This is a genomic window from Roseateles sp. SL47 (assembly GCF_026625885.1).
Taxonomy (GTDB): Bacteria; Pseudomonadota; Gammaproteobacteria; order Burkholderiales; family Burkholderiaceae_C; genus Roseateles.
Genome location: NZ_CP113068.1, coordinates 912,537 through 970,207 on the forward strand (window position 1 = coordinate 912,537; position 57,671 = coordinate 970,207).

The following is a 57,671-nucleotide window of genomic DNA, read 5'->3' on the forward strand; positions in this document are numbered from 1 at the left end:
TGGCATGGTGCTGCCGCACTGCCGTCTCCAGGGCCTGCAACTGCGCCTTGAGTGCTGCAATGCTGCGCAACTTCAGGCCGGACGGCTGTTGCTCGGTCTGCAGGACCACCGACCAATGCAGCAATGTGCGCTCATCGCCCATCAGTTCGAGGCGGCACTGGGCTTGCCCCTGCACCACGCCGGATGCCGGGCTGCGCCCCAGGAAGCTGATGCGCAGCCGGGCAGGCCGCTCCACATCCTCGATCTGCACTGTCCCTTCAAAGCTGGGGAGCACCAGGCGGTAGCTCAGCGCGAGAGGGCCACGGGTCAGCGCGGCGCTGTCGCCGTGGGCGGACTTCACAGCGAGGTCCAGCAGCGGCAGGTCATGCAGCGACGCCCAGGCCACGGCGCGGGATACCGGCACGGTCAGTTCGTCGTGAAGCGTCAGGGTGGGCATGAGGCGATTGTCGCCGGGTGGCGGCTTCCGTGGTGGTGCTGCCCAACAAGGCACCGTCTTGGCGGCCGAAGGGGCACAGGAGAGCCCCGACTGCCGTCGGTCCGTGAAGGCCGTTTCAAGCGGGAAGCCGCGTTATTGGATATGTTCCGCATATGGACAACATGGACTTGCAGGTGCTGCGCCAGGTACAGCAATGGCTGGAGACGGATCAGCGTGTGGTGCTGGGCACCATCACCCGGACCTGGGGCTCGGCGCCCCGGCCGGTGGGCGCGGTGGTGGCGGTGCGCCAGGATGGGGTGATTGCCGGATCGGTGTCCGGCGGCTGCATTGAGGATGACCTGATCGACCGCATCCGCGAGGGTGCCTTGCGTCTGGAGCGGCCGGAGCTGGTGCGGTATGGCGTCGGCGCGGAAGCCGCCCAGCGTTTCGGGTTGCCCTGTGGCGGCACGCTGGAGCTGATGCTGGAGCCCCTGGGGCCGCAGTCGGCCATCCCTGTGCTGCTGGAACGGCTGGGCCGGGGCGAGCGGGTGGTGCGTCGCCTGGACCTGTCCACCGGCGAGGTGCGGCTGTTGTCACCCACCGAGCATGGGGGCGACGGTGCGGACCGGCTGGTGCTCAACGAGCAGGAGCTCATCACGCATCACGGGCCGCAATGGCGCTTGCTGATCATTGGCGCCGGCCAGTTGAGTGACTATCTGGCGCGCATGGCGCTGGCGCTGGACTATCAAGTGAAGGTCTGCGACCCGCGCGACGACTATCCGTGGGAACTGGCCGGCGTGCCCCTGACCCGGGACATGCCGGACGATGTGGTGCAGGCCTTGAAGCCGGACGGACACACCGCCGTGGTGGCGCTCACCCATGACCCCAAGCTGGACGATCTGGCCTTGATGGAGGCGCTGCGCAGCCCGGCGTTTTATGTGGGCGCCATCGGCTCACGCGTCAATCAGGCGAAGCGGCGCGCCCGGTTGAAGGAGCATTTCGACCTGGATGATGCGGCGCTGGCCCGGCTGCACGGCCCGGTGGGCCTGCACATCGGCGCGCGGACCCCCCCGGAGATCGCGTTGTCCATCCTGGCCCACATGACGGCGGAGCGTTATGGGGTGCAGGTGAGCGCGGTCTCCACGACCGCCGCTGGCGAGCAGCTCGGCTGCACGATCTGACTGCGCGTTGTGAGTGCACAGGAAGCGCTCGCGGGCCTCACGACCCGCGCCGCGCCCCTGGGCGACTTCACTTCATGCTGTAGCCGCGTCCATCCATGCAGGCTTCCACCGCCCGGTTGAACACGTTGGCATCATTCATCGCTGCGGGTTGTGTCGTGGCCCAGCGGTTGCATTCCTGCCGGTCCGCCTCGGTCTGCGCGGTGCTCTGCCCGTGGCGCGGATAGATGATCGGGTCCGGACGCGGCGGCGGCGTCACCGCCACCTGCGCCTGCGGCACCACATCCGCCCCGGGCGGAGGCGCCACCACCACATAGCCCTCGGGAGCGGCGCTGTAGTAGATGCCGTTGGCGTAGTAGTAGGGCAGACCACCGATGCGCAGCGTCACGTAAGCCGATGGCAGCACCGACACCACCAGCCCCACCGGCGGCACGACCACGCGATAACGCGGGCCCCAGGGCTCATACCAGACGCCGCCCCCATACCAAAAGCGCCCGCCCACAAAGGCGGCACCGGGGGGCAGCCCCGGCGCGACAAAACCCGGCGCCGGGTAGTAGTGGTCATGGTGATAGCGGGAGTCGAAGTTCAGCCCGATGTTGACGCTCGTGCGCGGGCCTCCACCATGGCCGCCAGGACCGCCAGGGCCGTGCCACCGATCCTGCGCCCCGGCCAGACCAGAAGCCAGAACAAGCGTGACGGGAATCAACCAGCGAAATGTGCTCATGATTGCAGTGCCGTGAGCGGCCCAACAGTTTCAGGTGAGTATTCAACGCCAGCCCGGGCCCCCGCGTCTACGGGGGGCGGTTACCGGCCGGTAAAGATCCATTGCTCGGCGAGCCGCCCCCCCCTGCGGGCCAATGCGATGATGCGCGGGTCGCTGTTCACCTGCCCACTCCCGCCACCATGATCGAACTGCATTACTTCCCCAGCAATGCCAGCATGGCGCCCCACATCCTGCTGCAGGAGATGGGCATCGACTTCCAGCTCCGCCTGGTGGACCGCAACCGCAACGAGCACAAGTCGCCGGAGTTCCTGAAGCTCAATCCGAATGGCCTGCTGCCGGTGCTGTGTGATGGCGACCTGGTGATGCATGAAACCGCCGCCATCCTGCTGCATCTGGCGGATACACATCCGCAAGCCGGCCTGGTGCCGGCCGTGGGTGGTGCGGAACGGGCCATGACCTACAAATGGCTGATGTGGATGACCAACACGCTGCAGCCGGCGTTGATCGCCTATTACTACCCGGAGCGCTGGGTGGCGGAGGGCAACACCGCCGGCACCGCCGAGGTGAAGGCCCAGGCGGAAGCTCGCATCGGCGCCCTGCTGGATCTGCTGGCGGCCGAATTTGAGCGCCATGGCGGCCCCTGGCTGCTGGGCGACCGCTACACCCTGCTGGACCCGCTCGCGTTCATGCTGTGCCGCTGGACGCGCGGCTTTGACCACCCGGCCCGTGCCCGCCCGGCCCTGGGCGCCTTCCTGGACCGGATGGCCCACCGCCCGGCCGTCGTCCGTGCCCTGGAGACCGAGGCGCTGCCGCAGCCCTGGTACTGAGTTTCACGTCTGCCCGCGCCGGGGCCGCATCCCAAGGGCCCACTTCCTGCCACGGTCCGCGTCGCATCCGGTCGACAGCCCGCTTTTGTGTCAGCCCAGCAAATAAGAATGACTCTCATCTAGGCTAAAGTTCGAGACCTAGCCAGCTTATCGCCAGCCATGCCACATCCTTCCCAGGAGGATGCCGCGCCCGATCAGCCCGCCTCTGTTGCGGGACCCCCTGAAGGGATTCGTTCCACCGGCTCGCGACCGCCTTCTTCGCCCCTCCAGGGCCCTTGATGTTTCCTGCCCTTGGGGTTTTGGGAAGGTCGGGCCAGGGGCTCTCAGGCGTCCATGCCGGACTGACCTGTCGGTCAGACACCTATGCTCCGCATGACGCACATCGCTTCTTCCCTCTCCGAACGCCGGGCCCGTGCTGCCGTGGCCCGCGCCCTGCTTCTCACGCCGCTGGCCTGCGCCGCTGCGGCCTGGGCACAAACCGCCGACAACGGCCTGTCGACGGCGCCCGCGCCCGCATCCGCACCCGCTTCATCCTCGGCGGACACCACCGCCCTGCCCTCGGTGGTCATCAAGGGGGAATCCGACAAGCGCCAACGCACCGGCTCCGCCGCCCGGCTGGACCTGTCGGTCAAGGACACACCGCAATCCCTCACCGTCATCAGCCAGGAGCAGATACGCGATTTCGGGCTGACCGACATCAATCGCCTGCTGGATCTGGTGCCGGGTGTGAACGTGGAGCGCGTGGAAACCGACCGCACCTACTACTCCGCCCGTGGCTTCGACATCACCAACTTCATGATGGACGGCCTGGGGCAGCCCTTTGCCAATGGCGCTTTGTGGGGCACGCTGGACACCGCCGCTTATGAGCGGGTGGACATCCTGCGCGGCGCCACCGGCCTGATGGCACCGACCGGCAATCCCTCCGCCACGGTGAACTTCGTCCGCAAGCGGGCCGAGAGCCGCAGCTTCGAAGCCAGCGCGGACCTCACCGTCGGCGCCTGGAACCGTCGCCGGGTGGATGCCGACGTCTCCACCCCGCTGAATGCCGACGGCAGCCTGCGCGGCCGTCTGGTGGTGGCCGACGACAACAGCGACAGCTATCTGGACCGCTACAGCAAGCACACCACCCTGGTTCACAGCGCGCTGAGCTGGGACCTCAGCCGTGATACGCAGCTGAGCCTGGGCTACACCCAGCAGCGCACCCGCAGCAACGGCGTCATGTGGGGCGCCCTGCCGATGGTGGACAGCAACGGCCAGGCCATCCACTACGACCGCTCGGCCAGCAGCGCGGCGGACTGGTCCTGGTGGAACAACACCGACGAGCAGGCCTTTGCCGAGCTGAACCACGACCTGGGCAACGGCTGGCAGGTGAAAGCGACGGTGTCCGACCGACGGGTCAAGTCCGACAGCGAGCTGTTTTATGTCTACGGCACGCCCAATGCCGACACCACGGCCAGCCCGAGTGGTTATTACGGCTATCCGTCCGCCTTCCAGGGCACCTACCGGGACCAGATGGCCGATGTGGCGGCCACCGGCCGGTTCTCGCTGTGGGGACGGGAGCAGCAGGTGGTGGTGGGCGCCAGCACTGCACGTCAGACGATGGAGGAGTACTCCGGTTATCCGTCGGACACCGCCGTGGTGCTGCCCGACCTGCATGGTTGGAATGGCGACACACCCAAGCCCAGCTTTGATGCCAGCAGCGACGGCTCCGACGTGGTGCGGCGCCGGCACACTGCTTACGCCGCCGTGCATCTGTCCCCGACGGCGCAGCTGCAACTGGTGGGCGGGCTCACCGTCTCCAAGGTCACCAGCAAGGGCATCAGCTACGCGGTCGAGCAGCAATACTCGCGCTCGGCGGTGAAGCCTTATGCCGGCGTGCTCTATGACCTCACGCCCAACACCAATGTGTATGTCAGTTATGCGGAGATGTTCAATCCGCAGATCGAGACCACCCAGGCCTACCAGGTGCTCAAGCCGGCCGAAGGCAGCAACCTGGAAGCAGGCGTGAAGTCTCAGTGGCTCAACAAGCGGCTCACCACCAGTGCAGCCCTGTTCCGCACACGCCAGACGGGTATCGCTGAATCCGCCGGCTACAGAGCCGACTTCAGCACCTATTACCTGCCCATCGAAGCGACCAGCACCGGTTATGAGCTGGAGATCAGCGGCGAACTCGCGCCCGGGTGGACGGTGATGGGGGGCTGGACGCAGTTCCGCCTGAAGGGCAACCGGATCGAGACCGATGCCGACGGTGTCAGCTCGGTGAGTGAAGGGACGGGCTACAACGTGCGCACCTGGGTGCCCCGCAAGACCCTGCGGCTGGGCACGGCCTACACGCTGACGCCGCAGATCAAGCTCAACGGAGCGGTGCGCTGGCAGGCCAAGACCTCGGACGACGACCAGAACACGGTGGTGCAGAAGCAGTACACGCTGCTGGATGTGGGCGCGGCGTATGAGTTCAACCGCCACTGGAGCACCCACCTGGGCGTGACCAACCTGCTGGACAAGACCTACCTCAACAGCCTCAAGTGGGGGCAGGCCTACTACGGGGAGCCGCGGGCATGGTCGCTGCGGCTGAGCTACCGCTACTGAGCGCTGGTTAGCGCGGGGGAGCACGAGGGAGCGCGGGGCGGGGCCATCATGCGCCGCGCTGGTGCCGTGGTGCCGTGGTGCCGTGGTGCCGTGGTGCGTCGGTGCGGCGGTGGTGAGGCGGTAGCGCGGTGGCCTGCGGTTAATCACCGCCGGACGCTGCCCGTCACCGCCCCAGGCCGGTCAGGGCTTGAACACCAGCCGCCCCTCGGCATGGGCCTGCACATCGGCCGGCGACATCCATTCGCGGCGGTACTGGCCCAGGGCGAGCAGCTCGGCCTGGTCGGCATAGTGCGCATCGGGCCACACACCGCTCTGGCCGACCGGGTTCACGCCCAGCGCCTCCAGGGGCCGCGCGAAGTCGATCAGGCGCCGGGTGGACGGTCCGTAGACCACCGACCAGGGCGCATCCCCGCCGCGCTGCGCGAAGTTGTTGGGCACCTCATGCCCTCCCGGCACCTGCAGCGGACCCACGTTGAACAGCCGGTCCAGCGGTTTCTGCTTGCCCAGCGGATGTTCATGCGTCAGCGTATGCACCTGGCCCCAGCGCCAGGACTCGCTTTCCGGGCCGAGCGTCTGGCGCAGATGCGCCAGTGCTGCTTTCCACGCCTGACGGACGATGTCGGCCTGGGTTTCGCGCTGCGGCGTGGCCCGGTTGTCCCACCAGGGCGAGGACGCGTCCTCCACCAGGCGGGGCAGTGCATGGTCCAGGGCGCGGGTGCGGCGCAGGTTCTCGAACTGGACCTCGCCCAATTCGTCCTTCAGCGTTGCCTTCAGCAGCTCATTGACCAACTGCACAAACAGCACCGGCGCCAGCCCGTCCGACCTGTACGAACCATTCCATCTCACCAGCGCTTCCACCAGCGGCTGCTCTTCGCCGGAGGCTGCCGCCCGCAGCAGCGGCACAAGCGGACGCAGCACCTTGGGGCCGTAATCGGTCTGCACATCCTGCTGCAGGGCCTGGCTGTTGACCAGGTCCCAGCGCTTGCCCTGGTTCAGCAGCCCATCCAGCCGCCGGCCGCGTTCTTCCAGGTTGTAGTAGCCCGGCACCGGCCGCACGCCGTCCGGCTGGAAGTTGGCTGAAACGATGTAGCCGCGCGACGGGTTTTCCTCGTGCGGGTTGTCTTCGAAGGGATAAAAACCGAGCTTGTCGGCCTCGCCCGTCCCGCCATCCAGGATGAAGCTCGGGTTCACGCCGTCGGGCCGGATCGGCAGCCTGGCTGCCGCCCACCAGCCGATGTCACCGGCCGTGTTGGCCCAGACGATGTTCAGCCCCGGCGCATGGATCAGCGAAGCCGCCGCACGGGCTTTCTCCAGCGTGTCCGCACGGTCCATCAGGTAGAACGCATCCAGCACCGGATTGTCGGTTTCCAGGAACGCCCACCACATGGCGATGGGGCGGGTGCCTTTGTCGCCGGGAATCGCATCGTTGACGATCGGACCATGCGGCGAGCGTCGCAGCGTGATCACCTGGTCCGGCTGGCCTTTGACCTTGATGACCTCCTGGCGCGAGCTCATGGCCACCCATCGGCCACCGGCCCAGACCTCATTGGCATTGGCCGGATTGACCTTCTCCGCCACGAAGTCGACGTCGTCGTTCTGGAACATGGTCAGGCTCCAGCCGAAATGCTGGTTGTGCCCGAGCAGCGCCATCGGCGTCAGCGCCAGATGGTGCCCATACAACTCGAACTGCGGTGTCTTGAGATGCGCCTCCCACCAGACGGCGGGCGCGGAGTAGGCAATGTGCGGGTCGCCCGCCAGCAGGGGCTTGCCGCTGGCGGTCCGGCTGCCGGCCACCACCCAGGCATTGCTGCCCTCAAACTGGGGAAGGCCGGCCAACGTGGCGGCGCGGTCGCTCACCGCCGCGAGTTGCGTCATGGTGGACATCCAGGACGGGTCCTGCCCGGCATGCGCCACCGGATGCTCGGCCCGCAACGCGCCGCCGGTTTTCCAGTCGAGGTCGAAGATGCGGAGGTAGTCCGGGCCCAGCTGGTCGCGGATGGCCGTCAGCGCCGGTTCGGTGCGAAAGGCCGCCGCAAAGCTGTAGGCCAGGTAACCGGCCACGCTCATGGTGTCCGCCACGGTAAAGGGCCGCTTGGGAATGCCCAGCACCTCGAACTCCAGCGGCGCGGGACGGGTGGCCTGGTAGTGATTGACCCCCTCCAGATACGCCTTGAGCGCGCGCATCGCACCCGGCTGGGCCAGCGCCCCGGCGGTGACCTGGGCGGCGGCGCGGTCGGCCCGCTCGCGGATGCCAAGGGTGCGAAACAGCCGATCCGTCTCCACCAGCTTCGGCCCGAGCACCTCGGCCAGCTCACCGCGGGACAGGCGACGCAGCATTTCCATCTGGAAGAGCCGGTCCTGGGCATGCAGATACCCCAGGGCGCGGTAGAGATCGTCTTCGTTGCGCGCCTCGATGTGAGGCACACCCCAGTTGTCGTATTGAACCTGGACCGGCGCCGTCAGCCCTTGCAGCTGAATCTCGCCACTGCGGACCGGCAGCTTGCCATGCACATGCCAGGCGGCGCCTCCTGCCCCCAGCACCAGCACCACAGCCAGCGAGACCGCGCCACGGCGCAGCCAGGTCCGAAGGGTCATGCCAGGGCCCGCCTCATCGAGGCCAGGGCTTCGACACGCTTGAGCAGCTCGCGGTCATTCCAGGGCTTGTGGAACATCCCGTACAGGCCCTGGATCTGATGCAGGCGTGCATGCAGTTCCTCATGGCCGGTGATGGCAATGATGGGCAGATCTTCGGTTTCCATCGAGCCCTGCACCGACTTGATCAGCTCGAAGCCGTCCATGTTGGGCATTTCCAGATCGGTCAGCAGCACACCAAAACGGGTCTTGGCCATCAACTCCAGGGCTTCGGTCCCGTCCTTGGCGGTCTGGGCTTCATAACCGGCTTCCTTGAACAGCTTCAGCAGCTTGGCCCGCACCACGGCGGAATCGTCCACCAGCAGCAGGGGCAGGCGCGCCGACGACGCCACCGCCACCGGCCCCACGCGGGTGGGCACGGCGGGGCTGGGCTCAGCCACCGGCGGCCGGTGGGCGTCCGGGTGCGGACGGGCCGGCGGCGGGGGCACCCCCAGGTCACGATGGTCGCCCCGGCGCACGGTGATGATCCAGATCAGCACCGCCAGAGGCACGGCAATCAGCAAGGGCAGCAGGAACGGCTGCAGATATTCGGGCAATTCAAACGGCATGCGGCTCTCCACTCCGAACCCGGCAGGCTAGCACCGGCCAGGGGCGCCACTGTAGGGGAAAAGCCCCGTGGGACGATGACCGGCGCCTGACAGCCGATGAGTTGACCAGGAGCCCCGCATTCGAGGGGCGCCACTGTGGCTCGCCCGCATCGGACTGCATCCAACTGCAACGGGCAGTTCGCAGTGTGAAAGCGGCGGTCGGCATGGTGGTCACCAACTCAGCCGGGACAGGTCGTTGGCAAACAGCGGCGAACGCTTCCAGACGCCTTTGAGCTGGGTCCTGGCCACGGTGATCCACTGCGGCTGGTAGAGGAAAGCGGCCACCGCGTCCTGCGCCACCAGGCGCTGGGCCTCGCCAAACAGCTTCAGGCGCTCGGCCGGGTCCGGGCTGGACTGCATCCTTTGGTAGAGGGCATTGAACTGTGGGCTCTGATAGCCCCAGTAATAACCGGCTCGGGCCAGGTTGCCGAAATCGTAGGGTTCGACATGGGAGATCACCGTCAGGTCATAGGCCTTGTTGGTGTACACCCCGGACAGCCATTGCGCCCACTCCACCTGCTCGATGCGGACCTTCAGCCCCACCTGGGCCAACTGGGCCACGATCAGCTCACCCGCCTGACGCGCGTACGGCACGGGCGGCAGCTTCAGCGTGAGCGACAGGCCCACGGCCCGTGCCTCTTCCAGCAGTTGGCGGGCGCCGGCCGGGTTGTAGGCATTGATGCCGGTGCAATCCACATAACCCGGGGTGTCCGGCGTCACGAAGCTGCCGATGGGCACCCCGTAGCCATCCGCACTGGCCTGGATGAGGGCCTTGCGGTCCAGGGCCATGGCAATGGCGCGACGCACCCGGACGTCGCCCAGGGGCGCGCGCTGATGGTTGATCGCCAGGATCGTCTTGGCCCGGGACGAGGAGGTGAGCACCTGAAAGCGCTGCGGCTGGGCCTTGAATTGGGACATCGCGCGGGCTGCGGCCACACGGGGGAAGCAGTCCACATCCCCGGCCAGCAGCGAGGCCACCTGGGCGGCCGGCTCGCCGATGAAACGGAACACCGCCCGAGGCACGCGGATGGCGGCGGCGTCGCGATAGTCGGGCCAGGCGGTCAGCGTGAGGCTGCTGCCCCGCTGCCAGCGCTCCAGCCGATAGGGGCCGGTGCCGACCGGCGTCTGGGCGTTGCCGGCGGCGCTGCGGGGTTCGACGATGACGGCCGTGGACTGGGCCAGCAGCGCGGGCAGGTCCGGTTCGGGCTGGCGCAGCGACAGCACCACCGTCAGCGGATCGGGCGTCTGGATGCTGGCGATGTTGGCAAAGACACGGCGGTCCTTGTTGAGGCTGTTGTCGGCTGCGGCGCGCTCGAAGCTGAAGCGCACCGTGCCGGCATCGAAGGCTTCGCCATTGTGGAAGCGGACCTTGGGGCGTAGCTGGAAGGTCCAGGTCTTCTGGTCCGGTGATGCTTTCCAGGCCGTGGCCAGCAGCGGCAGCGCACTGCCGTCGTCGGCCACCTTGGTCAGCGGTTCCAGCACGTTGTAGAGCACCACCTCGGCAATCGCCGAGGCCGCGCCGGTGGTGGGGTCCAGGCTGGTCGGCTCCAGGGTCATGCCCAGCACCACCGCCCGGCCTGCGGGCGGGGTCTGTGCCCAGGCGGGCGGGGTGAGCAGCGCAGGGCTCAGGGCGGCACTGGCCACACCGGCGGCCCCCAGGGTGAATCGACGTCGGTCCATGAGCCGCATCATGCCAAAGCGGCCAGCAGGGAGCGGGTGTAGGGGTGCTGGGGATCGCCCAGCAATGCGCCGGTGGCGCCCTGCTCCACCACCTGGCCGTGGCGCAGCACCAGGGCCTGGTCGCACAGCACCTCGACGGCGGGCAGGTCGTGGCTGACCAGCACGAGGCTGATACCGTCACGGCGCTGCAGGTCCCGCAGCAGCGACAGGATCTGCGCCTGCACCGACACGTCCAGCGCCGAGAGCGGCTCATCCGCCACGATCAGCGACGGACGGGTGGCCAGTGCGCGGGCAATGGCCAGCCGCTGGCGCTGCCCGCCGGAGAACTGATGCGGAAAGCGTTGAGCCGCGTCCGGGTCCAGTTGTACCGCCGCCAGCACCTCGATCAGGCGCTGCTCACGTTGATCGGCGGTCAGGGGCAGCAGATGCAGGGGCTCCATGATGCTGCGGCCGACCCGCCAGCGGGGATCCAGCGAGCTGTAGGGGTCCTGGAACACCATCTGCACCCGCACCCGGCGTGCGCGGCGCTGGTCGGGCGGCAGGGCGTGGATCTCCTCGCCGGACCAGCACACCTGGCCTGTGGCCGGCCGCTCCAGCGCCGTCAGCAGACGGGCCAGGGTGCTCTTGCCGGCGCCGGATTCGCCGATGACGCCCAGCGATTCACCGGGCGCCAGACGAAAATTCACGTCGCGCAGCACGTCCTTGCCGCCGTAGCGCTGGCCCAGTTGCCGGGCTTCCAGCAGTGGAGCGGCTGGGGGCGGCGGCGTTTTCAGCGCCGTGCGGGGTGGCGTTGGTGCGGGTGTCGGCAGGGGGACTGGCGCGGAGCTTGGCAGCGGCATGGGCGTGGCGGGCAGCACGAGAGTCGGCATAAGGGTCGGCACGAGCGCTGTGCCAGCCGGGGGCCGTGTCATGGCGACACCTCCCAGCAGGCCAGGCGCCCGTCCCAGGCCGGCGCTTCCCGGGCGCAGCGCGGCTGCGCCAGCGGGCATCGTGGATGGAAAGGGCACCCCGGCCCGAGCTGGGCCAGGCCCGGCACCGCGCCGGGCAGCGGATGCAGCGGCTGGTCGCGCCCGGCTCCCAGCCGAGGGCGCGCGGCCCAGAGGGCTTGGGTGTAGGGGTGCAGGGGGCGGGCCAGCAATTCAGCAGCGTCCCCCTGCTCCATCAGCCGTCCCCCATACAGCACTGCCAGCCGCTGCACGCGGCGTGCGGTCAGGGCCAGGTCGTGGGAAATCAGCAGCAGGCCCATGCCGCGTTCGGCTACCAGCGATTCAAGCAGTTCCAGCACCTGCACCCGCAGCACCGCATCCAGGGCGGTGGTGGGCTCGTCGGCGATCAGCAGGTCCGGCTCACCGGCCAGTGCCATGGCAATGAGCGCCCGTTGCCGCTGGCCGCCGGAGAGCTGGTGGGGATAGGCGTGGGCCTGGTGATCGTCCAGGCCCACCCTCACCAGCGATTCAAGCGCGCGGTGGCGGGCGCTTGTCCGGTCCGGCCTCAGGCGGTGCAGCCGCAGGGGCTCCATCACCTGGGCCAGCACGGTCTGCAGGGGATTCAGGGCTGTTAATGGCTCCTGGAAGACCATCGCCAGACGTCGCCCACGCAGGGCACACCAGGCGGGTTCGTCCAAGGGCAGCAGCGGCTGGCCGTCCAGCTCGATCTCCCCCGCCACCTGGGCGCCTTCCGGCAGCAATCCCATCAGGGCCAGCGCCGTCAGGGTCTTGCCGCTGCCGGATTCACCGATCAGGGCCAGGCTTTCCCCCCGATCCAGCGTGAGGTCCAGGCCCCGCAAGGCCTGGAGCCGCGAACCTCGCGGGCCGGGCAGCGACACGCTCAGGTCGCGCACCTGCAGCAGCGGAACGGAGGACCCCGTGGGGTGCAGCGGGCGGTGGGTCATCGCGGCAGCCCCTTCGGATCAAGCCGATCCCGCAGCCCGTCGCCCAGCAGGTTCAAGCCCAGCACCGCCAGGGTGATGGCCACCCCAGGTGCCAGCGCGAGTTGAGGCGCCTCGAACATCAGCGTCTGGGCCTCGGCCAGCAGACGGCCCCAACTCGCCTGCGGTGGCTGGGCCCCCAGGCCCAGATACGAGAGGCCCGCCTCGGCCAGGATCGCCAACGCGAACTGCGTGGTGCCCTGCACGATCAACAGGGGCAGCAGTTGCGGCAGTACATGGGTCCAGGTGATGGCCCAGGGCCCCAGGCCGGCCACCCGGGCCGCCTGGACGAAGTCCCGGGACCACCAGCTCTTGGCGCTGCCATTCACCAGCCGCGCAAAGCTCGGCACCGCATGCAGCCCGATCGCCACCATGGCGATCACCAGTCCCGGCCCCAGCGCCGCCGCCAGCACAATGGCCAGCAGCAGCGCCGGGAAGGCAAATCCCAGGTCGCAGGCACGCAGGATGACGTTTTCCACCCAGCCCCGGCGAGCGGCGGCCAGCAGGCCAAAGGCCGTGCCCCCGATCAAGCCCAGGCCCACCGCCACCACCCCCACCAGCCAGGCGCTGCGGGCGCCCACCATCAGGCGGCTGAGCACGTCTCGACCCAGTTGGTCGCAGCCCAGCCAATGGGTGGCACTGGGGCTGGCCAGACGCTGGTTCATGTCGATCGCATCCGGCGGGAAGGGTGTCCAGACCAGCGACAGCAGCGCCACCACCAGCATCACGGCGGTGATCAGAAGGCCGGCACTCAGGCGGACCCGGCTCATGCGTCAGGCCTCGTGCGCAGACGCGGATCGATCCAGCCATGGAGCACGTCCACCGCCAGGTTGAGCAGCAGCACCAGGGTGGTGAGCAGCATGACGCCATTGCGCACGACCACCAGGTCGCGGTTGGCAATCGCCTTGGCCAGCAACTGACCCAGGCCGGGCAAGGTGAAGACGTTTTCGATGACGATGGCGCCGGCCAGCAGATTGGCAAACTGCAAGCCGCCCAGGGTGAGCAGCGGAATGGCGGCATGTCGCAGACCGTGGCGCCACAGTGCGGCCCGGCGGCTCAGGCCTTTGGCACGGGCGCTGCGCATGAAGTCTTCGCGGGCGACATCCAGCAGCGCCGATCGGGCAATGCGCGCCAGGATCGCTGCCTGCACAAGGGCGAGTGACACCGCTGGCAGCAGCAGCGCCTGCAAACCTGGCCACAGCCCCCCACCCAGGCCCCCCCCCAGCTCGGCGCTCCATCCGGGGAAGCCACCGGCGGAGACCCATTGCCACTTCACCGCAAACAGCAGCACCAGCAGCATGCCCAACCAGAAACTCGGCACCGCCAGGCCCAACTGGGTGAGGCCCATCACGAGCTGGTCGCCCCAGCGGCCGTGCTGGCTGGCGGCCCACCAGCCGGCGGCCAGCGCCAGCACCACGGTCAGGGCCATGGCCAGCACCGACAAGGGCAGCGTGACGGCCAGCCGTTCCATCAGCAGTTGGTTGACCGGCGCGCCGTCATAGGCGGACGACACCCCCATGTCACCCCGGGCAAGGCCGTGGAGCCAACCGGCATAACGCACCCAGCCCGGCTGATCCAGGCCCAGTTGGCGTTCCCGTTCGGCCACCGCTTCAGGGGTGGCGTCGGGTCCAAGCGCCAGTTGGGCGGCATTGCCGGGCAGCCAGTCCAGGGCCACAAAAATCAGCGCCGAGGCGGCCAGCAGCGTGATCAGCAGCAAGCCCAGGCGCTTGGTCAGGTACACCATAGCGGGGCGGATCATAAAGGGCTGGCGCATGCCGCCCCGGCACGGGGGGCAGCGGCTGGCCACCAGTGGCCGGCGGCCGCCGCTGATCACGCATGTGCCCGGTGCAGCCGACGGTGTACCGCCCTCGCCTTGGGCACCCAGCCCAGGCGCGCCCAGCGCCGCCACATCAGCAGCCCGCGAATCCATTCATCGGCCGCGTAGGCGATCCACAGCCCCACCAGCCCCAGGCCCAGCACTTCCCCCAGCAGCCAGCTGCCGCCAGCCAGCACCACCAGCATGGAACCAGCACCGACCATCACCGGATACCGCGCATCGCCCGCAGCACGCAGCGCATTGATCACCACCAGATTGAAGGTGCGACCGGGCTCCAGGAGGATGGTCAAGCCCATCAGGATGACGGCCGTGTGGACGATGTCTTCATCCTGCGTGAACAGGTGCAGCAGCCAGGGGGACGCCAGCGCCATGGCGGAGGCCACCACCACACTGATGGCCAGCCCGCGGGCCAGGGCGCGGCGCACCAGCCGGTGGGCTTCATGCAGTTGACCGGCGCCGATCAGGTGCCCCACCACAATCTCGGCCGCAAACCCTGTGGCCAGGCCGGGCAGCAGCACGAAGTACATCAACTGCGAGGCATAACTGTGCGCGGCCAGCGCCGACGCGCCCAGGTGGCCGGCGACCGCAATGCTCACCATGTAGGCCAGGCGATAGGCAATGTTTTCGGCGGCGCCGGGCAGGCCGATATGCAGCACGGCGGCCAGTTCCGGACGAGGCAGCCGCCACCAGTCCGACCAGGAGGGGCGCAGGGAGAGACGTTCGCGCCAGAGCCAGACATGCAGCCCCAGGCCGAGGCCGCGGCTGAGGCAGAGCGACAAGGCAAAGCCGGGCAGGCCAAAGATGGGCATCAGCGTCACCGACAGCAGCAGTTGCGCCACCTGCATGGCGATCAGCACCATCAGCGTGTCCCGGCTGCGCAGGTGGGCGCGCATGACGCTGGCCATCGACGCATTCCAGGCGTCCAGCATCATGGCCGGGGCCAGGGCCATCAAGAAGGGGTGGGCCAGCGGCAGCACCGAAGGCGGTGCATTCATCAATTGCAGCAGCGGGCCGGCAAACAGCAGCGCCAGCACCCCGGTGGAGCCGCCCAGCCAGCTGCTGGCGCCAAGGGCGGCGCGGGCCGTGGCATCGGCCACCGGACGCCGACCGCTGCCCAGGGCCTGGGTGATCACCACGCTGATGCCGGCGCCGATGATCCGGAACAGGATGAACAGGGTGGCGGCCACCTGGTTGGCCAGGGCGAAAGCGGCCCCGGCGGCATCGGACACCCGCGCGGCCAGCATGGTGCCGATCAGCCCGACGGCAATGTTCAGGCACAACTCCAGGAACAGGGGCCAGGCCAGGGCAAACAGGCGCGGGGACGAAGACGACATGGGCAACAGCGGCAGGGCGGGGACACGACGGCACCGGCGGTCCGCCGTTCGTCAACGCAGCGGCATTGTGGCGCTCAGGGGCGCTGCACGGTGCATCGGTCGGGTGACCAACGTGAGGCAGTTGCGCCGGGGCGTCAGCGCGGGAGGTTTTCGTTGTGAGGATGCCTCATCCGGGACCTCATCCCGGTCCACATCCAGGACCTCATCCGGGGCTGAACATCGCACACCGGGGTGGCAAGCCTGAGTCAGGACGAGCCATTGGACGGGGCCGACGGGGCCGCCGGGGCCCGAACGGGCGGAGGTTCGCCACGGATGAAGGCGATCCGTTCCTCGTCGGTGGCCTGCCTCAATTCAAGGAGTTCGGCGCGTGGCCCATACAGCTCGTCCAGTTCTTCCTGAATGAAGGCATGCGGCGGCGACACGACCCGAAGGGCGCGTATCCAGCGGCAGGGCCGTCCGTCCAGGCGGTAGTCCACCACCCAGAGCACGCAGCCATCCAAGACGTGAGCCATCGAGCCAGCCTATCCCGGCCAGGGCTTGAGCGCCATTGGTGAGAGCCAGCGGAAGCCGTCCGATTCATGCAATCCCGCACACGCAACTGCAGGTCACTCAAGCGGACGGCAGCCAGGGACGATGCGTTGTGGCCGGTGCGCCATGAGCGATGGGCATTGCGGACTGCGGACTGCGGACTGCGGATTGCCCCCCTCACTTCCACTCCACCACCGAAATCCCGAGGCCCAGCCGTGTTTCCCGGAAGTTGTAGTCGATCAGGCTTTCTCCATACCCGCTGAACAGCTGGGCATAGCCGTGCAAGCCGCCGCCGATCGGGAAGGCCCATTCGAACTGCGCCGAGCCGCGCGACCGGTCACCGGATCGCAATGAATGCCGCAACTGCAGGGCCAATACATGGCGCCCCCACTTTTGGGTGATCAGCGCTTCACCGCGGCCCACATAGTCCTCAATGCCAGGGTTGTCGTCGGAGCTGGCCGATTCCTTGAATCGCAACCACGGCCGCAGGGCCACAACCGTGTCATTGCGTTCCAGGCTCAGTTCACCAATCAACCGATTCCAGCTTCTGGAATAGGGTTGGCTGCGCCCGTTGGACTGGTGGTTCAGGCTCAGGCTGGCCATGCGAGCCGTCCAGCCAAACGGCAGGCCGACACCCATGCCGTGGGTGAGGAGGATCTCCGGCTCGTAATTGGTTTCACGAAAGGGCCGGGAGATCCGTCCGTTGTAGACCTGCCAGCGCGACGACTGGGTGTAGCCGCCCCAGACCGCCAGGGTGCCGTGGTCGTTCAGGCTCCAGAGCTTGGACTTGAGACTGACCTGGAACTTGGCTTCGTTTTTGTCCAGGTTGAGCGCCTGCACCACACCGTTGTCCGGCGACTCTGAATTGCGCGGCGCCTGATTGGCGCGGGAAGTCCATGACACCGGCAGCAGATAGACCGGCTTGTAGGGGCGCGGCAGGAAGGCCGGCAACTGGTCACTGCAGGAGAGCTCCCAACGCTCCGAGAGCGTGGAGCCCAGATATTCACGCGCGCTGCCCGTGGCCTTCGGGCGGGCGCAGGGGTCGGTGGGGTCATTGGCGGCGGGCAGATTGGGCGTCGCCACAGGGACCAGCGCAATGCCGTTGGTGGCCACACCGCCCAGGGTCGGCGGCGCGGTGACCGGCTCCGGCAACAGCCGTCCATGCGCACGGTCATAACAGGTCAGCCGGTCTTTGGCGTCCGGAATGCGGGTGCAGGCTTCGGCGGACAGCGGTGGGCCGGAGGCGGCCAGCGTCGGCGCGGGGGCCTGTGGCGCTGGTGCGGGTGCGGGTGCGGGCGGTGGTGCGGGCGCTGGTGCGGTCCCCAGCGCAGAGAACGCTGCCGACGCTGGCGGCGTCACGCCCTGGGCATGGCTGGGCAGCAGACCTGCCGCACCCATCAGGCTGACCATCGCGATCACGGCACCAAGGCCGGGCTGACACAAGATTTTCACTGAAGACTCCCATCAAGGCCGCGCCTCATGGCAAATGGAATGCCCGGGGGAGGGGGGAGGTCCCAGCCGACCCGGCCCGTTGGCGGTCCGTGAAGGCTCCCTAGAATGCCGCCCATGGCCCCTTGCCACACCCCGCCCCCTGTTGATGTGCCGACCGCACGATGGTCCCAGCGCGTGTGCCACACCCGAGCGTTACGGCAGTTCCGGGGGTGGCTGCAACGGCAGCATGGGGTGGTGGCCGGCGTCTTTGTGTCGGTGGCCCTGCTGGCCGGTTGTGCATCACCTTCAGCGCCCCCAGCGGTTTCGCCGCCGTCGCCCCTCGCCTGGATTCCCGTGGAGGGTGCCGCCGGTCTGCTGTACGCCCGGGACACCGGCAGCCCGGGCCAGGTCTTGCATTGGCTGCGGCTGGATCTGCAGGATCCGACCCTGTCGCTCTCCCTCACCGGCCCGGAACAGAAGGGCAGGACGCTGGACCGGTTCAACGGCGCCACCCAGGCCCTGGCGGCGCTCAACGCCTCGTTCTTCACCAAGCGCTTCGAGCCGCGTGGGTGGACGGTGTCGTCGGGCCAGGCGTGGGCGCCCGTGATTGCCGCAGCCGACAGCCCGATGCTCAGTTGCGACCGCAGCGATCAATGCCAACTCGCCCTCACCCGCCCGGTGTCTGCCCCGCAGGACAGCTGGCTGGCCGTGTCCGGCACGCCCTGGCTGGTGCGGGATGGCATTGCGAGGCAGCCCACTGACGATGCGGGTTGCGGGTTCTGCGCGGCCCGACATCCCCGGACAGCGCTGGGGCTGGACAGCAGCGGGCACCTGCTGACCCTGGTTCTGGTGGAGGGCCGGCGGGTGGAAGCCGAAGGGCTGACCCTGAGCGACCTGGCTCAGCGCATGCGCGCACAGGGTGTGCTGCAAGCGCTGAATCTGGATGGAGGCGGCAGCACCGCCTTGCTGCTGACGGGGCGGCTGGTCACCAGCCGGCCCTTCAATGAACCGATGCTTCGTCCCTTGGCGAATGCTCTGCTGATCCATCGCGTGGAAACAGTGCGGATGCCGACGGAGGCACCGACGGGTTCAGGTTCGGGAACGCCATCCGCACCAACACTCTCTGCCGCGCTGGCTCATGAAATCATGCCGACTTCGCCTGCAACGTCAGAGCGCCAGATGGCAACCCTTCCCAAGCCGACTCCTGCTGGAGCCCCTGCCCTCCAGCGCCCCTCTCCATCCACGCCGCGCCCATGACCACCGCCCAGCCTCTCGGCCCCCCCCAAGGCCCCTCCCCGTACAGCCTCCCGTCGCGCTGGACGCTGCTTGTAGCTGCCGCATTGCTGGCCGCTTGTGCCACCCAAACGCCCGCACCGGTGCCCCCCACCGGCCGCCCTGGCGCAGCCGCCAACGACTTCAGCCCCGCCGCGTTGCAAGCGCTGCGCCCCGCCCAGTTCCGTTCCACCGTGGGCTCGGCCGCGCAGGCACGGGACCGCATGGAGCTGGACCGGGCCCGCCTGCGCGGCGCGGTGGCCGTGGCCCGTGCCAATCCGCAGGACACGGCCGCCTTGCGCGAACTGGCCGAAGGCCTGCGTCTGGCCGCCCACTACAACTTCGAGCTGGACACCGCCCGCCCGGCCCTGCTGGCCGCCCTGCCCACCCTGGACCGCCAGCCACCGGACGTCCAACGCCCACTGCTGACGGCGGCCTACACGCTCTATCCGCAGGACGCGGCGCCGCTGCTGCGAGACCTGCTCCCCAAACTCTCAACGCCGCGCGAATTCGCCATCGCCGCCTACACGCTGCTGCGCAGCCGGCAGCCCGCCGATCAGGCGCTGGTGCGCTCCCAGCTGGTGCAGCGGGACACGGCCGAACCCCGGCTGCAGGCGTTGGCGCAGGCCCTGTCCGTGGCTGAAGGCCATGCACAGCCGGCCCGTCCGCCGCTGGCCGATCTGCTGGCGCTGCGGCCCGGCTTCCCGGTGGTGTTCAGCTTCCAGCGTCCGGGCCGCCAGCAGATGGGCCTGGCCTTGGTCCGGCAAGCGGATGGGCGGTTCGTGCGGCGCAGTGATGGTGGTGTTTTCCATATCGCTCAACTGGCGCTCTCCAGCAGCGGTTTGCCTGGCACCATCACCCTGGGCAACACCCCCCAAGGCCTGTTTGCCATTCAGGGCGCGGGCCGGGCGGCCACCAATGTGTGGATCGGCCCCACGCCCTATCTCCATTCCAAGGTGCCGGTCGAGGCGAGCGTGGCGGACTTTGAACAACGCCAGGCCGGTGCGGCGGAACCGGGCTGGTCCCTGGACCGTTACCGCGCCCTGCTCCCCGCCAGCTGGCAGGCCTACCCGCCGCTGCAGGAAGCCTGGCTGGCCGGGCTGGCTGGCCGTGACGAGATGCTGATGCATGGCAGCACCATCGACCCGCGTTATTACCAGGGCAGCAGCTACTTCCCGGGCACGCCCTCGGACGGCTGCATGGTCGCCATGGAATATTGGGATGCGGCCGGCACCATGGTGCATAGCGACCAGCTGGCGCTGCTGCAGGCGTTTACCAACCAGGGGCGTGACCGGGGTTACCTGGTGCTGGTGGAGCTGGACGCCGCCCCTCGGCCGGTGAGCCTGGCGGAGGTGATCGACGCGGTGGTGCAGGCGGAAAGCAGGCTGTGAGTCGGTGAGTGCCCGCCCCTCATGCCCGGATTACCACCGGTTATGGCGACAGCGGCCCCTTGTATTGGCCGACACCCGCCGCGCAGACTAGAGTGGCGGCGCCATGCTCAACATCCTCAATACCGAGACCCCCAGCCAGCGGCATCCGGACCTGGACCTCTACGACAGTGTCCGGTTGGTGGAGGCCTTGGTGGACGACCAGCAAACCGCGCTGGACGCCGTGCGTGCCGCAGGCCCCGCGCTGGCCGCTGCCGTCGAAGCTGCGGTGCCGCGCATGGCGGCGGGGGGCCGGTTGCTGTATGCCGGCGCCGGCACCTCCGGGCGGCTGGGTGTGCTGGACAGCGTGGAACTCACCCCCACCTTTTCCTGGCCGGCCGAGCGCGCGGTGGCGCTGATCGCTGGCGGTGAATCTGCGATGTTCATGGCGGTGGAAGGGGCGGAGGACAACACGCTGCAAGGCCAGAAGGACCTCGAGGCCGTCCAACCCGGCCCGAATGATGTGCTGCTGGCCATTGCCGCTTCCGGCCAGACCCCCTACGTGCTGGGCGCCTTGGCCGCTGCCCGCCAGGCGGGGTGCCTGACGGTGGGCCTGGCCAACAACGCCGGCGCTGCCGTGCTGGCGGCGAGCGACCATCCCATCCTGCTGGACACCGGCGCCGAGATCATCTCCGGCAGCACCCGGCTCAAAGCGGGCACGGCGCAGAAGATCGCCCTCAACAGCTTCTCCAGCGCCCTGATGGTCCGGCTGCACAAGGTCTACGGCAACCTGATGGTGGACATGAAGGCCACCAATGCCAAGCTGGTGCGCCGCGCGGTGGCCCTGACGATGCGGGCCGCCGGTGTGGATGAGCCCAGCGCCCGCCAGGCCCTGGAACACTGCAACTTCAGTGTGAAAACGGCGGTCGTGATGCTGCTCAAGCAGTTGCCCGCCGAGCAGGCGGCTGCGCTGCTGGACCACCACGCCGGCAACGTGCGCCGGGCCTTGGCCCGGCAGTGATCGTCCTTCAGCGCCCACGGCATGGGCGGTGAGACACTTCGTCCATGCAGGCCGAATCCACACCTTCCCAGCCCCCATCTTCCCAGCCCCCATCTTCCCCGCCCCCATCCTCCCCGCCCGCTTCTTCCCCCCTCCCCACTCCCCAGCCGCCCTCCACCGTGTCCAGCACCGCCCCCGCCCGCGCCCCCTGGGGATGGGTGCCCTCGCTCTATTTTGTGCAGGGCATTCCCTATGTGGTGGTGATGTCGCTCTCTACCGTCATCTACAAGAACATGTCGGTGTCCAACACCGACCTGGCCCTCTACACCAGCGGGCTTTACCTGCCGTGGGTGATCAAGCCGCTGTGGTCGCCCCTGGTGGAAATGTTTGGCACCAAGCGCTTGTGGACCACGCTGCTGCAGCTGGGCATGGGCGCCGCATTGGCGGCCGTGGCGCTGACGCTGCCGATGAACCACTTCTTCCAACTCTCGCTGGCGATGTTCTGGTTGATGGCCTTTGCATCGGCCTCCCATGACATTGCCGCCGATGGCTTTTACATGCTGGCGCTTCCACAGCATCAGCAGGCAGCCTTTGTGGGGGTGCGGTCCACCTTCTACCGGCTGGCCAATATCGCCTGCAACGGTGGCATGGTGTGGCTGGCGGGCGAGCTGCATGAAGAAGGGCAGGATTGGGCTCACGCCTGGCAAACCGTGCTGGCGCTGGTGGCAGCGGTGTTGATCGGCCTGGCGGTCTTCCACGCCTGGCGCCTGCCCCGGCCGGCCCCGGACACCCCCGCGCCCCGCGCCGACCGCCAGTGGCGGCATTTCTTTGCCATCTTTGCCGAGTTCTTCCGCAAGCCCGGGCTGGCGGTGATCATCGGCTTTCTGCTGCTCTACCGATTTCCGGAAGCGCAGCTGCTGAAACTCGCCACCCCCTTTTTGTTGGATCCGGTCAGCGTCGGCGGGCTCGGGCTGGACAACAAGGCCGTGGGCCTGGCCTACGGCACCGTGGGCCTTGTGGCACTGACCCTGGGTGGGCTGCTGGGCGGCTGGATCATTTCCAAGGTCGGCCTGAAGCGGGCGTTGTGGCCCCTGGTGCTGGCCATGCATCTGCCCAATGTCGTGTTCCTGGCGATGGCCTGGAGCCATCCGGGCTCGTTGTGGATCATCTGCGCCGCGCTGGCGGTGGAACAGTTCGGTTATGGCCTCGGCTTCACCGCCTACCTGATGTTCATGATCCTGGTGGCCGAGGGCCCGCACAAGACGGCGCACTATGCGCTGTGTACCGGGTTCATGGCCCTGGGCATGATGGTGCCCGGCATGTGGAGCGGCTGGCTGCAGGATCAGCTGGGGTACCTGCACTTCTTTGGGTGGGTGCTGGTGGCGGCCGTGCCGGCTCTGATCATGACGGCCCAGATCCGGGTACCGGAAGGGTTTGGCAAGAAGCAAGCTGAGGCCTGATACGGCTGGACCTGCCGCCACCCGGGGTATCGTCCGGCACCCGTCAGTCTCTGACAGTACTCCCCACTTGAGGAACCCTGACCCCATGCAACGGCGACGTCTGATCCACGCAGCTCTGGGATGGCCCGCGCTGGGCATGGGCGCCCATGTCCTCACCGGTTGCGCCTCGGCCGCCCGGCCGGTTCCACCCACCACCGAGCCGGCCAGCGGGCCGCCGGCCGTCCCCCGGGAGTTTCGGGGCGTGTGGGTGGCCACGGTGGCCAACATCGACTGGCCGAGCCGCCGCGGGCTGCCCGCCGAGCAGCAGATCACCGAAATCCGGCAGTTGCTCGACACCGCCCGGGACCTGCGCCTGAATGCCATCGTGCTGCAAGTGCGCACCAGTGCGGACGCGCTGTATGCCTCTTCGCTGGAACCCTGGAGTGAATATCTCACCGGCGTGCAAGGCCAGTCACCGGGCTACGACCCCTTGGCCGTGTGGTTGGCGGAGGCCCACGCCCGGGGGTTGGAGCTGCATGCCTGGATCAACCCGTATCGCGCCCGGCAGAGCGGTGGCCGCTCCGCGCCCGCCGCCCAGCATGTCAGCCGCAGGCGTCCGGATTGGGTGAAGACCTATGGCGATCAACTCTGGATCGACCCGGGCGAGCCGGAAGCGGCCGAACACACCCTGGCCGTCTGCCGGGACCTGCTCACCCGGTACGCGTTGGATGGCCTGCACATCGACGACTATTTCTACCCCTACCCGGTGCAGGACGCCGCCAAGCAGGAGGTCGACTTTCCGGATGAGCCCAGTTGGCAGCGATATCTGTCGCAAGGCGGCAGCCTGAGCCGCGCCGACTGGCGCCGCGACAACGTCGATCGGCTGGTGGAGCGTCTGCATGCGCTGGTCCGCGAGCTGCGGCCGGCCGCACGCCTGGGCATCAGCCCCTTCGGATTGCCGCGTCCGGCCCTCCGGCCAGCGGGCATTGAAGGCTTCTCCCAATATGACAAGCTCTATGCGGACGTAGAACGCTGGTTGTCCGAGGGCTGGCTGGATTACCTGGCGCCTCAGCTGTACTGGCCACGGGCGCAGAAACCGCAGGCGTTTGAGCCGCTGCTGCGCGCCTGGCAGGGTTTGAATGGGAAGCAGCGGCATGTCTGGCCCGGCCTGTTCACCAGCAAGGCGGTGACCGATGCGGCCGGTTGGGCCCCGGACGAAATCCCGGCGCAGATCGAGATATGCCGGGCCAGCCCTGCCGCCGGCGGTCATCTGCACTTCAGCATGGTGCCACTGGCCCAGAACCGCCGCGGACTGACCACCTTGCTGCATCAGGGTGTCTATGCCGAGCCTGCCCTGCCGCCGACCACGCAGTGGCTGTCCGCTCCGCCCTGCGGCCCCGTCCAATTGCTGCGCCAGCGCACCGGTGATCTGCAACTCGTGACCCAGGATGGCGCACCCGCACGCTTGTTCGCCCTGTGGCGACGCGCCGCGCACCGCGGCGAGGCGGCGTGGCGCCTGGCGCTGATCGCCCCGGACGGACGGGTGCCTGCGCCCGAGGCCGGCGAAACCCTGGTGGTCCGCGCCATCAACGCGCTGAATTCAGAAGGCCCTGCCGCCACGTTCATCGTCTGACCCGCCTGGGCTCAGACACAAACTGTCGATTCCGCGCAACGTCTGACGGACTCTAGGGGCGATTCTCAACCCCCGAGGAAACCCTCTTGAATGGCGGTTTGCGCGGCCACCGGCGCCAATGACGGGTGGCACGCTGACGCAGTGTTGCTGCGTGTCGTCAGTCTGCTGGCGCCTGTTATTTCTTGTCACAAACCTTCAACATCCGGCCGGGAGACTCGCGTCCGTGAATCGCCGAGGCGGGTTCCGGCACGCCGGAAAACTGCTGCTGGCACAAAGTGAGCAGGACAGGAGCAAACCCTAGTGCGATGGTGTTGGTCGCATTGCTGGGCTGTGACTCGACTGGTAGGCTTTTTGCTTGAGATCAAGCAGAGGTCGGCATTTCGACTTCTCACAAAGGTAGAGGGTGGCTGGTTGATAGAGGCCGGCGGTCGCGATTTTCGGGCCGCAACAAGAGATGCAAAACGTTTGCGAGGTGTGGTGCCTCCCTTCGATTTGCCGAAAAAGGTCCGGAAGGGGCGAGGGATGCCTTCCATGCAGCCGCGGATTCGGTGGTTTCTCTTTTCTAAAAAATCGGTTCGTCGCACAGGAGCGCAAGAATGAGTCAGAAGAATTGGTTGGGTTTCAGCAAAACGGCGTTGGCCGCCGCCGCTGCCATGGCGGTGATGATGCCGGCCATGGCTGCCGACGAAGGCAAGAAGAAGGCTGAGCAGTCGGAAGACGACGGCGCGCCTCGCGCCAAGGAAGATGCCGTCCGTCTGGGCACCATCGTCATCACCGGCGAGGGTGGCAAGCTGGGCACCGGCCAGATGCTGAACGAAGACGCCGCCAAGTCGCGCAGCACCGTCACCCGTGCCGCGACTGAAAAGGACCGCTCCACCGGCAACCCCTACCAGGCGCTGGCCCTGCTGCCGGGTGTGAACACCTTCAGCTATGACGCCACCGGCCTGTACGGCGGCGGCCTGACCGTCCGTGGCTTCAACTCGGACCAGCTGGGCTTCACCATCAACGGCGTGCCGGTCAACGACTCCGGTAACTTCGCTGTGTATCCGCAGGAATATGCGGACCAGGAAAACCTTTGCACCCAGTCGCTGAACCAGGGCAGCCCGGATTCCGACTCTCCCGCCGCTGGCGCCACCGGTGGCAACGTGACCATCACCAGCTGCGACCCGGAAGACAAGCGCCGCGTGCGCGTCAGCCAGACTCTGGGCCAGCTCAGCCTCACCCGCACCTTCCTGCGCTACGACACCGGCCGCTTCTTCAACAACAGCGCCAAGGTGTTCGTGAGCTACTCGCACACCGAAGCTGACAAATGGAAGGGCGAAGGCTCCGCCAAGAAGGACCACTTGGATGCCGCCTTCCGCTGGGACATCAACGAAGACAACAAGGTGCTGGGTTCGGTGCTCTACAACCGCGCCATCAACAGCAACATCAACAGCCTGAGCCTGGCCCAGCTGAAGACCTACGGCTACTACGGCGATTTCTCGACGACGTTCCCGGGCCACACCACCCCGACCAATGGCAAGGCTGACGTGGATTCATCCCCGTCGCCGGCCTATTACAAGCTGGCCAACAACCCCTTCGAAAACGCCATCGTTTCGCTGTCTGGCTCGTTCAAGCTGGCCACGGACACCTACCTGAAGATCCAGCCCTACCTCTGGTACGGCTACGGCAACGGCGGCACCCAGCAGACGACGCTGAAGGAAAACGCCTTCTATGACGCCACGACCGGCAAGGTCAACGGCGTGAAGGACCTGAACGGCGACGGCGACACCCTGGACACCGTCCTGGTCGGCCGCGCCAGCGTCACCAAGACCTTCCGTCCTGGTGTGACCACCGAAGTGAACACCCAGCTGGGCAACCACAACCTGCGCCTGGGCCTCTGGTATGAGCGTGCTCGCCACGGTCAGACCCAGCCCGCCGTGACGGTGGACAACAACGGCAACCTGGCCAGCGTGTGGCTGGATTCGGGCAACATCACCCGCGCCGACGGCAGCCTCTACCAAGGCCGCGACTGGTACACCGTCAGCACCGCCTATCAGGCCTACGTGATGGACAACTGGTCCTTCATGGAAGACCGCGGCATGCTGACCCTGGGCTTGCGGACGCCTCACGTCACCCGCGACTTCACCGGCAACGCCAACGAAAGCTTCGCCTACAACTACAAGCTGAAGCGCGACTACGACGACGTGCTGCCGCAAGCCGGCCTGCGCTTCAACCTGGACAAGAACCAGCAAGTCTTCGTGAACGTGTCGAAGAACTTCCGCGCACCGCCGAACTACGCTTTCGCCAACTCCACGTCGTCGATCAACGTGCAGGCCGATGCGTCCGGCAATGTCAGCCTGATCACCGAGCTGAAGCCTGAAACGTCCATCATGACGGACATCGGCTACCGCTATCAGAGCAAGGCCCTCTCGCTGTCGGCCACCTACTTCAACTCCGACTTCAAGAACCGTCAGGCCACCGCCTTCGACCCGAACACGAACTTCTCGGCCAACATCAACGCTGGCCGCGTGAACGTGCACGGCATGGAGTTTGAAGCCGGCACCGGCGTGTTCAAGGGCTTCTCGGCCTACGGATCGCTGACCGTGCAACACAGTGAGATGAAGGACGATCTGACGGTGGGCAAGGCGGCCACGTCGTCCACCACCGGTGTGGTGCTGCCGACCTCTGGCAAGACCTACGTGCTGACCCCGCACACCATGGTGGGCCTGTCGGTGCAGTATGAATACGGTCCGTTCTACGGCCGTCTGAAGGTCAAGCGCACCGGCCACCAGTACGCCACCATGACCAACGACGAAGAAGTGCCGGCCTACACCGTGGGCGACTTCGACGCTGGTTACAAGATCGGCGACGTGGGCAACTGGGCCAGCAACGTGATGGTTCGCCTGAACGTGAGCAACATCGGCAACACGCGTTATCGCAACCCGAGCGGTTCGCAGACCAATGCGCTGTCCTACAACGGTTCGCGCACCAGCACGGTCTACTACTACCTGGGCGCCCCGCGCTTCACCTCGATCAGCGTCAGCGCCGATTTCTAAGCATCCGCCGGATCCTCTGCAGGATCCTCGGCGAGCGCGCAGCCGCTTTGGTGGCTGCGCCTCCCTACCCACCGCGCCGGTTCCACCGACGCGGTTTTTTTTCGTCCCTGCGCAGCGGTCACCCATGACTCAAGCTCATAGCTTCGATCTGCATTGACAGTGGCGGGCGGGCGCCGGGCCGCCTAATCTGGCGTCCGATCGGAAAGCCATGCGTCCCACCCCGCCCCTCACTGCTTCCCTTGGCCTGGGCCTCGATGCCGGGGGCACCCAGACCCGTTGGTGCCTGGCCACCGCCGACGGCACCTGCATCGCCCGTGGCGCGGTGGACGGCCTCACCGCCTTGCTGCTGGACAGCAATGCGGGCCGGGTCACGCTGGCGCAGACGCTTCAGTCGTTGGCGGCCGACGTCTGGGCCGCTGCCGGCCCCGGCCGGGTGCGCGCGCTGGAGGCTGGCATCACCGGGCTGGGCGAACCGGATGGCCCCGCAGGCCGGCAGTTGACCGCCTTGCTGGCCCAGCACCTCGGCCTTGCCCCGGACGGCATCCGCTGCAACAGCGACATCGCTGCCGCCTGGCATGCCGTCTTCCAGCCCGGCGAGGGCTATCTGGTCTACGCCGGCACCGGCGCCATCGCGGCGCACATCGATGCCGGCGGCATGCTGCACCGGGCCGGAGGTCGCGGACCGCTGATCGGGGACGAAGGGGGGGGTCAATGGATCGCCCGCGAAGCGCTGGCCCTGGTGTGGCGACGGGAAGATGAACGCCCGGGGGCCTGGCAGGGCTCCCGGTTGGCGCGGATGCTTTTGAGCATCTGGGCGGCGCGGACTGGGCCATCAGCCGCCAGTTTCTCTACGCGGGGGATGCCGCCTCCCGCCGGGGCAGCATCGGGCAACTGGCCGTGGCCGTGGGCCAGGCGGCACACGCCCAGGACCCCGATGCGCTGGCGCTGCTGCACCGCGCGGGCGCTGAACTGGCGCGCCTGGCGCTGGCCCTGTGCCACCGGTTGGGCCCGCGCCCCATCACGGCGGCCGGCCGTGTGCTGCAATTGCACCCTGCCATTGCCGCAGGCCTGCGCGCAAGCTTGCCCACCGACCTGCCCCTCACCCTGGCCCAACCGGACACCGCCCTGGCTGCCGCCCAGCGTGCCGCACACTCCGCTACATTGCGCAGCACACGGTCTGCCTCACCGAACGCCCCATGAACATTCGCACCCGCCTGCTGACCCTCACTGCCGCCGTTTTCCTGGCGGCCTGTGCCACCCCCACCCACCAGATCGACCGCACCCATGTCTCGGAGAACCAGGACAGCCGGGTGCAGTTCCTCATCCTGCACTACACCGCCATCGACTTCGACAAGTCGCTCAAGGTGCTGACGACCGGCGGCAAGGTGTCGGCCCACTATCTGGTGAACGACAACCCGGTGAAGACCTACCAGCTGGTGGATGAAAACCGGCGCTCCTGGCATGCCGGTGTGAGCTATTGGGCCGGCGCCACCAATCTGAATTCCGCGTCGATCGGCATCGAGATCGTGAACCCGGGCTTCACCGACACGCCGGCCGGCCGTGTGTATGCCGGTTATCCGCAGCAGCAGGTGGATGAGGTCATCCATCTGGTGCGCCAGATTGTCGAGCGGCATCGCATCCGCCCGGACCGCATCCTGGGCCACAACGACATTGCCCCCGGTCGCAAGCAGGACCCGGGCCCCGCCTTCCCCTGGAAACAGCTGGCCGATGCCGGCCTGATCCCCTGGCCCGACGCAGCGTTGCTGGACGTGCGCCGTGCGGTGTTCCAGGTGGTGCCGCTGCCGGATGTGGCCTGGTTCCAGCAGAAGCTGGCGCTGGTGGGCTACCAGACGCCGCAGACCGGCGTGATGGACACCGCCACCCGCGAAGTGCTGGCCACCTTCCAGATGAAATACCGGCCCTCCAACTGTGCGGGTGACATGGATGCCGACACCGCCGCCCTGCTGGATGTGGTGACGACACCGGGAGGCATGGTGACGCTGCGGGCCTCCCCGGCCAGCACGGACAATCGGTCGCCGTATTGACCCGACTGACCCGACTGAACGCCCAACGGGACCCCGACGCCCTTGTTCCACTTCCTTCTCAAGCGCCTGGCCACCCTGGTGCCCACCCTGATCGGGGTGACGCTGGTGGCATTCGGACTGATCCGCCTGGTGCCGGGGGATCCGGTCGCCATCATGATGGGCGAGCGCGCGCTGGATGGCGACACGCATGCCCGCATGATGCATGAGCTGGGTCTGGATCAACCCCTGTGGCGGCAGTATCTCGACTATGTCGGCGGCCTGCTGCAGGGGGACCTCGGGCAGTCGCTGGTCTCCCATGAGCCGGTGTCACGGGAGTTCCTGGCACTATTTCCCGCCACCGCCGAACTGGCGCTGGTGGCCCTGGTGATTGCCATCTTCACCGGCCTGGCCCTGGGCATGGCGGCCGCACTGCGTCGGGGCACCTGGCTGGACCAGGGGGTGATGGGCCTGGCCACGGTCGGTTATTCGATGCCGGTGTTCTGGTGGGGCCTGATCCTCATCATGACCTTCTCGGTGGGCCTGGGCTGGACCCCGGTGTCCGGCCGGGTGGCGGTGGAATATGACATCCAGCGGATCACCGGCTTCATGCTGATCGATGCCGCCCTGCATCCCGAGCCGGGCGCCTGGTGGTCCGCCCTGCGGCATCTGCTGCTGCCCGCCGCCGTGCTGGCCACCTCCAATGCGGCCGTCATCGCCCGCATGACCCGGTCCAGCCTGCTGGAAGTGCTGCGGGAGGACTACATGCGCAGCGCCCGCGCCCGCGGTCTGACACCGGCCCGTGTGGTGCTGGTGCATGGGCTGCGCAATGCGCTGATCCCAGTCATCACCGTGATCGGCCTGAAGGTGGGCAGCCTGCTGGCCGGCGCGGTGCTCACCGAAACCATCTTCTCCTGGCCGGGCATCGGCAAGTGGCTGATCGATGCCATCGCGCGGCGCGACTATCCGGTGGTGCAGGCCGGCATCCTGATTTCCGCCTGCTGCTTCATCTTCATCAACCTGGTGGTGGATGTGCTGTATGGCGTGGTGAATCCACGCATCCGGGGGGCACGATGAGCCTGCAGACGAGTCCCCCGGCCTCCCCCGCTGGCGGCGCCATGGCCGCTCCGATGCCGGGTCCGTGGCGCGAAGCCGCCGAGGGCTTCATGGCCAACCGGGGCGCGCTGGTGGCCTTCATCGTTTTTGTGCTGCTGGCCCTGGCCTGCCTGCTGGCCCCGTGGATCTCGCCGCATGACCCGGTGCATCAATACCGGATGCAGATGCTGCTGCCCCCCGCCTGGATGGACGGCGGACAGCGGCCGTTTTTGCTGGGCACCGACGAGCTGGGCCGCGACCTGCTGAGCCGGCTGCTGCATGGCGGCCGCGTGTCGCTGGGCATCGGGCTGGCGTCGGTGGTGCTGTCGCTGCTGCCGGGGGTGTTGCTCGGCCTGCTGGCGGCCTTTCACCAGCGCTGGCTGTCGCCGGCCGTGATGCGCGTGATGGACGTGATGCTGGCGCTGCCCGGGCTGCTGCTGGCCATCTGCGTCATCACCGTGCTGGGGCCGGGCCTGTTCAACACGGTGATTGCGATTGCCATCGGCAGCCTGCCCGAATACGTGCGTCTCACACGCGCCGCCGCCCTCACCGAACTGGGCCGCGACTACGTCACCGCCACACGGCTGGCGGGCGCGTCCACCACGCGGCTGATGTGGTCGGCGGTATTGCCCAACTGCCTGGCGCCGTTGATCGTGCAGGCGTCGCTGGGCTTCTCCAGTGCCATTCTGGAAGCGGCCGGCCTGGGCTTCCTGGGCCTGGGCGTACAGGCCCCCACGCCGGAGTGGGGCACGATGCTGTCCTCCGCGCGGGACTACATCGTGCGGGCGCCCTGGGTGGTGACCTTGCCAGGCCTGGCCATCCTGGCCTCGGTGCTGAGCGTCAACCTGATCGGCGACGGCCTGCGGGATGCGCTGGACCCACGGCTCAAGCGGGTGGCCTGATGCTGGAGATCTCGCAACTCCAGGTGAACTTCGGCCGCTTCACGGCCGTCGATGGTGTGGACCTGCAGGTGGCTGCCGGCGAGGTGCTGGGCATCGTGGGGGAGTCGGGGTCCGGCAAGTCGGTGGCGATGATGGCGCTGATGGGGCTGGTGGATCCGCCAGGCCAGGTCAGCGCGGTCACCTTGCGCTTCGAAGGGCAGGACCTTCTGCACCTGCCGCCCGCACGACGTCGGCAGCTCGTGGGCCGGGATATCGCCATGGTGTTCCAGGACGCCCTGGCCAGCCTGAACCCCAGCTATACCGTCGGTTTCCAGATTGAAGAAGTGCTGCGTCACCACCTGGGGCTGCGCGGCCGCGCCGCGCGCCAGCGCGCGCTGGAACTGCTGCAGCAGGTGGAGATTCCCGATGCGGCGCGTCGGCTGGAGGCCTATCCGCATGAGCTGTCGGGCGGCATGAACCAGCGGGTGATGATTGCCCTGGCCATTGCCTGTTCACCGCGCCTGCTCATTGCCGACGAGCCGACCACGGCGCTGGACGTGACCATCCAGGCCCAGGTGATGGACCTGCTGCTGCGGCTGCAGCGCGAGCGCGGCATGGCCCTGGTGATGATCACCCATGACCTCGCCGTGGTGGCGGAGATGGCCCAGCGGGTGGCGGTGATGTATGCCGGCCAGGTGGTGGAGACCGGACCGCTGCCAGACGTCTTTGAGCAGGCCCGGCATCCCTACACTGCGGCGCTGCTGGCGGCCATTCCGGAACATAGCCGGGGCGCGCGCCGCTTGCAGGCGCTGCCCGGCATGGTGCCCGGCGCGTCGGATCGGCCAACGGGCTGCCTGTTTGCGCCGCGCTGCCCGCAGGTGCAGGCGCGCTGCAGCGCGGAGCGTCCGGCGCTGACCCAGGGGGTGCGGTGCTTCTTCCCGATCACGCCACCGCAGCCCCAACGCGAGGACCCACCCCAACCGGACCACGGGCAGGAAGGCGCGCCATGACCGACACACGTCCTCCTGAAGCGCCCCCGGCTGTGCCGCTGCTGCGCGCCGAAGGTCTGACCCGGCACTACACGGTCAGCCGAGGCTGGTTCTCCCCCAAGGCGACCGTGCGGGCGCTGGAGGGGGTGAGCTTCCAGCTGGAGGCGGGCTGCACACTGGCCGTGGTGGGCGAATCCGGTTGCGGCAAATCCACCCTGGCGCGCGCGCTCACCCTCATCGAAACACCCACGGCCGGACGACTGTTCATCCGCGACCAGGATGTGGCCGGCCCGCATACCCACGCACAGCAGAAAGCACTGCGCCGCGAGGTGCAGATGGTGTTCCAGAATCCCTACGCCGCCCTCAACCCCCGCAAGACCATCGCCGCCACACTGGCCGAGCCGCTGGTGATCAACACCCGGCTGACGGCCGCCGAGCGCCGCGAGCGGGTGGAGGCGTTGGCGGCGCAGGTCGGCCTGCGGCCGGAACATCTGCGCCGGTATCCCCACATGTTCAGCGGCGGTCAGCGGCAGCGCATTGCCATTGCGCGGGCCATGGTGCTGCAGCCCGGCATCGTGGTGGCCGACGAACCCACTTCCGCGTTGGATCTCTCCATCCAGGCCCAGATCCTCAACCTGTTCATGGACCTGCAGCAGGCGCATGGCACGGCTTATGTCTTCATCTCCCACAACCTGTCGGTGGTGGAGCATGTGGCGGATGAGGTGATGGTGATGTACCTGGGGCGGGTGGTGGAGCAAGGCAGCCGGCAGCGGCTCTTTGCACAGCCCCTGCACCCCTACACCCAGGCGCTGATCAGCGCGACGCCGTCGCTGCGGGCCTCGGACCGCCGCGTGCGGATCGCCATCCGGGGTGAACTGCCGTCGCCGCTGCGGCCGCCCAGTGGCTGCGCCTTCCATCAGCGCTGCCCGATGGCGGTGGCGCGCTGCGCTGAAGTGCGGCCGGAGCTGCGGGAGATCGATGGGCGCCGGGTCGCCTGCGACCTGCTCTGAAGGGCCAGTGAAACAGCGCGCCTTCACGGACGTGTCCAGCACCGACATCAAGGCCGTGCGCTCTCCGCCATGCCTCCCCCCGCCGCGCATAACCCGGTGTTATGGTCTGGGCGTGCCATTTCAGTTGTGACCCGCTTCCGCCCGTTTCGACAATGGGCCGCCGCCCGCCCTCTCCAATGCGCCTGCCCTTCCCTTCCCCCCCAAGCCCTGATGGCCGCAACCCTGCTCTGGGGCGCGTGGGCCGGTCCGTGGCGGGAGGCGGAGGCAGCCGCCCCCACCGACAAGCCGCTGGTCTACTGCACCGACGCCAGCCCGGAAGGCTTTGATCCGGGGTTATGGGATTCGGCCAGCACCAACAATGTCAACAACCAGATCTTCCAGGGTCTGGTCCGCTTTGAACGGGGGGGCACGGCCCTGCAACCCGCGCTGGCCACCCGCTGGGAGATCAGCCCGGACGCCCGTGTCTTCACTTTCCATCTGCGGCCCGGGGTGCATTTCCACCAGCGGCCCTGGTTCACCCCAACGCGCGACTTCAATGCGGATGACGTGCTGTTCACCTTCGGCCGCTTCCTGGAGGCCTCGCACCCCTTCAACAAGGCCTTCCCCGCCACCTTCATCTATCCGCAGAACCTCGGTCTGGCCAAGGCGGTGGCCTCGATGGAGAAGCTCGACCCCCTGACGGTGCGCTTCACCCTGCACCAGCCCAACGTCACCTTCCTCAGCTATTTCGCGATGGCCTTCGCCGGCATCCAGTCGGCGGAATACGGGGCCCGGTTGCTGCAGCAGGGTCAGGCCAGCCAGATCAACCGCCTGCCGGTGGGCACCGGCCCCTACCGCTTTCGCAGTTATGCCAAGGACGATGTGGTCCGCATGGAGGCCAACCCGGACTATTGGGGCGAGCTGCAAAAGACCCGCCGGCTGATTTTCAGCATCAGCCGCGAAGCACCGGTGCGGGTGCAGAAACTGCTGGCGGGGGAATGCCAGATCACCTCGCCCCTGCGTGACATCGACGTGGCCGCGCTGGACCGCCATGCCAACCGCATCCAGTTGCTGAAGATCCAGGCGCTGAATGTCTCGTACCTGTCCTTCAACCTGCGCAAGCCGCCCACCAACAACCGGCTGGTGCGTGAGGCCCTGGACATCGCGGTGGACCGCGATGCGATCTTCCGTGCGCTGTTCCCGCGGGGGGATGCCATGCAGGCGGTGAATCCCTTCCCGCCCGCCATTCCCGGCTACAACACCCGGCTGCGTAATGAATACAACCCGGCCCGGGCGCGCGAGCTGTTGAAGCAGGCCGGCTACCCGGACGGTCTGGACATCGACCTGTGGGCGCTGCCCGTCACCCGGCCGACCAATCCCAACGGCCAGTTGATGGCCCAACTGATTCAGCAGGACTGGGCGCGCATCGGCGTGCGGACGCAGATCCGCACCTATGAATGGGGCGAATATCTCAAGCGCGCCAATGCCGGTGAGCATTCGGTCTACATGAGCGGATGGGCCGGCGAAAGCGGCGATGCCGACGACTTCCTCAGCCCCAACCTCAGCTGCGCCACCAACAAGACCGGCGTGAAGTTCTGCAATGCGGAGTTTGAGCGCCTGATCGATACCGCCCGGGCCACACCGGACCCGGCTCGCCGAGTCGCACTGTATGAGCAGGCGCAGGAGATCTTCAAGCGGGAACGGCCCTGGATCACCATGGCCCATTCCACGGTGTACATCCCCACCAGCCTGGACCTGCGGGGCTTCCGCATGCAGCCCAATGGCGGGGTGATGTTCGAGAACGTCTACCGAGAGTAAGCCACCATGCGGCTGCGCCATATCGAGGTCTTCCACGCCATCATGCAGGCCGGCACCATCAGCGGTGCGGCGCAGTTGCTGCACATCTCCCAACCGGCGGTGACCAAGGTGCTGCAGCATTGCGAGCTGCAGCTGGGCATGCCGCTGTTCGACCGGGTGCGCGGCAAGCTCTATCCCACGCCGGAAGCGCAGCGGCTGTTTGTGGAGATCGACAAGCTCAATCGCGACCTGGTCTCCATCCGCCGCCTGGCGGCCAATCTGCGCGCCGGGGAATCCGAATCCCTGCGGCTGATGGCCACACCCACGCTGGGCGTGACCGTCATCCCTGCCGCCATGACGCACTGGGCCCGGGCCTTCCCGCGGAGCCGCTGTCAGCTCAGCACCCATCACACCCGCGAGATCGTCTCCGCCCTGCTGCTGGGAGAAGCCGACCTGGCCCTGAGCCTGCATGACCCGCGCCATCCCGGCATCAAGGCCGAGGTGTTGGCCGCTGGCGAGCTGATGGCCCTGTGCCCGCTCAACAGCCCGGAGGCCCAGGGTGACGGCCCACTGCCGCTGGCTGAAATCCAGTCGGAGCTGATTGCCATGGCGGAAGACGATCCGCTCGGCCAGATGCTCCATCACGCAGGCGAATCCCTGGGGCAGCATCTGGACAGCCGCATCACGGTGCAGACCTATCAACTGGCGCGCTCATTGGTGGAAGCGGGCGTGGGCATGACGGTGGTGGACCCGTTCACTGCAGCGTCCGCCGACCGCAGCCGGGTGCGGGTGCGAGCGCTGATGCCGACCATGTCGGTGCAGCTGTATCTGCTCACCTCGGCCAGTGCGCCGCTGGCCCAGGCCGCCCGGCGGCTGGTGGGTTATTTGCGCGATGCCGCCCGGAGCAATCTCGACAGCCTGGGCTGAAGCCCCTTCGCCAAGAACACATTTCCTGCAAACTGACCGCCCCAGACCGACCTCCCCACACACCCGCCCCCACACAGCCTCACCGCCATGAGCCAGACCGAACGCACCATCGCCTGCGAAGAGATCGCCGCCCATCCGGAGTTCCAGCCGCTGCTGGCCATTCCCGGCATCGTGGTGGACCTGCGTTACGCCACGCCGGACAACTTCGTGGGCCGCAATGTCTACGGCGGCCTGGACTGCGCCTACCTGCGACGCGAAGCGGCGGATGCCTTGCAGCAAGCGGCCGCCTGGTTGTCCCGCCATCAACCGGATGTGCAGCTGGTGGTGCTGGATGCCCTGCGGCCGCAGCGGGTGCAGGAGGCGCTATGGGCGGAGCTGGCAGGGACGCCGCTGACGCAATACCTGGCCCACCCCGCACGCCGGTCCATCCATTCCTTCGGCATGGCGGTGGATGCCACGCTGATGGACGCCCAGGGCCATGAGCTGGACATGGGCACCGGTTTTGACGAAATGACGGCCGCCTCCCATCCCGAATTCGAAGCCGAGCAACTGGCGCAGGGCGGTCTGACGGCATCCCAACTGACCCACCGCGGCTGGCTGCGCGCCGCCATGCGTTTTGCCGGTTTCCAGACCATCAACACGGAGTGGTGGCACTTCGATTTTGGCGATCGGGACCTGGTACGCCGCACGCTGCCGCTGGTGATCTGACCCCATCAGGAGACTTCATGACTTCCTCCCGCCGTCAGTGGCTGCGCACCGCCATGGCCACCGCTGGTGCCACATGGGGCGCTCAGGCCGCATCCGCCGCCGCCATGGCGCCCCAGGGTGCCATGGCCCCCGGGCGCCTGCCCCTGGCTCCCGAGCCACTCCCAGCCCTGCGGCCACGCCGGCTGCAACCGGGGGACACCATCGGTCTGGTCAGCCCGGCCAATGCCACCTACGAACGTGAGCCGCTGACCTTGGCGGTCGAGGCCCTGCAGGCCATTGGATTCAAGGTGAAGCTGGGCCGCCATGTGCAGGCCCGTTACGGCCAGTTTGCAGGCACCGATGCGCAGCGAGCCGGCGACATCAACGACTTCTTCGCCGAAGACGAGGTGGCCGGCATCCTGGCGCTGACAGGCGGGTCGGGCTGCAACCGCATCGTCGACAAGCTCAACTACGCCCTGATCCGCCGCAAACCGAAGTTCTTCGGCGGCTTCTCCGATCTCACCAGCCTGCTGAATGCCATCCACCGGCAGACCGGCCTGATCACCTTCCACAGTCCGGTGGCCAGCTCGGAATGGAACGAGTTCTCGCTGCAGCATTTCAAGGCGGTGGTGATGGATGCGGTGCCGGACCTGCTGGTCAATCCGAATGACAAGGGTGACTCGCTGGTGCAGGCCACGGACCGCATCACCACCGTGCGGCCCGGCGTCGCGCGGGGTCGGCTGGTGGGGGGCAATCTCACGGTGCTGGCCTCCCTGGCCGGCTCGCCCTACTTTCCGGACTGCCGAGGCGCGCTGCTATTCCTGGAGGACGTGAACGAATACATCTACCGGCTGGACCGCTGCCTGTCCACACTGCGCCTGGCGGGCGCACTGGACGCTCTCGCGGGGGTGGTGCTGGGCCAGTTCACCCGCTGCGGCCCCGGCGATGGCGCCTACGGCACGCTGACGCTGGACGAAGTGTTCGACGACTACTTCCTGCCTCTGAACGTGCCGGTCTTCCGGGGCGCGATGATCGGTCACATCCGCCGCAAGTTCACCGTGCCGGTGGGGCAGATGGCGGACATGGACGCGCAAGCGGGGACGGTGCGGCTGTTGTCGTCGGCAGTGAGTTGATCCGCACCCGCTAGTAAGCGCTCCGCCCTCGGAAGCGCTCCGCCATTCGGGGGATGGCCCACAAGGTGCGCTGCCGACCGGCGGGTCCGGGCGGATGATTCTGCGGCTTTTTGCCGCTGCATCCGGCCCCTGCCGCTTCGGTCGCGGCGCCACTCCCATCGGCATCCACTAGCATCTCTCCTCCGGGAGAGAGTGAATGACCAATCACAAGAACAGGACGGGCCGAACCAACCCGCCCGGCAGCGGGACGCTGCACACCAGCATTCAGGCCACGAGCGATGGCCCGGCTGTCGCTGCGGCGACGTCGCAGATGGCTGAGACCCTCATCCCACCAGTGATGGCGCCGATGAAGTCGACGGTGAAGGCGAGGGTGATCGCGCCGGTCATGGCAAAGGTGATGACACGGGTACTGACACGGGTGATCGCGCCCGTGATGGCTTTGATGATGGCGCCGCTGGCCCACACGGCCCCCGCCGCCCCCGCATCCAGGCCAGCCATCGAGGCCCCTGCGGCGGCGCTTCCGCTCAAGGGCGATGCCAATGCCCGCAGCGTACCGATGCCGGCCATGACCGCCATCCCTGCCTGGGTGACGCGGATCACACCGGAGCTGGACCGGAAGCTGCCCGCCGACGCCCAGGGTGTGGACTACCTGCTGGTGGACAACCAGACGCGGGTCACCGCCACCGATCGCTTCAATTTCCGGCACCGCGCGGACCGCATCCGCACCGAACGCGGCCTGGACGGCACCGGCCAGCTGGAGGTGAGTTTCAACCCGGCCTACCAGTCCCTCCAGTTCCATCAGCTGCGCATTCATCGGGACGGCCAGGTGCTGCCCTGGCAGCAGCGCGCCCGCGCCCGCTGGCTGGACCGGGAGACACAGCTGGAACAGGGCATCTACGACGGCAACCGCACCCTGCTGCTGACGCTGGATGACCTGCGGGTGGGCGATGTGCTGGAGTACGCCTACACCGTCCGTGGCAGCAACCCGGTGTTTGGCGGCCGCCACTTCGGCGGCTACGACCTGCAATATTCGGTGGCCGTCGCTCGCCAACATTCGCGGCTGCTCATGCCGGCCGGCCGCGAGCCGACCGTACGGAACTCGCCGGGTGTGACGATGGCGCGGCGCACCCTGCCCAGCGGCGAACAGGAATGGCTCTGGGATCTCTCGGACACCCAGCCGCTGCGCATGGACAGCGGCACGCCCTCCTGGTTCTACCCCTACGCGCGCACGGCCTGGTCCGAATTTCCCGATTGGGGCGCCGTGGCCCGGTGGGCGAGCCCGATGTATCAGCCCTCCCCCACATCCCCGGCGGCCGTGCAGAAGGAGCTGGACGCCTTGGAGCAGCGTTATGCCACGCAGGAAGAGCGCATCGCGGGTGCGTTGCGGCTGGTGCAGGAGCGGGTGCGATATCTGTCGGTGTCGATCGGCGCCGGCTCGCATGCGCCGCGCCGGCCCGAGCAGGTGCTGGCGCAGCGCTTCGGCGACTGCAAGGACAAGTCGCTGCTGACCGTCGCCCTGCTGCGTGGCCTCGGTGTGGAGGCCTGGGTGGCGTTGGTCAATACCGACGTGCGGAACCATCTGGGAGACGAACAGGCGTCCCCCGGCGCGTTTGACCATGCCATCGTGCTGGCCCGCTGGGAGGGCAAGGACTACTGGCTGGACCCGACACGCGCCCCGCAGAGCGGAACGCTGGACCATCTGGTGCAGGCCAATTTTGGCCAGGCGCTGGTGATCGATACCTCCACGACGGAACTGATGACCATCGCCACCGCGCCTTCCGCGATCGAGCGCCGCGAAATCACGATGGACTTCGATCTCAGGGCAGGGCCGACATCACCGGCGGAGTTCAAGGTCACGACCCGCTATTTCGGCGCGGCAGCCGAAACGATGCGCAATGAATACGGCACCGGCGACAACCGGCTGGAACGTCTGCAAAAGTACCGCCTGGGCTACTACGCCCGGTCGTTCAACGACATCCAGACCGCCGCGCCCTTGCAATGGCAGGACGACGACCAGGCCAATGTGGTCACCGTGACCGAGTCCTACCGGATCGGGAAGCTGTGGAACACCGACGCCCAGGGACGGCCCATTGATGCCGTGCTGGCCACGCCCCAGATGGATCAGTTGCTGCAGCGGCCTGACATGTCACAACGCCAGCATCCGTTGGGCCGGTCGCACCCGCAGCAGCTGGACATGACGGTGCGTGCCCAATTCCCGATGTCCTGGCGCACCCTGCTTCCGGAGAATGGCGAATTCAAGGTCAAGGACGACCACTTCAGCTTCCGCCGCACCTACCATTTGCAGGAGCGCACGTTGACGCTGGTACAGCAGTACGCCAGCCTGGACGACCATGTGGACCCGGCCCAGATGACGGACTATCTGAAACATCTGCAGGAAGCCGATGAGTGGTCGGGCTATCGCCTGAAGTGGTCGCTGGGAGGGCTGGCCAAGGCCGACCTGTCACGCAGCAACACCAGTGCCGATGGCGCCACCCACGGCACAGCCGGTGCGTTGGCCCTCGTGGCCATCGGCATGATCTTCGGCGTGCTGCGACTGTTGCGTCCGGTGGTGCTGCGTCTGAAGGCGCGCATGGACCGTCACCCGTTGCCCGCAGGCCTGGCGCAACGCCGGATGGGTCGCGGCGCCACCGGCGTGATCCTCATCCAGGAACCCATGGCGGACTTGCACCCCGGCGCGGAGGACCGTACGAAGGACGCGGTGCCGGAACAGGTGGAAGGCCCCGGACGCGAGGGCTGGCGCGGCTGGCTGCAACGCTGGGTGTGGGCTGCCGTTGCGCTGCTGGGGCTGAATCTGTGGTTGTTCTGGTTCCTTTGCTCAACGCAGGATCAGAAAGTGCTGCAGAGCCTGGCCAACTGGATCTACGGCCTGGGCGCCATCACGCTGGGAAGCTGGCTGGTGCGCTGGCTGGAGCCCAAGGTCTTGCACGGGATCGGGGAGTGGCAACTGCGCCGCATGGACGAGCCGGCCTACCGTGCGTTGCTGTGGCGGTGCGGGGCCAGCGACAGCTTCCCGGCGGGTTTCCCAGGGCGTTCGCTGGAGGATTCAGGCGTGTAGGCATCATCCGCAGCCTGAGGGTGGGAGCCGGCGGATCCCTTGCGACAGCCTGCCCCCGGGGCCGCTTATTGGGTCGCCACCCAGTTCACCAACGCGTCCAGGGTGCCACGTGCCGATGATGCCCGGGCATCGTTGATCACCGCCACCACCACCCACAGGTGGCCGGACGCGTCCGGCACATAACCGGCCAGCGCCACCACATCGCGCAGCGTGCCGGTCTTCATGCGGGCCCGGCCTTCGGCGGCGCCGCCCTTGAAGCGGCGGGCCAAGGTACCGTCCACGCCCGCCACCGGCAAGGTGGCCAGCAGCTCCGGCCCATGCGCGCCGCGCTGCACCACCTGCAGCAAGGCGGCCATCTTGGCGGCGCTGATGCGCTCGACGCGCGACAGGCCGGCACCGTTTTCCAGCACCACATCCGATGGGTCGATGCCTTGCGTCGAAAGCCAGGACTTCACCGAGCGCTGCGCGGCCATCAGCGTGTCCTCGCCGGGTTGCGCGGCGGCGGCGCCCAGGCGTTGGAAGATCAGCCGGGTGGTGGCGTTGTCGGAAGCCTTGAGCACCGGACGCAGCAGCTCGGCCAGCGGACGGTCCTGGTGGCGCACCAGCACGCGGGCCTGGGCGGGTGTCTGACCTTCGCGAATCTCGCCGTTCAGCGTGCCACCGAGCGACGTCCAGAGCTGCCGAAGCGCCTGAGCGGTGAGCCACTGGCGATCCACCAGATTGAGCGATTGACGGACCTGGCAGTCCACCGGGAACGCACCCCGGAGCTGCACATGGGCAGTCGGCGGCGTGGCCATCGCTGGAGGTGCCACCGGGGGGCGGGGCGGACCGATGTGGGACGGCAGCACTGGTTGTGGCTGTGGTTGGGCCTGGGCTTGCGGTTGCGGTTGCGGTTGCGGTTGCATCTGCACCTGCGGCAAACGCCAATGATCATCCCAGTCCTTGCAGGGCTGCTCCACCAGGCGCATGCCCTGGGCGTCCATCTGCAGACCGCCGAACATCGGAAACGGCCGCATCTCCAAGCCTTGCCGGTCGGCGCGCAGGTCGAAGCTGAGCAGGCTGCCGTTCAGGTTCAGCGCGTCCGGAATGACGTTGTAGGGGAACTCCGGCTGTTCGTCGAAGTCGGGGGCGCCCAGTTCGGGCCGGTCCGGCCGGAACATCGTCCGGTCCACCACCACACCACCGTCCAGGTCCTTGACGCCCTGGCGTTCACGCAGCTCGCGCAGCATGAACCAGAGGGCGGGCCAGTCCAGGTCCGCATCGGCGCCGCCCTTGAGGTAGAGCGGGGTGCTCAGACGCCCCTCCGGGGCCGGCGTGGTCGCCGGGGCCGTCGGGTCCCCCTCCACCAGCAGCTCGGTGCGCCCGCGGCTGTTGGGGCCAAGCTGATCCAGCGCCGCAGCGGCGGTGATCAGCTTCATCGTTGAAGCGCCCTGCATCGGCTGGTCGGCATTCAGCCGCAGCCCGCGCGAGGGGTGGTCCAGCGGAAACGCCACCACAGCCAGCGATGACAGCGGCACCCCGGAGCGGGCATGAACCTCGGCCACCGGTGCGGGCAACTCATGGGGCAGGCTGGCGCAGCCGGCCAGGGCCACAGTGAGCGTCAGGGCCTGGCTGCCCAGCAGCAGGGCGCGCCAGGAGGTGGGGGACGGTCGAACGGCTTGCATGGACCGGACTGTATCGGCACGCGGCCTTCACATTCCGTCCGGTTATACACAGACGACAAGCATTCATCGTGGGGAACACAACAAACTCGTGACGCTCCTATGACAGCCCAACCGCCCTGTGCTTGATCATCGGTTCCAGCTCGCAAGCCAGACGGCGGGCGGCCAGGGCCGGCCGTCCCGTCATGTCGTTGGGGAGCGCCCAGGGGTCCGGGGGACCACCGGCGCCGGATTCGTTGACCAGGAGAATGTCGTGAAACTCAAACCACTCGCTCGTTGCCTTGTTGTCATGGGTCTGGGGGCGCATGCCGCCGCCTGGTCGCAGGAGGCTCAAAAAATCGAGCGCGTGGAGATCACCGGCTCCAGCATCAAGCGCCTCAAGGACGAAGGCGCCCTGCCGGTGCAGGTCATCACCGACAAGGACCTGGCCCGCAAGGGCATCACCAGCGCGGAGCAGATGCTGCGCCAACTGGGCGTGAACGGTACCGGTGCGGACAGCGCCGTTTCCAACAACAATGTGTTCGGCGCCGACACCGACCGCCTGACCGGCGGCACGGCCAATGCCAACCTGCGCGGCCTCGGGCCCGGGAGCACCCTGGTGCTGCTGAACGGGCGGCGCGTCTCCACCTCCGGCATGAGCGGCGGAGCGGTGGACCTGAACGCCATCCCGATGGCGGCCATCCAGCGCGTGGAAATTCTCAAGGACGGCGCCTCGGCCATCTACGGCACGGACGCCATCGGCGGCGTCATCAACTTCATCCTCAAGCGGGACTACCAGGGTGCCAGCGTCAGCATGGACGTGGCCTCGCCCTTCGAATCGGGCGGTGGCCAGCAGCGCAAGGCGTCCATCACCGGCGGCTGGGGCTCACTGGAGCGGGACGGCTACAACATGATGGTCAGCCTGAGCCTGACCAACAACAGCATCCTGCGCGGTGCGGACCGCGACTGGGCCACCGGTTTCAATCCGGCGCTGGGGCTGTCGCCCAACTCCTCCAGCAGCCCGTTTGCCAACATCATCTCCGGCACCGGCACGGCCCTGGGCAGTGGCTCGGCTGTGGCCGGCAGCGGCGATGCGGTGAAGTACACCCGCATCAACCTGCTGAGCCTGCAAGGCGCCTGCGACCAGGTGACCAATGGCGTTCAGTTCCAACCCAGCCTCTGGACCCCCGCTTCGGCCACCGCCGCCACCAAGGCTGCCAACTACGCCAGCGGCCGCTACCTCTGCAACACCGACTACGGCAGCCAGTTCATGCTGGCCGCGCCCAAAAAGGCCGAGAACCTGGTCGCCCGCAGCACGTTCAAGATCAGCGACTCCACCGAAGCCTTCGTGGAACTCACGGCATCCCGCAACCGGGTCAAGGCCGAGCTGACCCCGGCGCAGTTCAGCACCTCGATTGCGACGGGTACCGCCTACCCGGTCAATGGCCCGTACTACCTCAATCTGAAAGACTACGGCGTCACCGACTTCGATCCGACCAAGCCGATTGCCTACCGCTGGCGCGCGCAGGACTTTGGCAACCGCGTCATCGAGAACGTGGATGAGAACTCCCGGCTGCTGGCCGGCATGGAAGGAGACATTGGCGCCTACAGCTACAAGCTGGGGGCCTCGATCGCCGGGGCCAAGGGGTATTCCAACCTGATCGACGGCTATGTCTACACCGCGCCGCTGGTGGACGCGTTGCGCCAGGGCCTGATCAATCCGTGGGTGGCACCGGGCCAGAGCCAGAGCAAGGAGGCCCAGGCGCTGATCGAATCCATGAAGGCCCGCGGCCGCCTGCAAGGCGGAGAGACGACGCTGCAGCAGCTGGATGGCTCCATCAGTGGCGACCTGTTCAAATTGCCCGCCGGTATGGTGCAGTTCGCCACCGGCGTGGACCTGCGCCGCGAGACCTACGAGTTCGCGCCCGATGCCAACGGCTTCAACTGCGTCTCCAGCCTGTCCACCGGTGCGCGGGACGTGCTGCTGTGCCCGGGCAACACGGCCGTGCCCAAGGAGTCGCGCAACATCGGGGCGGTGTATGGGGAACTGGCGGTGCCAGTCATCAAGGGGCTGGATCTGCAACTGGCCCTGCGCCACGATCAATACAGCAAGATCGGCGGTACCACCAATCCGAAGGTGGGCTTCCGCTGGCAGCCGGCGCAGATGGTGATGTTCCGTGGCTCCTACAACACCGGCTTCAAGGCGCCCAGCTTCCAGCAGCTCAGTCCCAACGTCGCCCCGCGCGACTACACCGGCACCTGGAGCGACCCGGTGCGCTGCCCCTCGGACCCCACCCAGTGCGCCATCATCGGTCTGGACTACACCGACAGCGGCAATCCCAACCTCAAGCCGGAGAAGTCCAAGCAGGGCACGCTGGGGCTGGTGGTGTCGCCATTCGCCGACTTCAATGCTTATGCGGACTACTGGCGTGTGGACCTGGACCAGCGCATCCGCAAGCTGACGGTGGCCGACGTGCTGAACAACTATGACCTGTTCTCCAGCCGCATCGTGCGGGATGCCAACGGCAATGCCACGCTGGTGCAGGCGGGCTGGATCAATGCGGCCGACAGCACCACACGAGGCATCGACTGGGGCATGAGTTATCAGTTCAAGCATCCCACGGGGACGTGGCTGGCCAACATCAATGGCACCCACATGCTGCAGGCCAAGGAACGCACCTTCTACGGTCAACCGCTGGTGGACCAGGTCGGCAAATTCAACACCCGCACGCTGTACCTGCGGGACAAGTTCAATGCCGACATCACCTGGTCCCGGGATGCCTGGAGCGCCACCTTCAGCACGGTCTACAAGTCGGGCTATGCGGACCAGGACATGAGCGCCAAGGGCGTGCTGCCGGCCACGGCCAACACCCGAGTGTCCAGCTACACCACGTTTGACCTGTTCGGCACCTACAGCGGCTTCAAGAACACCACGCTGACGGTCGGCATCCGCAACCTGTTCGATCGCGACCCGCCATTCACCCACCACGACGTGGATGATGTGGCCGGTGCTGGCTGGGATCCCCGAGTGGCCGACCCGTTTGGCCGGACTCTCGCGGTATCGGTGAAGTACGACTTCAAGTGAATGGAGGGATATGGGGATGAAGCGGCTGTCGCTCATCCGCATGGGCGACGTGTTGTTCATCGCGGCGCTCACCAGTGGCCAGTGACCTCCAACAGTGGCATGGATCGCTCAAAGTGTCTCGGCTGGTGCCACCCAACCTGCAGCTATCGCTTCGCAAGCCCATCGCAATATTGGGCCAAACGTACTCGGGCATCCTGCTGTGCTGCTCCGATGCAACTGCTCTACAAAGCCTCATCCCTGCGGCTCTTCATCCTTCTTCGCCGGATGCACCCAGAGCGAGACACTGAACATCCGTCATGCCGCACGGTCCAGGTGATGGTTCAGTCCCTGTCCATCACACGAAGCGTGCGGGCTGCTGCATCCAGCGCCACCCAGGCCCCCAGCGGCAAGGGTAGATTCGGCGTGGCGTGCCCGGCCGGCCAGCCGGCAAGCACTGGGCAGCCGAGGGGGTGAAAGTAGTCGGCCAGCACCTCATCAGGCGCCTCGGCCTCACTGAAACTGCCCAGCACCACACCCGCCAGATCGGACAGATGCCCACCCAGGCGCAACTGGCACAGCAGGCGGTCGATCTTGTAGGGGTCTTCGCCCACGTCTTCCAGGAAGAGCACCGCGCCATGAAGGTCCGGCATGAAGGGGGTGCCCATCAACGCCACCAGCACGGCCAGATTGCCACCGGAGAGGCGGCCCTGTCCCACCGGGCCAACGCGGTTGAGCGGATGGGGCACGGGAGCAGGGCTCAGTACATCACCCACCCGCAGCCCCTGGCGCAGCCCATTGGACAGCGCCACGGCATCCGCCCAGCCTTCTTCACCGCGGTGCCAGTCCGAGGCGGGCATCGGCGCATGCCAGCCCACCTGCCCCCAGGTCTGCCGCAGCGCATGCAGGGCCGTCAGGTCGCTGTAGCCGATCAAGGGCTTGGGATGGGCCTGCAGCAACGCGGGGTCCAACCGATCCAGCAGACGCATGCAACCGTATCCGCCACGAAGGCCGATCACGGCATGCACCTCCGGGTCGGTGAACGCGTCCTGCAGATCCTGCCGCCGTTGTGCATCAGAGGCGGCCAGATGGTCCAACCGGGCCGGCCCATGGCAGCCCGGGAAGATCTTGGCCCGCCAGCCCAGGCGCTCCATCATCGGGACCACCTGCGCCAGCGTACCGGGCCGGGGAGGACCGGCGGGAGCGATCACACCCAGGCAGGCCCCCGGGTCCAGCGGCGGCACGATCCAGCCGCCGCTCATGAACCGTCTCCGTGACATTCAGGCCGTCCGCAAGCCGAGTCCGTCCAGGTCCAGCGGGCTGGGACGGCCCGAGACCAGGTCCGCCACGATGCGGGCGGAGCCGAAGGAGAAAGTGAAACCGAGCGCGCCATGACCCACATTGAGCCACAAGCCCGCCAGCGGCGTCGGCCCCAGCATGGGGGCCCCGCTGGGGGTGGCGGGCCGAAGACCGGCCCACGGCACCGCCAGGGCATAGTCCGCCGCCTTCGGAAAACTGGCCCGCACCGTGCGGTGCAAGGCAGCCAAGCGGTCCGGGTCCACACGGGCATCCTCGCCCACCAGGTCCACCATGGCCGCCACCCGCAGTTGCTGGCCGATGCGGGCATACAGCGTCTTGCGTTCGAAATCGGTGACGCTGACCGTGGGCGGGCGGTGGTGGCCGGCAATCGGTGCGGACAGGCTGTAGCCCTTGAGCGGATACAACGGCAGACGCAGGCCCAGCGGAGCCGCCAGCGCAGCGCTCTGCAAGCCGGCCGCCAGTACGAAGTCATCCGCACCCAGTTCGCCCACGGTGCTGCGCAACGCCACCACACGGCCCCGCTCCGTCAAGAAACCGAGCGCCTGCGCCTGCACCACGCCCTGGAAATTCGGATGTCGCTCCAGCCGTCGGCCCAGTTGCAGGCACAAGGCATGGCAATCGGCCACCGCTTCGCCCGCAGTGAAGATGCCGCCGGCCACCCAGGGCTGGTCGCAATCGCCCAGAGACGGCTCCAGGGCCAGGCATTCCTCCCGGGACAGCGCCCGCTCCGGCCCCTTGGGATCGGCGGCCGCGGCAGCGCGCAAGAAACTGGCCGGCTTGCGATAGACCACCAGCTTGCCGGGGGTGCGCAGCTCGATGGCATTCAAAGCCGCCTCGCGCTGCAGCTCCATGAAGCTCTGCTGGCTGAACGCGCCCAGGGCGAGCAGGCGCTCGGTGGTGCGGCGGTTGATGTCCGCGCGGCAGCGCGCGAGAAAGGCCGCCAGCCAGCGCCACTGCGCCAGGCTGCCATCGGGCCGGAAACGCAGGGGGCCGTCCGGGTCCAGCAGCCAGCCCAATGCCTTGAGCGGCACACCGGCATCAGCCAGCGGCGACACATAGCGGTAGCTGAGCTGGCCGCCGTTGGCCCGGCTGGCCCCTTCGGCAAGCCCGGCCGCGCGCTCCACCAGGGTCACCCGGTGGCCCGCCTGCACCAGCGCCCACGCCGTGGTCACCCCCACGACCCCACCACCGATCACAACGACTTGTTTCATCCCCTGCGGACATGTCTGGACTGCCTGGCAGGGTAAGGAGTTGTGGGAGCGCCGACCAATGAAAGCCGAGGCGCTACCCATAACTGAGGCCTATGCGGCCTGTCCGGTTCAGATCACCGCGCTGATGGCATGAGCCGTGGCCTCGACATTGCGGGTGTTCAGGCCCGCCACGCACATGCGGCCGGAGCGCAGGATGTACACGCCGAATTCCTCCCGGAGACGGTCCACCTGCGCCGGACTCAGGCCGGTGTAGCTGAACATGCCGCGCTGGGTGAGGAAGTAGTCGAAATTGCGGCCCCGCACCTTGGCCGACAACACGTCGAACAGGGCATTGCGCATGGCCAGAATGCGCTCGCGCATTTCTTCGACCTCGCCCTCCCACAGGCTGCGCAGTTGCGGGTCCGACAGCACCTTGGCCACCACCTGGCCGCCATGCTGCGGCGGGTTGGAGTAGTTGCGGCGGATGGTGAACTTGAGCTGGCCCAACACATTGACCGCCTGGGCGGCGTCCGGGCAGACGACCGACAGCGCACCGCAGCGCTCGCCGTACAGGCTCATGTTCTTGGAGAAGCTGTTGGCCACCAGGAAGCTCAGGCCGGCTTCGGCCAGCGCCCGGACGGCGAAGGTATCCGCTTCCAGGCCATCGCCATAACCCTGATAGGCCAGGTCCAGGAAGGCGATCAGCTCGCGTTCCTGGAGCACCGGAATCAGCGCGTCCCACTGCAGTTGCGTCAGGTCCACGCCGGTGGGGTTGTGGCAGCAGGCATGCAGCAGCACGATGCTGCGGGCCGGGGCCTCGGACAGCGCCTGCAGCATGTCGTCAAAACGCAGGCCGCCGGTCTCGGGGTCGTAGTAGGGATAGGTGCGGCATTCAATGCCGGAGCCTTCGAACACGGCGCGGTGGTTGTCCCAGGTGGGATCGGACAGATAGATGGCGCTGTCGGGGAAGTAGCGCTTGAGGAAGTCCGCGCCCACCTTCAGGCCGCCGGACGAGCCCACGCCCTGGATGGTGGCCACCCGCTGCTCGCGCAACACGGCGCTATCGGCACCGAACAGCAGCTTGCCGACCTCGGTGCGGAAGTTCGCCGCGCCTTCCATCGGCAGATAAGGCCGTGCCCCGGCCTGCTCCACCACCGCCAGCTCGGCGCGGCGCACCGAATCCAGCATCGGGATGCGACCGTCGTCATCGAAATAGATGCCGATCGACAGGTTGATCTTGGCCGTGCGGGGATCCTTCTGGAAGGCCTCGTTGAGGCTGAGGATGGGATCGCCGGGATAGGCGTCGACGTGCTGGAACATGCTGGTCTCCACAGAGCGGACTAAAAGCGTCCTCCATTATCCCCAGGTCCGGCCTGGGTCCGATCTGCATCGACAATGCGCGCCATCGGCGCTGCCGGACTCGCTCCCTGGCTCACTCCCTGAAACGCCCCCTGACTCGCTCCACGAGGCCTTCACTGAAGCGCTCTCAGAAGCACGCACGGAGGCGTTTCGCGTCCACCGATGGCGGCCTCACAGCCCCACGGCGGTACAACAAGGAGCACCCGTCCGCAGCGCCTCATTTCGAGGAGACCCATGATTGATCAGAACGCATTGAATGAGCGCGGTGCCGCCTGCCTGCCCGGCCACCTCGGCATCGAGATTCTTGATGTCCGCCCCGGCGAAGTCAGCGCCCGCTTGCCGGTCCGCGAGGCCGTGATGGCCCCCAACGGCTACCTGCATGCCGGCAGCGTCGTGACACTGGCCGACACCTGCTGTGGCTATGGCTGCGTGGCCAGCCTGCCCGAAGGCGCGCAGAGTTTCACCACGGTGGAGCTGAAGTCCAACCACCTGGGCACCGCGCGTGAAGGCGTGATCGAATGCCGCGCCACCGCCGTTCACATGGGTCGCACCACGCAGGTGTGGGACGCCGTGGTGACGCACAACGGCAAGACCATTGCGCTGTTCCGCTGCACCCAGATGCTGCTGTATCCCAAGGGTTGAGGGCACGCAGCCTGACGCCCCCTCCCCCGACCATGGCGGGGCCACGGCACGATAGGGACCCAACGGAGCCAAGCGCGGTGCTGAACTGGGCCCGAACGGGGCCTAGAGGCGTCGCGTAGGGCTCAGGGTGGATTGCCCAGGCTCATCAAGGCGCGGGTGACCAGCACCATCTTCGGAGCGATGCTGTCCAACTGCACGAACTCGGCCTGATTGCTGTGGGCGCCGAATCCGCGCACGCCCAGGCCTTCCACCACAGGTGCGCGGGTGGCCGCTGCGGCAAACGCTGCATCGGTGCCCCCGCCGGTGGGCACATCCCGCACCACCAGCGGCAGGCCTTGCTGCTCTGCCAGTGACTTGAGCGTGTCGCCCAGCCCCCGCGACGCCGGCGTGGCATGCATCGGCGGGCGACGCCGTTCAAAACTCAGCGACACCTCGGACTCCGGCAACAGCTTGTTCTGGATGCGCTTGCGCAGTTCGGCTTCGATCAGGTCAAAGTCCTCCACGCGCTCCACCCGCACGTCGGCGGCGGCTTCGGCACTGGGCGGAATCATGTTGCGCACCACGCCGGATTTGGACACCGTCCAATGCACCTGACGGCCGACCTTGGGGTCGGACAAGTCACGCGCCTGCAGCACCTGGTGAGACAACTCATACAGGGCATTGACCCCTCGCTCCGGCGCAGCCCCCGCATGGGACGCTCGCCCCTTGACCGACACCGTGGCAGCGCCGATGCCGCTGGTGGCCAGCCGCAGGGTATCGGGGCCGTCGGGTCCGCCGCCGCCCTCGAAGGACAAGACGGCGTCATGCTCGCTGCCCAACCGGGTGATGCGATGGCGGGAGGCCGGTGAGCTGATCTCTTCGTCACCGTTGATCAACACGGTGATCTCGCCGCAATCTTTCCAGCCGACCGCCTTCAGCATGGCCAGCACATGCAGGATGGTGGCCACGCCCTGCTTGTCGTCCGCAATCCCCAGGCCGTAGGCCCGCTGGCCTTCGATGCGGAACGGCTGCTGGGCCAGCATGCCGCGCGGGTAGACGGTGTCCATGTGGGCAATCAGCAGCACCTTGCTTCGGCCCCCGCCGCCCTTGAAACGAGCCTGCACCATGGGGCCGACCTTCTCGGGCGTGTCGAACATGCGGTAGACGTCCGTGCCGGGCTCCAGGACGCTGACCTCACCGCCCAGGTCCTTCAGTCGTTGCGCCACCACAGCGGCAATGCGGTCCAGGCCCTCCCGGTCGGAGCTGCCGGATTCGATTTCCACCAGTTGCTGCAGCGTCTTGAGCAGCGCCGGCTGCTCGCGAGCGGCCAGGGCCTGCAGTTCCGCCAGAGCGACGGCGGGGGGCCGGGTCTGGGCGGACACACCGGTGGCGGCGACGGCCAGGAGCAGGCCGGAAACAAGGGCCGACATCCGGCGGGTGAACTGCGGACGGCGTGCGTGGGCCGGGTGGGAGGAAGGGAAGCGCGCGGATTGACTCATCAACAGGCACCTGGCAGTCAGAGGATGGAGCGATGCTAGGTGAGCCTGCACTGCGGTGGCGTCAAGACACGGTCAGCGTGTGCGAAGACGGCAGCAGCGCTTTCCCGTAGCCACCGGTGGAAAGGTCGCTGATCGAGGGGACAGGCCGAGGGCCCCGGTCTGCACTTCAAACCTCCGGTTGAAAGTGTGTTGTCGACAAAAGGCTGTCGCACGCCGCGTCCACTGCATAGCATCGCAGCTCCTGCACTTTGGTCGTCCGGCGCTCCGGCTGCCGGCTGGCGATCCCCATGAACCCCACCGATTTCTCCCTGCCTTCTGGCGCAACGGGCGCCACGGGCGCCACGGGCGCACCTGGCGCACGTGGCGTGGCGTCGCAGCAGCCCCTGAGCTTCATTGCTGTGCTCAAGGCCCGTCCGGAGGCCCGTGAGGCCCTGTGCGACGCCCTGCGTGCGCTTGTTTTGCCCACTCGGCAGGAACCCGGTTGCCTGGACTATCAACTGTTTGAGCTGACCGATGAACCGGGCACCTTCTACATGCGGGAATCCTTCATGGACGAACTCGCCCTGGAGGCCCACCGGGAAACCGCGCATTTCCAGGCCTTTGCCGCGCGGCTGGAGCCCTGGCTGGCCGAGCCTTTGCGGGTGATCCGGCTTCAGCACATCGCCTGAAGCGGACGCGCCCGTGTGCGCCAAGGCCCCCCCAACGTCAGGGTCAACACACCTTAGGGGTGGCAGCCCGGCGCTGCATGCGTCAAGCTGGACGCCAGTGGTGGGCTGCGCGAGCTTCCAGACGGAAACCTGTCGCCGCCCGATGTGCCCTTCAGCTTATGGGTTCCACCATGCGACTCACGCTTGCCACCCCTTTCAAGCCGACCGCCGCCACCGCGCTGGTCACCACGCTGGCGGTTGCCGCGTTTGTGGTGCTGGCGGTCTGGGCGTCGCCGACCTGAGGACACGCGCCTCTGGCGGGGCTTTATTGCGCCAATGCAGCCTCGATGTCACCCCGCAGGCTGGCGGGCGAGTCATTGGGTGCAAAACGCTTGATCACCTGGCCATCCCGGCCCACCAGGAACTTGGTGAAGTTCCATTTGATGACTTGTGTGCCCAGGATGCCGGGCTTTTCGCCCTTCAACCATTGCCACAGCGGATGAGCTTCACCGCCGTTGACCTTGATCTTGCCCATCATCGGGAAGCTCACCCCATAGTTGAGCTGGCAGAACGAGGCGATGTCCTCATTGCTGCCGGGGTCCTGGCCACCGAATTCATTGCTGGGGAAACCGACGATCACCAGGCCGCGCGCCTGGAATTCCCGCCACAGCTCTTCCAGACCCTTGAACTGGGGTGTGAAGCCGCATTCGCTGGCGGTATTGACCACCAGCATGACCCGGCCGCGATATTGAGACAGTGATACCGGCTCACCGGTGATGCTGACCGCGTCGAAATCAAAAGCTGTCTGGCTCATAAGAATCCTCTCCCAACTGGATGAACGGATCGTAGCGCGGGGCCGGTCTCCGTGTGGTCACAGGATTGTCAAGCGTCAGCCGGCACGTCGCTCCCAGGCCGCCAGCATCGCTGCCAACAGGATGGCCAACCCACCCAACGCAGTCGGCAGATTCAGCGATCCACCGCCCAGCCACAGGGCGGACAGCGCCGCCACCGGCACTTCGGTGAGCATCACTACAGCGGTGACATTGGCCGGCAGCCGGCTGGCGCCCAACTGCAGTGACATGTTGGACGCAAAAAACAGCAAAGCCATGCCGGCCAGGGGCAGGCACCACAGCCAGGACGGCAGCCCCGGCCAGGCCACCCACCCGCGGCCGGCCATCACAAAGGCGGCCACGCCGGCCACGATGACCCCGCCGCTGAACATCGCCAGCGCGCGGGCCCCCGGGCTGCTGGCCGCCTGGCGGCGCAGCATCACGTTGTTCAAGGCAAAGGCCAGCCCACCCAGCAGGCCCAGCCCGTCGGCCAGGCTGCGGGGCACCGGCAGGCCGCCCCCTCTGGCGCCAGCACCACCAGCGCGCCGCCCAGTGCCAGCGCGATTCGCGCCCCGGCCATCCAGGTCAGCGGCTCCTTGAGTACCACCCGCGCCAGCAGCACCGCCCAGAGCGGCATCAGATAAAAGAGCAGGACCACCCGCACCACATCGCCAGTGGCCACGCCCCAGTTGAAGGCGGTGTTGGTGGTGCCAGCGGCCAGCAGCACCAGCCACAGGGCGGGGGAACGCAGCAGCTCGGCCGCAGCGCCACGCTGGGTGACCAGCACCACCCCCCAGGAGAGGGCATACATGATGACGGTGGTCCACAGCGGGTGCATGCCAGCCGCCTCGAACTGGCGGAACGGCCACCAGGACAGGCCCCACACGGTGGCGTTGAACATCAATGCCAGGATGGGGAGAGACAGCGGCGCGCGGCTGGAGGATGATGGGGCAGAAACGGTGACGGACAAGGAAGGACCTGCGGAAGGGAGGGAGCGGGCGCACGCCCCTGCAGGGGCACTCCGGAGACAAGCGAGCGCCTCCGGGCGCTGAACGGCACACGGACGTCGCTGTTTGTCGGGATATGGCGCGAAAGGGGTTGGAACCTGCGCGAAGCCAGCCAACAATGCCCAGGGTTTATAGCATGGCGCAAGCCCTGACCCTGGCCTACAACCGGGGCGCCTCGCGTCTGTCATCCGGGGGGCTTACCCTCTGGGGACAGGCGTGGGTGGACCGCCGAGACGAGAATCACCACTCGAGACATAGGGAGACTGCCTCTTGGACCATCTGGCCTGTTTTGCCCCGGAAGACCTGACCGCCGCGCAGGCGCCCGATCTGCAAGGCTTCCACTGGCGTCTGTTGGCGCAGGGAGATTCCTGGTTCTCCACCGCCCAGGCCAAGCTGAGCGCGCATGCCAATCTGCTGCAGGAACTGGTGCTGTCCAAACCAACCGCTGCGGTGAATTGCGCCGGCCAGCGGGAAAGCCTGGGCAAACTGGTGGAGCTGGCGGCGGTGCCAGAATTTGTGAACCTGTTGACCGGCCCGCAGGCGCCGGTGTGGGACGGCATTCTCCTGTCGGTGGGGGGCAATGACCTCATCCAGGCCGCCCAAACCCCCAGCCAGATGAATGGCGAGGAAGTGCCGCTGGAGCTGCGGCTGCTGCGCCGCCAGACCGAATGGGGCCCGCCGTCCGCCGGGGTTGGGCGGTATTTCTCGGAGCCGGGGTGGGCCACCTATGCCGCCTACCTGAAGGCCAACCTGCAGCATCTGCTGTCACTGCGCGACCAGGGCCCGTCCTTCGGAAAGCCGGTGTTCATCCACTGCTATGCGGTGCCGGTGCCCCGGCCAGCGGGCGCAGAAGACGCCGGCCACGGCCCCTGGCTCTACCCCGCGCTCAAGGCCTATGCCATTCCGGCTGCGGATTGGGCGGCGGTGAGCCGCCTGATGCTGATGCATCTGGCCCAATTCCTGAAGCAGCTGATGGCGGACAAGGCGGCCTTCCCCGGGCTGTTTGTCTTCGATTCCACCGCCGTGCCACTGGCCCCGGCGGCCGCAGGTGCCAGTGGCATCAGCGGGGATTGGCACAACGAGATCCACCTCAACCACAGCGGCTGCTTCAAGATCGGCCGCGCGTGGTCGGAGCATATTGAGCGGGTGCTGACAACGGGTGGGTTGGTGCAAGACAACCCGGGAGGCAGGGGCCGCCAGAGCCGGCGCTGATGAACCTAAGCCTTGGTCAGCTTCGGCCCCAGATACAGCACCTTTAGCTGCCTCGAGGGGGCGGGGACGGGCCATTCGAAATGCAGCCGAAAGAAACGGTGGCTGATTTTTCCGTGCCAATGTGCCAGTAACTCGCACGCGGGATTCTCGGGGTCTGGGAACGTCAGTGCTCTGCGGTGTTGCACCCGGTTGGTCTCCGATTCCCCACTGAAGCGAGCGCGGTCGCCTGTGAAGAACTGCTGGATGATCTCTTGGCAATCCGGGCTTTCGGAGCCATCCGGGTGTCTCTTCTCCATATAGGTGTTGAGACACTCGAGCAGCATGAGGGTGCTGTCTGAGATGATCGAATCAAACGCTTCACGTGCCAGCCGATCATCGGTATAGAGACTGTCAGGCAAACAAAGGTGGGGAAAGCGCTGCCGGGCCCCCTCGACCAACTGGCGCCAATTGATGGGCTGAGGTTGCGCATTCTGGACAGCCAGACGAAAGCTAGGGATCGTCCAGTGGTTAACGAGGTCATAGCTGCCACGCCGGTCGTCCGGAATGCCGTGAAGGACCGTCAGGGGAGAAGCAGCAAATGAAGGCGTGCTCCCCACAAAGCTGAAAGTCGAAGCCTTTTGGGCTGACTTCACCCGTCGGGCACCCTCGCCCAGGCCTCCCTCGGTCACATCGTGTCCCAGACACTCGAAATAATCGTCCGGTTCGGGTGTGCGGTCTTCTTCCACAAAAGGGCCAGCACTGTTCAGCCAGCTCAGCACCAGGCGCTTTTGAGCCGCAAGATCCGGTTGCTGAAACAACTGGGCCACTGACAACCCGGTCCGCACTTCACGGCTTGACAGCGAGCTGGTGACGTAAAAGCGTTGCCGAAGGTGCTCATACTGACGCCGGAGCGCCAGCAACTCCTTCAGGATTTCAACAAATTCGGCAGTGCTGCCGAACTGCCCCTGGAGCGAGGCATCGTTGACGTACCACCGCATGGCTCACTCCCAACCTGCCAGGGTGGCGAGATCACGCTCGGCTTGGTCAAAAAAGCCGGTCGGCCAGTCGCTCAGGTTGCCTTTTCGGTCGATCACCGGCGAGATCACGCCATGGCCTTGGGCGGTCGCTCCTGTGAAGAAGTGGGTCGTCAGTCTGTCAGGGGGCGCCAGCACACCTTCCTTCACGGCCAGCCGAATGCCGTTCAGCAGATGGTCGCTATGTGTCTCCACCACAATCTGGACGCCCGCCGCCGCAAAGGCAGCCAGCATGTGCCCCATGGCGGACTGGGCTTTGGGATGAAGATGCGCTTCAGGGCTGTCGACGACCACCAACTGGCCAGGCGCTGCGGTCAAGAGCGCCACCAGTACGGGAAAGGCGTAGGAAAGTCCATAACCTACATTGCTCGGACGACGCCATTCGCCGGTGTCACTCGTGCGGAATTGAAGATGGACCCCGGCAAAGTCGGGATCAAGCCGCGCATGAATCTGTGCGCCGGGAAACAGCGTGGCAAACCATGCATTCGCATGCTGACGCAGCGAGGTCGCAGTGGCCTCGCCGGGACAACGGCGTGCGGCCACCAATTCGTCATCAGCACGGCGGGCATACCAAAAGGCGGCAAACCGTCCATCGACGCCTACATCTGCCCACCCTTGATGGTCGGCGTCAGGAATGGGGTACGCGTCCGCCAACATGCCTCGAACGGCACCCACAAAGCTGACACCGGACAGTGTGTGGAACAGCTGTTCTTCCACGGATGAAGGTGCTGGCGCGCTCGAGCCGTCCGGCGTCTCCAACAGCAGTTCGCGCAGCTGCACCTGCCGGTCTCCCGCCCGGCACTGCATTGTCCAGGTCAAGGTCCCGGCCTCCGTCGTCAGGCCAACGCGGAAATCTGCGCGCTGGGTGCCCGTCGGAAGAACGTCGCCCACACTTCCAAGCCGAACCAGCGCGCCGTTCAGGCTGTAGGGCTCATGCCGAAGGTTCAGCTTTGCGGCCTGTGCCAGCAGCAATAGCGGCTGCAGCGCACTGGATTTACCGGCTGCATTGAAGCCAGTCAGCAAAGTGAGTGCCCCCAGCGAGAGCCTGAGAGACGTGAAACATTTGAAGTTTTCGATCCGTAGGTCCGAAATCATGGTCACGGGGCCCTGCTCAGTGCGTCCTTCAACACCGCCCTCATGCGTTCAAAACGCAGGCGAACCGCTGCAGTGCTGTTGGTGGAGTAGGTGATCGCCTTCTCAAAGGCGGGATCTCGCACCA

At 67.3% G+C, this 57,671-nt stretch carries 48 protein-coding genes and 1 pseudogene (2 of these 49 cut by a window edge); 25 read left to right on the forward strand and 24 right to left on the reverse strand.

All coding sequences use genetic code 11. The features are described 5' to 3' along the window. On the reverse strand, positions 1 to 436 hold the 5' portion of the coding sequence (locus OU995_RS03915; RefSeq protein ID WP_267834117.1) for a CoxG family protein. Its footprint begins 149 nt before the window's first position; the window shows 436 of its 585 coding nt (coding positions 1-436); it begins with the start codon at positions 434 to 436; the stop codon falls past the left edge of the window. A gap of 152 nt (positions 437 to 588) precedes the next feature. On the opposite strand from OU995_RS03915, the gene OU995_RS03920 reads away from it, so the two are divergent. Next, positions 589 to 1,596: an XdhC family protein gene (locus tag OU995_RS03920; RefSeq protein ID WP_267834118.1), complete on the forward strand. Its 1,008-nt coding sequence runs from the start codon at positions 589 to 591 to the stop codon at positions 1,594 to 1,596. 67 nt (positions 1,597 to 1,663) lie between these two features. Here OU995_RS03920 and OU995_RS03925 read toward each other — a convergent pair whose 3' ends face one another. Continuing rightward, positions 1,664 to 2,317 carry a DUF6515 family protein gene (locus tag OU995_RS03925; protein ID WP_267834119.1) on the reverse strand — a complete coding sequence of 218 codons (654 nt, stop codon included), beginning with the start codon at positions 2,315 to 2,317 and terminating at the stop codon, positions 1,664 to 1,666. Positions 2,318 to 2,496: 179 nt separating this feature from the next. Between OU995_RS03925 and OU995_RS03930 the strand changes: the two genes are divergently transcribed. Continuing rightward, on the forward strand, positions 2,497 to 3,144 hold the full coding sequence (locus OU995_RS03930; RefSeq protein ID WP_267834120.1) for a glutathione S-transferase family protein: 648 nt from the start codon (positions 2,497 to 2,499) through the stop codon (positions 3,142 to 3,144). Positions 3,145 to 3,516: 372 nt separating this feature from the next. Beyond that, positions 3,517 to 5,733: a TonB-dependent siderophore receptor gene (locus OU995_RS03935; protein WP_267834121.1), complete on the forward strand. Its 2,217-nt coding sequence runs from the start codon at positions 3,517 to 3,519 to the stop codon at positions 5,731 to 5,733. Between the two features lie 180 nt (positions 5,734 to 5,913). On the opposite strand, the gene OU995_RS03940 is transcribed toward OU995_RS03935, so the two are convergent. The 10 genes from OU995_RS03940 to OU995_RS03985 all read right to left on the reverse strand — a co-directional run bounded on the left by OU995_RS03940 (position 5,914) and on the right by OU995_RS03985 (position 17,730). After that, entirely contained in the window at positions 5,914 to 8,328 is a 2,415-nt protein-coding gene (locus tag OU995_RS03940) for a penicillin acylase family protein (protein ID WP_267834122.1), read from the reverse strand. Further along, positions 8,325 to 8,933 (reverse strand): response regulator, encoded by a 609-nt coding sequence (locus tag OU995_RS03945; RefSeq protein WP_267834123.1) that lies wholly within the window; start codon positions 8,931 to 8,933, stop codon positions 8,325 to 8,327. Before OU995_RS03945 ends, OU995_RS03940 begins: the two co-directional genes overlap by 4 nt. Positions 8,934 to 9,143: 210 nt before the next feature. Further along, on the reverse strand, positions 9,144 to 10,652 hold the full coding sequence (locus OU995_RS03950) for an ABC transporter substrate-binding protein (RefSeq protein WP_267834125.1): 1,509 nt from the start codon (positions 10,650 to 10,652) through the stop codon (positions 9,144 to 9,146). An 8-nt stretch (positions 10,653 to 10,660) separates the two neighbouring features. Further along, positions 10,661 to 11,521, reverse strand: a complete 861-nt coding sequence (locus tag OU995_RS03955) for an ABC transporter ATP-binding protein (RefSeq protein WP_267834127.1) — start codon at positions 11,519 to 11,521, stop codon at positions 10,661 to 10,663. Between the two features lie 38 nt (positions 11,522 to 11,559). Next, a complete protein-coding gene (locus tag OU995_RS03960) occupies positions 11,560 to 12,543 on the reverse strand; it encodes an ABC transporter ATP-binding protein (RefSeq protein ID WP_267834129.1) in 984 nt (327 codons plus the stop codon). Next, positions 12,540 to 13,349 carry an ABC transporter permease gene (locus OU995_RS03965; protein ID WP_267834131.1) on the reverse strand — a complete coding sequence of 270 codons (810 nt, stop codon included), beginning with the start codon at positions 13,347 to 13,349 and terminating at the stop codon, positions 12,540 to 12,542. The genes OU995_RS03960 and OU995_RS03965 overlap by 4 nt, the downstream gene beginning before the upstream one ends. Beyond that, on the reverse strand, positions 13,346 to 14,338 hold the full coding sequence (locus tag OU995_RS03970; RefSeq protein WP_267834132.1) for an ABC transporter permease: 993 nt from the start codon (positions 14,336 to 14,338) through the stop codon (positions 13,346 to 13,348). Before OU995_RS03970 ends, OU995_RS03965 begins: the two co-directional genes overlap by 4 nt. Positions 14,339 to 14,409: 71 nt before the next feature. Continuing rightward, positions 14,410 to 15,750 carry an MATE family efflux transporter gene (locus OU995_RS03975; RefSeq protein ID WP_267834133.1) on the reverse strand — a complete coding sequence of 447 codons (1,341 nt, stop codon included), beginning with the start codon at positions 15,748 to 15,750 and terminating at the stop codon, positions 14,410 to 14,412. Positions 15,751 to 15,995: 245 nt separating this feature from the next. Continuing rightward, positions 15,996 to 16,262, reverse strand: a complete 267-nt coding sequence (locus OU995_RS03980) for a hypothetical protein (protein WP_267834134.1) — start codon at positions 16,260 to 16,262, stop codon at positions 15,996 to 15,998. Positions 16,263 to 16,455: 193 nt separating this feature from the next. Further along, positions 16,456 to 17,730, reverse strand: coding sequence for a phospholipase A (locus OU995_RS03985; protein ID WP_267834135.1), 1,275 nt, complete (start codon positions 17,728 to 17,730; stop codon positions 16,456 to 16,458). 114 nt (positions 17,731 to 17,844) lie between these two features. Between OU995_RS03985 and OU995_RS03990 the strand changes: the two genes are divergently transcribed. From OU995_RS03990 to OU995_RS04070, 17 genes and pseudogenes are all read left to right on the forward strand, one after another. Then, positions 17,845 to 18,966, forward strand: coding sequence for a phosphodiester glycosidase family protein (locus tag OU995_RS03990; protein ID WP_267834136.1), 1,122 nt, complete (start codon positions 17,845 to 17,847; stop codon positions 18,964 to 18,966). Then, positions 18,963 to 20,372 (forward strand): hypothetical protein, encoded by a 1,410-nt coding sequence (locus OU995_RS03995; RefSeq protein WP_267834138.1) that lies wholly within the window; start codon positions 18,963 to 18,965, stop codon positions 20,370 to 20,372. Before OU995_RS03990 ends, OU995_RS03995 begins: the two co-directional genes overlap by 4 nt. A 112-nt stretch (positions 20,373 to 20,484) precedes the next feature. Next, positions 20,485 to 21,369, forward strand: a complete 885-nt coding sequence (gene murQ / locus OU995_RS04000; protein ID WP_267836168.1) for an N-acetylmuramic acid 6-phosphate etherase — start codon at positions 20,485 to 20,487, stop codon at positions 21,367 to 21,369. A gap of 158 nt (positions 21,370 to 21,527) precedes the next feature. Further along, complete coding sequence (locus tag OU995_RS04005) at positions 21,528 to 22,808, forward strand: MFS transporter (RefSeq protein ID WP_267834140.1); 1,281 nt, start codon at positions 21,528 to 21,530, stop codon at positions 22,806 to 22,808. Positions 22,809 to 22,893: 85 nt separating this feature from the next. Further along, a complete protein-coding gene (locus OU995_RS04010) occupies positions 22,894 to 24,420 on the forward strand; it encodes a glycoside hydrolase family 10 protein (protein WP_267834142.1) in 1,527 nt (508 codons plus the stop codon). Positions 24,421 to 25,016: 596 nt separating this feature from the next. Beyond that, a complete protein-coding gene (locus OU995_RS04015; protein WP_267834143.1) occupies positions 25,017 to 27,458 on the forward strand; it encodes a TonB-dependent receptor in 2,442 nt (813 codons plus the stop codon). Between the two features lie 208 nt (positions 27,459 to 27,666). Continuing rightward, positions 27,667 to 28,161 (forward strand): annotated as a pseudogene (locus tag OU995_RS27540) (ATPase); the annotation flags it as partial. Positions 28,162 to 28,355: 194 nt separating this feature from the next. Next, a complete protein-coding gene (locus OU995_RS04025; RefSeq protein ID WP_267834146.1) occupies positions 28,356 to 28,658 on the forward strand; it encodes a hypothetical protein in 303 nt (100 codons plus the stop codon). Continuing rightward, a complete protein-coding gene (locus OU995_RS04030) occupies positions 28,655 to 29,503 on the forward strand; it encodes an N-acetylmuramoyl-L-alanine amidase (protein WP_267834147.1) in 849 nt (282 codons plus the stop codon). Before OU995_RS04025 ends, OU995_RS04030 begins: the two co-directional genes overlap by 4 nt. A 42-nt stretch (positions 29,504 to 29,545) precedes the next feature. Next, a complete protein-coding gene (locus tag OU995_RS04035; RefSeq protein WP_267834149.1) occupies positions 29,546 to 30,556 on the forward strand; it encodes an ABC transporter permease in 1,011 nt (336 codons plus the stop codon). Further along, positions 30,553 to 31,476 (forward strand): ABC transporter permease, encoded by a 924-nt coding sequence (locus OU995_RS04040; protein WP_420714807.1) that lies wholly within the window; start codon positions 30,553 to 30,555, stop codon positions 31,474 to 31,476. The genes OU995_RS04035 and OU995_RS04040 overlap by 4 nt, the downstream gene beginning before the upstream one ends. After that, positions 31,476 to 32,465: an ABC transporter ATP-binding protein gene (locus OU995_RS04045; RefSeq protein WP_267834152.1), complete on the forward strand. Its 990-nt coding sequence runs from the start codon at positions 31,476 to 31,478 to the stop codon at positions 32,463 to 32,465. The genes OU995_RS04040 and OU995_RS04045 overlap by 1 nt, the downstream gene beginning before the upstream one ends. Then, the gene (locus OU995_RS04050; RefSeq protein ID WP_267834153.1) at positions 32,462 to 33,454 is read left to right on the forward strand and encodes a dipeptide ABC transporter ATP-binding protein; all 993 of its coding nucleotides are present in this window, start codon (positions 32,462 to 32,464) and stop codon (positions 33,452 to 33,454) included. Before OU995_RS04045 ends, OU995_RS04050 begins: the two co-directional genes overlap by 4 nt. A gap of 210 nt (positions 33,455 to 33,664) precedes the next feature. Continuing rightward, positions 33,665 to 35,251 carry an ABC transporter substrate-binding protein gene (locus OU995_RS04055; RefSeq protein ID WP_267834155.1) on the forward strand — a complete coding sequence of 529 codons (1,587 nt, stop codon included), beginning with the start codon at positions 33,665 to 33,667 and terminating at the stop codon, positions 35,249 to 35,251. A 6-nt stretch (positions 35,252 to 35,257) separates the two neighbouring features. Further along, positions 35,258 to 36,157 (forward strand): LysR family transcriptional regulator, encoded by a 900-nt coding sequence (locus OU995_RS04060; protein ID WP_267834156.1) that lies wholly within the window; start codon positions 35,258 to 35,260, stop codon positions 36,155 to 36,157. A gap of 87 nt (positions 36,158 to 36,244) precedes the next feature. After that, positions 36,245 to 36,865 carry a M15 family metallopeptidase gene (locus OU995_RS04065; RefSeq protein WP_267834158.1) on the forward strand — a complete coding sequence of 207 codons (621 nt, stop codon included), beginning with the start codon at positions 36,245 to 36,247 and terminating at the stop codon, positions 36,863 to 36,865. Between the two features lie 17 nt (positions 36,866 to 36,882). After that, on the forward strand, positions 36,883 to 37,977 hold the full coding sequence (locus OU995_RS04070) for a S66 peptidase family protein (protein ID WP_267834159.1): 1,095 nt from the start codon (positions 36,883 to 36,885) through the stop codon (positions 37,975 to 37,977). Between the two features lie 264 nt (positions 37,978 to 38,241). On the opposite strand, the gene OU995_RS04075 is transcribed toward OU995_RS04070, so the two are convergent. After that, the gene (locus tag OU995_RS04075; protein WP_267834160.1) at positions 38,242 to 38,544 is read right to left on the reverse strand and encodes a hypothetical protein; all 303 of its coding nucleotides are present in this window, start codon (positions 38,542 to 38,544) and stop codon (positions 38,242 to 38,244) included. On the opposite strand from OU995_RS04075, the gene OU995_RS04080 reads away from it, so the two are divergent. Next, entirely contained in the window at positions 38,543 to 41,053 is a 2,511-nt protein-coding gene (locus tag OU995_RS04080; RefSeq protein WP_267834163.1) for a DUF3857 domain-containing transglutaminase family protein, read from the forward strand. The two genes, OU995_RS04075 and OU995_RS04080, sit on opposite strands and share 2 nt — an antisense overlap. Before the next feature lie 65 nt (positions 41,054 to 41,118). Here the strand turns inward: OU995_RS04080 and dacB are convergent, their stop codons facing one another. Continuing rightward, the gene (gene dacB, locus OU995_RS04085) at positions 41,119 to 42,717 is read right to left on the reverse strand and encodes a D-alanyl-D-alanine carboxypeptidase/D-alanyl-D-alanine-endopeptidase (protein WP_267834164.1); all 1,599 of its coding nucleotides are present in this window, start codon (positions 42,715 to 42,717) and stop codon (positions 41,119 to 41,121) included. A gap of 250 nt (positions 42,718 to 42,967) precedes the next feature. Here dacB and OU995_RS04090 point away from each other — a divergent pair, with 250 nt between their 5' ends. Then, the gene (locus OU995_RS04090) at positions 42,968 to 45,778 is read left to right on the forward strand and encodes a TonB-dependent receptor (RefSeq protein ID WP_267834165.1); all 2,811 of its coding nucleotides are present in this window, start codon (positions 42,968 to 42,970) and stop codon (positions 45,776 to 45,778) included. A 320-nt stretch (positions 45,779 to 46,098) separates the two neighbouring features. Here OU995_RS04090 and OU995_RS04095 read toward each other — a convergent pair whose 3' ends face one another. The 3 genes from OU995_RS04095 to OU995_RS04105 form a co-directional block, all read right to left on the reverse strand. Next, positions 46,099 to 47,016, reverse strand: a complete 918-nt coding sequence (locus tag OU995_RS04095; protein ID WP_267834168.1) for a S66 peptidase family protein — start codon at positions 47,014 to 47,016, stop codon at positions 46,099 to 46,101. 18 nt (positions 47,017 to 47,034) lie between these two features. Next, a complete protein-coding gene (locus OU995_RS04100) occupies positions 47,035 to 48,285 on the reverse strand; it encodes a D-amino acid dehydrogenase (RefSeq protein WP_267834169.1) in 1,251 nt (416 codons plus the stop codon). Positions 48,286 to 48,393: 108 nt separating this feature from the next. Continuing rightward, positions 48,394 to 49,584 carry an aromatic amino acid transaminase gene (locus OU995_RS04105; protein WP_267834170.1) on the reverse strand — a complete coding sequence of 397 codons (1,191 nt, stop codon included), beginning with the start codon at positions 49,582 to 49,584 and terminating at the stop codon, positions 48,394 to 48,396. A gap of 273 nt (positions 49,585 to 49,857) precedes the next feature. On the opposite strand from OU995_RS04105, the gene OU995_RS04110 reads away from it, so the two are divergent. Beyond that, the gene (locus OU995_RS04110) at positions 49,858 to 50,265 is read left to right on the forward strand and encodes a PaaI family thioesterase (protein ID WP_267834171.1); all 408 of its coding nucleotides are present in this window, start codon (positions 49,858 to 49,860) and stop codon (positions 50,263 to 50,265) included. A 122-nt stretch (positions 50,266 to 50,387) separates the two neighbouring features. Here the strand turns inward: OU995_RS04110 and OU995_RS04115 are convergent, their stop codons facing one another. After that, positions 50,388 to 51,674, reverse strand: a complete 1,287-nt coding sequence (locus OU995_RS04115) for a glutamate carboxypeptidase (protein WP_420714868.1) — start codon at positions 51,672 to 51,674, stop codon at positions 50,388 to 50,390. Between the two features lie 356 nt (positions 51,675 to 52,030). Between OU995_RS04115 and OU995_RS04120 the strand changes: the two genes are divergently transcribed. Then, a complete protein-coding gene (locus OU995_RS04120) occupies positions 52,031 to 52,411 on the forward strand; it encodes a putative quinol monooxygenase (RefSeq protein ID WP_267834175.1) in 381 nt (126 codons plus the stop codon). A gap of 304 nt (positions 52,412 to 52,715) precedes the next feature. Here OU995_RS04120 and OU995_RS04125 read toward each other — a convergent pair whose 3' ends face one another. The 3 genes from OU995_RS04125 to OU995_RS27435 all read right to left on the reverse strand — a co-directional run bounded on the left by OU995_RS04125 (position 52,716) and on the right by OU995_RS27435 (position 54,190). After that, on the reverse strand, positions 52,716 to 53,204 hold the full coding sequence (locus tag OU995_RS04125; RefSeq protein ID WP_267834178.1) for a glutathione peroxidase: 489 nt from the start codon (positions 53,202 to 53,204) through the stop codon (positions 52,716 to 52,718). Positions 53,205 to 53,279: 75 nt separating this feature from the next. Continuing rightward, a complete protein-coding gene (locus tag OU995_RS27430) occupies positions 53,280 to 53,726 on the reverse strand; it encodes a hypothetical protein (protein WP_324288699.1) in 447 nt (148 codons plus the stop codon). Next, positions 53,669 to 54,190, reverse strand: a complete 522-nt coding sequence (locus OU995_RS27435) for a DMT family transporter (protein ID WP_324288700.1) — start codon at positions 54,188 to 54,190, stop codon at positions 53,669 to 53,671. Before OU995_RS27435 ends, OU995_RS27430 begins: the two co-directional genes overlap by 58 nt. 307 nt (positions 54,191 to 54,497) lie before the next feature. Between OU995_RS27435 and OU995_RS04135 the strand changes: the two genes are divergently transcribed. Beyond that, positions 54,498 to 55,439: a hypothetical protein gene (locus OU995_RS04135; RefSeq protein ID WP_267834179.1), complete on the forward strand. Its 942-nt coding sequence runs from the start codon at positions 54,498 to 54,500 to the stop codon at positions 55,437 to 55,439. Positions 55,440 to 55,444: 5 nt separating this feature from the next. On the opposite strand, the gene OU995_RS04140 is transcribed toward OU995_RS04135, so the two are convergent. The 3 genes in view from OU995_RS04140 to OU995_RS04150 are tightly spaced (at most 3 nt apart) and all read right to left on the reverse strand, a layout consistent with a single transcriptional unit that may run on beyond the window. Next, positions 55,445 to 56,416, reverse strand: coding sequence for a hypothetical protein (locus tag OU995_RS04140; protein WP_267834181.1), 972 nt, complete (start codon positions 56,414 to 56,416; stop codon positions 55,445 to 55,447). A 3-nt stretch (positions 56,417 to 56,419) separates the two neighbouring features. After that, complete coding sequence (locus tag OU995_RS04145; protein WP_420714869.1) at positions 56,420 to 57,547, reverse strand: AAA family ATPase; 1,128 nt, start codon at positions 57,545 to 57,547, stop codon at positions 56,420 to 56,422. Between the two features lie 2 nt (positions 57,548 to 57,549). Then, positions 57,550 to 57,671 carry the final stretch of a DUF262 domain-containing protein gene (locus tag OU995_RS04150; RefSeq protein WP_267834185.1) on the reverse strand. It continues 1,015 nt past the right edge of the window, so 122 of the gene's 1,137 nt are visible here — the last part of the coding sequence; its start codon lies beyond the right edge, outside the window — the gene reads right to left on this strand; the stop codon is at positions 57,550 to 57,552.

Bases quoted from the DNA above. Each gene is read 5' to 3' on its own strand.
- OU995_RS03920 (WP_267834118.1), top strand. From the start codon at position 589: ATGGACAACATGGACTTGCAGGTGCTGCGCCAGGTACAGCAATGGCTG.
- OU995_RS03925 (WP_267834119.1), bottom strand. From the start codon at position 2,317: ATGAGCACATTTCGCTGGTTGATTCCCGTCACGCTTGTTCTGGCTTCT.
- OU995_RS03930 (WP_267834120.1), top strand. From the start codon at position 2,497: ATGATCGAACTGCATTACTTCCCCAGCAATGCCAGCATGGCGCCCCAC.
- OU995_RS03935 (WP_267834121.1), top strand. From the start codon at position 3,517: ATGACGCACATCGCTTCTTCCCTCTCCGAACGCCGGGCCCGTGCTGCC.
- OU995_RS03940 (WP_267834122.1), bottom strand. From the start codon at position 8,328: ATGACCCTTCGGACCTGGCTGCGCCGTGGCGCGGTCTCGCTGGCTGTG.
- OU995_RS03945 (WP_267834123.1), bottom strand. From the start codon at position 8,933: ATGCCGTTTGAATTGCCCGAATATCTGCAGCCGTTCCTGCTGCCCTTG.
- OU995_RS03950 (WP_267834125.1), bottom strand. From the start codon at position 10,652: ATGGACCGACGTCGATTCACCCTGGGGGCCGCCGGTGTGGCCAGTGCC.
- OU995_RS03955 (WP_267834127.1), bottom strand. From the start codon at position 11,521: ATGCCGACTCTCGTGCTGCCCGCCACGCCCATGCCGCTGCCAAGCTCC.
- OU995_RS03960 (WP_267834129.1), bottom strand. From the start codon at position 12,543: ATGACCCACCGCCCGCTGCACCCCACGGGGTCCTCCGTTCCGCTGCTG.
- OU995_RS03965 (WP_267834131.1), bottom strand. From the start codon at position 13,349: ATGAGCCGGGTCCGCCTGAGTGCCGGCCTTCTGATCACCGCCGTGATG.
- OU995_RS03970 (WP_267834132.1), bottom strand. From the start codon at position 14,338: ATGATCCGCCCCGCTATGGTGTACCTGACCAAGCGCCTGGGCTTGCTG.
- OU995_RS03975 (WP_267834133.1), bottom strand. From the start codon at position 15,750: ATGTCGTCTTCGTCCCCGCGCCTGTTTGCCCTGGCCTGGCCCCTGTTC.
- OU995_RS03980 (WP_267834134.1), bottom strand. From the start codon at position 16,262: ATGGCTCACGTCTTGGATGGCTGCGTGCTCTGGGTGGTGGACTACCGC.
- OU995_RS03990 (WP_267834136.1), top strand. From the start codon at position 17,845: ATGGCCCCTTGCCACACCCCGCCCCCTGTTGATGTGCCGACCGCACGA.
- OU995_RS03995 (WP_267834138.1), top strand. From the start codon at position 18,963: ATGACCACCGCCCAGCCTCTCGGCCCCCCCCAAGGCCCCTCCCCGTAC.
- OU995_RS04010 (WP_267834142.1), top strand. From the start codon at position 22,894: ATGCAACGGCGACGTCTGATCCACGCAGCTCTGGGATGGCCCGCGCTG.
- OU995_RS04015 (WP_267834143.1), top strand. From the start codon at position 25,017: ATGAGTCAGAAGAATTGGTTGGGTTTCAGCAAAACGGCGTTGGCCGCC.
- OU995_RS04030 (WP_267834147.1), top strand. From the start codon at position 28,655: ATGAACATTCGCACCCGCCTGCTGACCCTCACTGCCGCCGTTTTCCTG.
- OU995_RS04040 (WP_420714807.1), top strand. From the start codon at position 30,553: ATGAGCCTGCAGACGAGTCCCCCGGCCTCCCCCGCTGGCGGCGCCATG.
- OU995_RS04045 (WP_267834152.1), top strand. From the start codon at position 31,476: ATGCTGGAGATCTCGCAACTCCAGGTGAACTTCGGCCGCTTCACGGCC.
- OU995_RS04050 (WP_267834153.1), top strand. From the start codon at position 32,462: ATGACCGACACACGTCCTCCTGAAGCGCCCCCGGCTGTGCCGCTGCTG.
- OU995_RS04055 (WP_267834155.1), top strand. From the start codon at position 33,665: ATGGCCGCAACCCTGCTCTGGGGCGCGTGGGCCGGTCCGTGGCGGGAG.
- OU995_RS04060 (WP_267834156.1), top strand. From the start codon at position 35,258: ATGCGGCTGCGCCATATCGAGGTCTTCCACGCCATCATGCAGGCCGGC.
- OU995_RS04065 (WP_267834158.1), top strand. From the start codon at position 36,245: ATGAGCCAGACCGAACGCACCATCGCCTGCGAAGAGATCGCCGCCCAT.
- OU995_RS04070 (WP_267834159.1), top strand. From the start codon at position 36,883: ATGACTTCCTCCCGCCGTCAGTGGCTGCGCACCGCCATGGCCACCGCT.
- OU995_RS04080 (WP_267834163.1), top strand. From the start codon at position 38,543: ATGACCGCCATCCCTGCCTGGGTGACGCGGATCACACCGGAGCTGGAC.
- OU995_RS04075 (WP_267834160.1), bottom strand. From the start codon at position 38,544: ATGGCCGGCATCGGTACGCTGCGGGCATTGGCATCGCCCTTGAGCGGA.
- dacB (WP_267834164.1), bottom strand. From the start codon at position 42,717: ATGCAAGCCGTTCGACCGTCCCCCACCTCCTGGCGCGCCCTGCTGCTG.
- OU995_RS04095 (WP_267834168.1), bottom strand. From the start codon at position 47,016: ATGAGCGGCGGCTGGATCGTGCCGCCGCTGGACCCGGGGGCCTGCCTG.
- OU995_RS04100 (WP_267834169.1), bottom strand. From the start codon at position 48,285: ATGAAACAAGTCGTTGTGATCGGTGGTGGGGTCGTGGGGGTGACCACG.
- OU995_RS04105 (WP_267834170.1), bottom strand. From the start codon at position 49,584: ATGTTCCAGCACGTCGACGCCTATCCCGGCGATCCCATCCTCAGCCTC.
- OU995_RS04110 (WP_267834171.1), top strand. From the start codon at position 49,858: ATGATTGATCAGAACGCATTGAATGAGCGCGGTGCCGCCTGCCTGCCC.
- OU995_RS04115 (WP_420714868.1), bottom strand. From the start codon at position 51,674: ATGTCGGCCCTTGTTTCCGGCCTGCTCCTGGCCGTCGCCGCCACCGGT.
- OU995_RS04120 (WP_267834175.1), top strand. From the start codon at position 52,031: ATGAACCCCACCGATTTCTCCCTGCCTTCTGGCGCAACGGGCGCCACG.
- OU995_RS04125 (WP_267834178.1), bottom strand. From the start codon at position 53,204: ATGAGCCAGACAGCTTTTGATTTCGACGCGGTCAGCATCACCGGTGAG.
- OU995_RS04140 (WP_267834181.1), bottom strand. From the start codon at position 56,416: ATGCGGTGGTACGTCAACGATGCCTCGCTCCAGGGGCAGTTCGGCAGC.
- OU995_RS04145 (WP_420714869.1), bottom strand. From the start codon at position 57,547: ATGATTTCGGACCTACGGATCGAAAACTTCAAATGTTTCACGTCTCTC.